Source organism: Polaromonas sp. (assembly GCF_016185115.1).
GTDB lineage: Bacteria > Pseudomonadota > Gammaproteobacteria > Burkholderiales > Burkholderiaceae_C > Polaromonas.
Window position 1 is genome coordinate 1 of the sequence record NZ_JACPOF010000020.1, and the last position, 57,671, is coordinate 57,671.

47 protein-coding genes and 2 pseudogenes (1 of these 49 running past the window's edge) are annotated in these 57,671 nt (G+C 54.5%); 18 read left to right on the forward strand and 31 right to left on the reverse strand.

Annotation, left to right across the window (positions count from 1 at the left end):
* A partial coding sequence (locus HYX42_RS23240) for an IS3 family transposase (protein WP_366931151.1) occupies positions 1-111 on the forward strand: 111 nt, incomplete at its 5' end.
* 51 nt (positions 112-162) lie between these two features.
* On the opposite strand, the pseudogene HYX42_RS12990 reads toward HYX42_RS23240, so the two are convergent.
* The 10 genes and pseudogenes from HYX42_RS12990 to tssB form a co-directional block, all read right to left on the reverse strand.
* Positions 163-543 (reverse strand): annotated as a pseudogene (locus tag HYX42_RS12990) (pentapeptide repeat-containing protein); the annotation flags it as partial.
* 68 nt (positions 544-611) lie between these two features.
* On the reverse strand, positions 612-3,329 hold the full coding sequence (locus tag HYX42_RS12995) for a DUF2169 domain-containing protein (RefSeq protein ID WP_293403641.1): 2,718 nt from the start codon (positions 3,327-3,329) through the stop codon (positions 612-614).
* Between the two features lie 10 nt (positions 3,330-3,339).
* Positions 3,340-6,063 (reverse strand): type VI secretion system Vgr family protein, encoded by a 2,724-nt coding sequence (gene tssI / locus HYX42_RS13000; RefSeq protein ID WP_293403643.1) that lies wholly within the window; start codon positions 6,061-6,063, stop codon positions 3,340-3,342.
* Positions 6,064-6,104: 41 nt separating this feature from the next.
* Positions 6,105-8,762, reverse strand: coding sequence for a type VI secretion system ATPase TssH (gene tssH, locus HYX42_RS13005; RefSeq protein ID WP_293403645.1), 2,658 nt, complete (start codon positions 8,760-8,762; stop codon positions 6,105-6,107).
* A 53-nt stretch (positions 8,763-8,815) separates the two neighbouring features.
* Positions 8,816-9,841 carry a type VI secretion system baseplate subunit TssG gene (tssG, locus tag HYX42_RS13010; protein WP_293403647.1) on the reverse strand — a complete coding sequence of 342 codons (1,026 nt, stop codon included), beginning with the start codon at positions 9,839-9,841 and terminating at the stop codon, positions 8,816-8,818.
* Positions 9,805-11,532 carry a type VI secretion system baseplate subunit TssF gene (gene tssF / locus HYX42_RS13015; protein ID WP_293403649.1) on the reverse strand — a complete coding sequence of 576 codons (1,728 nt, stop codon included), beginning with the start codon at positions 11,530-11,532 and terminating at the stop codon, positions 9,805-9,807. Before tssF ends, tssG begins: the two co-directional genes overlap by 37 nt.
* A gap of 47 nt (positions 11,533-11,579) precedes the next feature.
* Positions 11,580-11,993 (reverse strand): type VI secretion system baseplate subunit TssE, encoded by a 414-nt coding sequence (tssE, locus tag HYX42_RS13020; protein ID WP_293403651.1) that lies wholly within the window; start codon positions 11,991-11,993, stop codon positions 11,580-11,582.
* 33 nt (positions 11,994-12,026) lie between these two features.
* Positions 12,027-12,515, reverse strand: coding sequence for an Hcp family type VI secretion system effector (locus tag HYX42_RS13025; protein ID WP_293403653.1), 489 nt, complete (start codon positions 12,513-12,515; stop codon positions 12,027-12,029).
* 252 nt (positions 12,516-12,767) lie between these two features.
* Positions 12,768-14,255, reverse strand: coding sequence for a type VI secretion system contractile sheath large subunit (gene tssC, locus HYX42_RS13030; protein WP_293403655.1), 1,488 nt, complete (start codon positions 14,253-14,255; stop codon positions 12,768-12,770).
* A gap of 21 nt (positions 14,256-14,276) precedes the next feature.
* Positions 14,277-14,771: a type VI secretion system contractile sheath small subunit gene (gene tssB / locus HYX42_RS13035; RefSeq protein ID WP_293403657.1), complete on the reverse strand. Its 495-nt coding sequence runs from the start codon at positions 14,769-14,771 to the stop codon at positions 14,277-14,279.
* Between the two features lie 931 nt (positions 14,772-15,702).
* Between tssB and HYX42_RS13040 the strand changes: the two genes are divergently transcribed.
* From HYX42_RS13040 to HYX42_RS13065, 6 genes are all read left to right on the forward strand, one after another.
* On the forward strand, positions 15,703-16,602 hold the full coding sequence (locus HYX42_RS13040; RefSeq protein ID WP_293403659.1) for a LysR family transcriptional regulator: 900 nt from the start codon (positions 15,703-15,705) through the stop codon (positions 16,600-16,602).
* Positions 16,603-16,816: 214 nt separating this feature from the next.
* Entirely contained in the window at positions 16,817-18,046 is a 1,230-nt protein-coding gene (locus HYX42_RS13045; RefSeq protein WP_293404537.1) for a M24 family metallopeptidase, read from the forward strand.
* Positions 18,047-18,051: 5 nt separating this feature from the next.
* Positions 18,052-19,092, forward strand: a complete 1,041-nt coding sequence (locus HYX42_RS13050) for a tripartite tricarboxylate transporter substrate binding protein (protein WP_293403661.1) — start codon at positions 18,052-18,054, stop codon at positions 19,090-19,092.
* A 568-nt stretch (positions 19,093-19,660) separates the two neighbouring features.
* Positions 19,661-20,908: a site-specific integrase gene (locus tag HYX42_RS13055; protein ID WP_293403663.1), complete on the forward strand. Its 1,248-nt coding sequence runs from the start codon at positions 19,661-19,663 to the stop codon at positions 20,906-20,908.
* Positions 20,909-20,956: 48 nt separating this feature from the next.
* Positions 20,957-21,277, forward strand: a complete 321-nt coding sequence (locus tag HYX42_RS13060; protein WP_293403665.1) for a hypothetical protein — start codon at positions 20,957-20,959, stop codon at positions 21,275-21,277.
* A gap of 148 nt (positions 21,278-21,425) precedes the next feature.
* Positions 21,426-22,169 (forward strand): TIGR02391 family protein, encoded by a 744-nt coding sequence (locus HYX42_RS13065; protein WP_293403667.1) that lies wholly within the window; start codon positions 21,426-21,428, stop codon positions 22,167-22,169.
* Positions 22,170-22,218: 49 nt separating this feature from the next.
* On the opposite strand, the gene HYX42_RS13070 is transcribed toward HYX42_RS13065, so the two are convergent.
* Positions 22,219-22,917, reverse strand: a complete 699-nt coding sequence (locus HYX42_RS13070; protein WP_293403669.1) for a hypothetical protein — start codon at positions 22,915-22,917, stop codon at positions 22,219-22,221.
* Between the two features lie 231 nt (positions 22,918-23,148).
* Positions 23,149-23,307, reverse strand: a pseudogene (locus tag HYX42_RS23245) (competence protein CoiA family protein); the annotation flags it as partial.
* A 690-nt stretch (positions 23,308-23,997) separates the two neighbouring features.
* Between HYX42_RS23245 and HYX42_RS13075 the strand changes: the two are divergent.
* The 10 genes from HYX42_RS13075 (at position 23,998) to HYX42_RS13120 (ending at position 37,996) form a co-directional block, all read left to right on the forward strand.
* On the forward strand, positions 23,998-24,273 hold the full coding sequence (locus HYX42_RS13075) for a hypothetical protein (protein ID WP_293403671.1): 276 nt from the start codon (positions 23,998-24,000) through the stop codon (positions 24,271-24,273).
* Positions 24,274-25,185, forward strand: coding sequence for a tyrosine-type recombinase/integrase (locus tag HYX42_RS13080; protein WP_293403673.1), 912 nt, complete (start codon positions 24,274-24,276; stop codon positions 25,183-25,185).
* Between the two features lie 54 nt (positions 25,186-25,239).
* Positions 25,240-26,217, forward strand: coding sequence for a DUF932 domain-containing protein (locus HYX42_RS13085; RefSeq protein WP_293403675.1), 978 nt, complete (start codon positions 25,240-25,242; stop codon positions 26,215-26,217).
* A 374-nt stretch (positions 26,218-26,591) separates the two neighbouring features.
* On the forward strand, positions 26,592-27,731 hold the full coding sequence (locus HYX42_RS13090) for an SIR2 family protein (protein ID WP_293403677.1): 1,140 nt from the start codon (positions 26,592-26,594) through the stop codon (positions 27,729-27,731).
* Positions 27,728-29,494 carry an ATP-binding protein gene (locus tag HYX42_RS13095; protein ID WP_293403679.1) on the forward strand — a complete coding sequence of 589 codons (1,767 nt, stop codon included), beginning with the start codon at positions 27,728-27,730 and terminating at the stop codon, positions 29,492-29,494. Before HYX42_RS13090 ends, HYX42_RS13095 begins: the two co-directional genes overlap by 4 nt.
* Before the next feature lie 369 nt (positions 29,495-29,863).
* Positions 29,864-33,736, forward strand: a complete 3,873-nt coding sequence (locus HYX42_RS13100; protein ID WP_293403681.1) for a hypothetical protein — start codon at positions 29,864-29,866, stop codon at positions 33,734-33,736.
* A gap of 2 nt (positions 33,737-33,738) precedes the next feature.
* Entirely contained in the window at positions 33,739-34,848 is a 1,110-nt protein-coding gene (locus HYX42_RS13105; protein ID WP_293403683.1) for a phage exclusion protein Lit family protein, read from the forward strand.
* Positions 34,849-35,071: 223 nt separating this feature from the next.
* Complete coding sequence (locus HYX42_RS13110; protein ID WP_293403685.1) at positions 35,072-35,737, forward strand: hypothetical protein; 666 nt, start codon at positions 35,072-35,074, stop codon at positions 35,735-35,737.
* 589 nt (positions 35,738-36,326) lie between these two features.
* Positions 36,327-36,488, forward strand: a complete 162-nt coding sequence (locus HYX42_RS13115) for a hypothetical protein (protein WP_293403687.1) — start codon at positions 36,327-36,329, stop codon at positions 36,486-36,488.
* 350 nt (positions 36,489-36,838) lie between these two features.
* On the forward strand, positions 36,839-37,996 hold the full coding sequence (locus HYX42_RS13120) for an ABC transporter substrate-binding protein (protein WP_293403689.1): 1,158 nt from the start codon (positions 36,839-36,841) through the stop codon (positions 37,994-37,996).
* A gap of 47 nt (positions 37,997-38,043) precedes the next feature.
* Here HYX42_RS13120 and HYX42_RS13125 read toward each other — a convergent pair whose 3' ends face one another.
* Entirely contained in the window at positions 38,044-39,336 is a 1,293-nt protein-coding gene (locus tag HYX42_RS13125; protein ID WP_293403691.1) for a citrate/2-methylcitrate synthase, read from the reverse strand.
* Between the two features lie 169 nt (positions 39,337-39,505).
* Between HYX42_RS13125 and HYX42_RS13130 the strand changes: the two genes are divergently transcribed.
* Complete coding sequence (locus HYX42_RS13130) at positions 39,506-40,471, forward strand: tripartite tricarboxylate transporter substrate binding protein (protein WP_293403693.1); 966 nt, start codon at positions 39,506-39,508, stop codon at positions 40,469-40,471.
* Positions 40,472-40,571: 100 nt separating this feature from the next.
* Here HYX42_RS13130 and HYX42_RS13135 read toward each other — a convergent pair whose 3' ends face one another.
* The 18 genes from HYX42_RS13135 to HYX42_RS13220 all read right to left on the reverse strand — a co-directional run.
* A complete protein-coding gene (locus HYX42_RS13135) occupies positions 40,572-41,033 on the reverse strand; it encodes a nuclear transport factor 2 family protein (protein ID WP_293403695.1) in 462 nt (153 codons plus the stop codon).
* Complete coding sequence (locus HYX42_RS13140) at positions 41,030-41,896, reverse strand: SDR family NAD(P)-dependent oxidoreductase (RefSeq protein WP_293403697.1); 867 nt, start codon at positions 41,894-41,896, stop codon at positions 41,030-41,032. The genes HYX42_RS13135 and HYX42_RS13140 overlap by 4 nt, the downstream gene beginning before the upstream one ends.
* Complete coding sequence (locus HYX42_RS13145; protein ID WP_293403699.1) at positions 41,818-42,327, reverse strand: aromatic-ring-hydroxylating dioxygenase subunit beta; 510 nt, start codon at positions 42,325-42,327, stop codon at positions 41,818-41,820. Before HYX42_RS13145 ends, HYX42_RS13140 begins: the two co-directional genes overlap by 79 nt.
* Positions 42,308-43,696, reverse strand: coding sequence for a Rieske 2Fe-2S domain-containing protein (locus tag HYX42_RS13150; RefSeq protein ID WP_293403701.1), 1,389 nt, complete (start codon positions 43,694-43,696; stop codon positions 42,308-42,310). The genes HYX42_RS13145 and HYX42_RS13150 overlap by 20 nt, the downstream gene beginning before the upstream one ends.
* Positions 43,697-43,710: 14 nt before the next feature.
* Positions 43,711-44,673 (reverse strand): dihydrodipicolinate synthase family protein, encoded by a 963-nt coding sequence (locus HYX42_RS13155; protein WP_293403703.1) that lies wholly within the window; start codon positions 44,671-44,673, stop codon positions 43,711-43,713.
* Between the two features lie 38 nt (positions 44,674-44,711).
* Positions 44,712-45,599, reverse strand: coding sequence for a VOC family protein (locus tag HYX42_RS13160; protein WP_293403705.1), 888 nt, complete (start codon positions 45,597-45,599; stop codon positions 44,712-44,714).
* Between the two features lie 338 nt (positions 45,600-45,937).
* Positions 45,938-46,357, reverse strand: coding sequence for an OB-fold domain-containing protein (locus tag HYX42_RS13165; protein ID WP_293403707.1), 420 nt, complete (start codon positions 46,355-46,357; stop codon positions 45,938-45,940).
* 2 nt (positions 46,358-46,359) lie between these two features.
* Positions 46,360-47,520, reverse strand: coding sequence for a thiolase family protein (locus HYX42_RS13170; protein WP_293403709.1), 1,161 nt, complete (start codon positions 47,518-47,520; stop codon positions 46,360-46,362).
* Positions 47,517-48,737, reverse strand: coding sequence for a CoA transferase (locus HYX42_RS13175; protein ID WP_293403711.1), 1,221 nt, complete (start codon positions 48,735-48,737; stop codon positions 47,517-47,519). The genes HYX42_RS13170 and HYX42_RS13175 overlap by 4 nt, the downstream gene beginning before the upstream one ends.
* A 69-nt stretch (positions 48,738-48,806) precedes the next feature.
* Positions 48,807-49,784: a tripartite tricarboxylate transporter substrate binding protein gene (locus HYX42_RS13180; protein WP_293403713.1), complete on the reverse strand. Its 978-nt coding sequence runs from the start codon at positions 49,782-49,784 to the stop codon at positions 48,807-48,809.
* 285 nt (positions 49,785-50,069) lie between these two features.
* The gene (locus HYX42_RS13185) at positions 50,070-51,071 is read right to left on the reverse strand and encodes a 4,5-dihydroxyphthalate decarboxylase (RefSeq protein WP_293403715.1); all 1,002 of its coding nucleotides are present in this window, start codon (positions 51,069-51,071) and stop codon (positions 50,070-50,072) included.
* A gap of 15 nt (positions 51,072-51,086) precedes the next feature.
* Complete coding sequence (locus HYX42_RS13190) at positions 51,087-51,950, reverse strand: NAD(P)-dependent oxidoreductase (protein ID WP_293403717.1); 864 nt, start codon at positions 51,948-51,950, stop codon at positions 51,087-51,089.
* Positions 51,943-52,860 (reverse strand): VOC family protein, encoded by a 918-nt coding sequence (locus tag HYX42_RS13195; protein ID WP_293403719.1) that lies wholly within the window; start codon positions 52,858-52,860, stop codon positions 51,943-51,945. The genes HYX42_RS13190 and HYX42_RS13195 overlap by 8 nt, the downstream gene beginning before the upstream one ends.
* Before the next feature lie 9 nt (positions 52,861-52,869).
* Complete coding sequence (locus tag HYX42_RS13200; RefSeq protein WP_293403721.1) at positions 52,870-54,309, reverse strand: aldehyde dehydrogenase family protein; 1,440 nt, start codon at positions 54,307-54,309, stop codon at positions 52,870-52,872.
* A 16-nt stretch (positions 54,310-54,325) separates the two neighbouring features.
* Positions 54,326-55,315, reverse strand: coding sequence for a dihydrodipicolinate synthase family protein (locus HYX42_RS13205; RefSeq protein ID WP_293403723.1), 990 nt, complete (start codon positions 55,313-55,315; stop codon positions 54,326-54,328).
* Positions 55,316-55,354: 39 nt separating this feature from the next.
* Positions 55,355-55,831 carry a nuclear transport factor 2 family protein gene (locus HYX42_RS13210; protein WP_293403725.1) on the reverse strand — a complete coding sequence of 159 codons (477 nt, stop codon included), beginning with the start codon at positions 55,829-55,831 and terminating at the stop codon, positions 55,355-55,357.
* Positions 55,828-57,192, reverse strand: coding sequence for a Rieske 2Fe-2S domain-containing protein (locus HYX42_RS13215; protein WP_293403727.1), 1,365 nt, complete (start codon positions 57,190-57,192; stop codon positions 55,828-55,830). The genes HYX42_RS13210 and HYX42_RS13215 overlap by 4 nt, the downstream gene beginning before the upstream one ends.
* Positions 57,193-57,393: 201 nt before the next feature.
* On the reverse strand, positions 57,394-57,671 hold the final stretch of the coding sequence (locus HYX42_RS13220; RefSeq protein WP_293403729.1) for a citrate/2-methylcitrate synthase. It continues 832 nt past the right edge of the window; 278 of the gene's 1,110 nt are visible here — the last part of the coding sequence; its start codon lies off the right edge, out of view; it ends in the stop codon at positions 57,394-57,396.

Below are 57,671 nucleotides of genomic sequence, written 5' to 3' on the forward strand. Positions count from 1 at the left end.
AGGTCAGACGTGTTCGATTACATCGAGGGTTTCTACAATCGAGTCCGCAGGCACAGTCATCTTGACCTTCTGAGCCCGCTGGCATTCGAGCAGCTTCGTACTGGAAGCTGAAATGTGTCTACGAAAACGGGTCAAGTCCAAAGTCTTGAAAAACTTCGCTCCGGAAAAATTGGTCGCGGTTAATACAGCGCCCTCAAGAAATGCATTGCTGAAGTCTGCGCCTGCTGCTTGGGTGTTTGTGAGGTCGACTTTTGTCCAGCTGGACTCAACCACATTTGCGGCATCCATCACGGCATTTTGCAGGTTCACGCCCATGAACTGGCTGCTTGCGAGATTCGCCTGTGAGAGCCTTGCGTCCGCAAGCTCGCAGCCCTGCAAAGTACTGCCTGACAGATTGACCCCCGAAAGGTTGGCAGAGTGCATGCGGACATTCTCAAAATGGCAATTTGAGAAGTCCCGACCAGACAGGTCCGCACCTGAAAGGTCAGCGTTGGCGAGATGGCGGGAGCTGACCAAAAGTCCGATTGTTTCCCTGACGTCCATCACTTGAGCCCAGACCGGAATGACCGCGTGAAGCCATGCAACCAGAAAAATCCCGTTGAATACATGTCTTACACCACCGGCTTTCTGATCACCAGCAGGGTCTGGTCGATGTTCGAGCCTTCCAGACTGGCGATCGTCGGTGAAGTGCCGTAAAAATCAACGCCGTACAAATTGGCTTTGCGCAACAGCGTAGCTGCTGTTTTCGTATGGCGCATCGAACCCTTGAACAGGTTGACGCCGGTAAAGTCGGCGCGGCTGATATCGGCCTTGTCAAACTTTGCCCCTTTGGCGGAAGCGCGGCCAAAGCGCGCATCGGCCGCCTGGGCGCGACTAAAGTCGGCATCGTCGAGTACAGCGCCTTCTAGATTGGCCTTGGCCAGTTGCACACCTTCCCATGCAGCGCGCCCCAGATGCGAGCGCCCCAGTTGCGCCTCAGCGAACTGGCTGGTCGCATCTGCGCGGGAGGCTTTGAGATTGGCGTTGGTGAAATTGGCCTGCGTAGCATCGGCGCCGTAAAACTCGGCGTTGTCACAGGCGGTATTGGAAAAATTGGCCTTGCCCAGCCTGGCACCGGTAAATACGGCGGCCGTCAGCCGCGCATCTGCCATGCTTGCGCCGGCCAGGTCGCAATCGGCAAAACTGGCCTGGTGCGCGTTACAGCCGGCTGCTGTGAGTCCAGCCATCTTTGACCCGTCGAATATGGAGTTGGCGATGTTGGCATTGGTCAATTGCGCCTGCGAAAAATCTGCTGCACTGAAGTCGCCCCTGCTTGCGTTCACGCCATCCATACGGGCTTTGGCAAACAATGCGGAACCTGCGCTCGCGCCGGCAAGCAGCGCGCCGCCCAGGTCTGCGCCGGAAAAGTCACTGTCGGCCAGCAACGCGTCCCTGAAGGCGGCACCGGCCAGGCGGCTGTCCTTGAAACTGGTTTTCTCCAGCAGCGCAGACGAGAAATCCGCGCCAGCGAGATCGAGTCCCGACAGGTCCAGGCCGGAAAGATCGTAAGCAGCGAAGCCCTGCTTTGCCGCATGGTGAGCCAGGACTTCCTCTCGTGTGAGCTTGTGCGCCGCGACCGTCGGCATCGGCTCGGGTTCGGCCTGCGGCAGTTCAAGCTGCGGCAGCCCGGTTTTAGGCAAAGCCGCGGCGGGCATCACTGCAGCGAGCCCGGCGATGACGCTCCTGACATCAGGTATGGGCTTGCCGATCAAGTCTGCCGTTTCGGGCGTCTTTGACAGGAAGGCGTCAAGGTCTGCCTGGGTGATTCCCGCCTTTTCCATAGTCTCCTTGGTGTTGGCGTTTAGATCCTTCAGGGATCTCTCCAAATCGCCCAAATGATTGGCAGACTCCACTTCCGGCTTGGGCATAAAAGGCGCCAGGTCCTTGTCGGTAAGATTGTGCTTTTGCATCAGCTCCCGGGTCTGCGCCTGCAGGTCGGCCGCCATTTTCTCCACCGCCTCAAGCGACTGGACGGGCGGCTCTGGCGCTTCCTTCAGGTAGGGCGCGAGGTCCGCCTCAGTGATGCCGTGCTTTTGCATCGTCTCCTGCGTGTTTTTATTCAGCTCCGCCGCCAGCCGATGCACTTCCTGCAACTCGGGGTTCGCCGCCAGAAAATCCGCGGCAGCCGCTGCGGAGGCTCCGGGCGCCACGGCGACAGCTACCGCCGGCACGGCCACTGCGGTAGCAGGCATTGCCACCGAAGTCGCATCCGCAGCGGCAAAGGCTGGATCGGCCGCCGTTGCAGCGGTGACCTGCGCAGGCTGCGGAAGCCGCCGAAGAAATTCTTCGTGGTAATGCGAAAAACTCAGAGGAGTATCTGCCATGGACTCCCACTCGGCCATGATGTGCAGAATGTCTTCAGCGTCTTCTTCCGTTGTCGGCGTCACTGCACGGTACAACACAATGCCGCAGCCCTGCCCCGGAAACAGCCAAACGGTCTCCGCCCGCGCGGCGACTTCGACGAACTCCTCGCCACCGGCCACTCGCCGGTTGATGAAGCAGCGCGCACGAAGCTGCGGCAGGGCCGAGCTGATCAAAGCGCGTTGCGGATGCATGTTGTGGACCACGATTTTTTCGTCGCCGCGGAAGAATCCGCCGATACGCTGGTCGGCCGGCGCCACGTTGAAATAGGCTGGCTGCGTGTCGTCGGGCAGATGCGGCCAGCTCGTTTTGAGCCAGGCGTCGTTGAAAGTACCCAGGTGCTGTTTTCGCAGCGGAGAATCGGGTGGCAGCGACCAGAAGCCAGCAGCAGGCGCTACGTCACCGGGCCTCAGTACCAGCTTCGTCATGTGCTCGACGTTAGGCAGAGGCAGGCCTTCGCTGCCGTCAGGGTTCCTCAGTTTGGCCAGACCCTTGCCGCGGGGGTTTTCCGCAGAGCCCGGCCCGCCAAACGCTGTCTGCGGACCGATCGCCATTTGAGTGAACGGCTTGGGCCCGCTGATCACGCCCAGCGCGTTGAAATGCCGGTCACCGCTGACACGCAGCGTTTTGGAGAGGCTGCCGACCTGCGCACTGACGGCCACCTCGGGTGTGGCCGCACCCGAGGGCGCATGCGCCGCGCCGAACACCAGGAACTCGCCAGCCGTTTTGGGCAGGCCTTCGTCCATGATGGCATCACTTCCGATTGCCTCGGCAGCGACCTTCCACATCTGGGCCTCGGGCAACAGGGCCGCGCCCAGCGCCTCGTCCAGAGGAAAGAAGGCCATCATGCCGATCGATAGCTGGTTCTTGCGCGCAAAGCGGATGCTTCGATGCAGCAGGCCAAGCGAGTCCGGTTTGAAGATTTTCATGGCTGTGCGCTCAACCCAGCTGGATTAGAGCGCCGTTTACCTTCGCGCCAGAAGCATTCAGGCTGATCCCCGTACCAGCCGCGCTGAGCACAGCTACGGCTGCCTTAAGCATCAATTTCGAACCACTACAGTCAGCAGTCATCGCGGCAGGAAGAAGCGATAACTTGCAGGTCGCACCTCCCTGGAGAGTGGCTCCAGCCGCTACCTGGAGCTCCAGCTTTGCAGCCCCCGATGTGGCGGTCAAGCCCGCGGCTGCAAGCTTCACACTGCCACCAGTGGGTTGCGTCAGGCCAACTTCCCCTGCGGGATTGGCGGTAGACAGAGTTGCCGCTGTAGCCGACAGATTCAAATTACTCGTCAGTCCCGGTACACCGTTGCCGGACAACTTGATTTCACTGGGTAGCACTTTGAGTGAAGATGTTCCTGCTGCAGCTGCAGAAAACGAGCTGAGACCGACCTCGCCATTCTTTATCGTGATGCCGCTCTTGCGCACTGGCAGCAGACTGTCCACTGCCATGGCTATGCCGTTGTCGTCAACTAAAATATTGCTCGCATAAACCGATTCAGGACTACCCACTGCTGCAAATGTTTTTGCTGCAGCTATCATCGTGGCGGCGACCGCACCAGCCGTGACCACACCAGCTGCCGCCCCAATTCCGCGAGCCGCATTCACGTTATTGCCGTCGTCCCAAGCCTTGGTCTTACCGGTATATTTCCCGTCTTTGTCCTTATTCCCCTTTTCATCCGCAGCGAGGGAGATGTATTTGCCAGCACCTCCAGCGGCAACAGCGTTCAACGCCATGCTGGTGCCCACTGCAACTCGCAGCACCGTCTTGGCAGTTTCGACCGCCGCCTTAACTGCCATGCGCTGGCCACCAGATATCAGCACCTTCTCGGCACCCTGAAGTTTGGCGTCGGATTTCAACGAATACTTGGTGCTGTCATCGAACTCAACACTCTTGCCCATCTTCCAGCTCACATCGAAACCCACCCCGACGCTGACAGTCGAGCCTATCGTCATCTTGTTCGTTAACCCTGCAGCGAATGAATTGTCAAAAGACAGCGAAGCTGAATTTTTGAAACCCAGATAGAGGTCATTTTTCGTGCCCACGGTCACGCTCTCCGAACTGCCTCCCGTGCTCTGCCAAAGGCTTCCCCCGCCTTTCGGGTCAATCGAGCCCAGTCCGAGCGTGGAATTGTGAAACGGAGAGTGCAGCCACATGACCTCCTTGCCCTTCTGGTCCCCCATGTGGATGATGTTGCCGCCCGCAGTGGTGATCTTGTTTTCATAGGGGTTGGCCTGATTCACGACGCTCGGGTTCTCCGAGTTCGGTACCGCACCCAGAATCACCGGCTCGTCCGGATTGCCGTCAATAAATGACAGCAATACTTCTGCATCCTTGTGCAGAGGGAAGTTCATGCCATGGTCACTGCCCGAGTAGGGCGAGGCCATGCGCACGCGGGCAGAACCCTTGCCCGCGTCCTTGTCGGTGCTGTCGAAAGGCAACTGGACCTTGTACTGGCCGTATTCGTCAAGCTCCGCGTATTGGCTCGGCCCGCTCGCATCAATCGTCGCATTCATGGTGCCCGACACACGCGGGCGCGGTGTTGTGCGCTCTGGCCTGAACTGCGCCGCCGCGGGGATGGCGCGGAAGGTGTTGCGGTATGTCGTCTCGCCGCCCTGACCCTCGCTGTAGCTGGTCTTGATGCCGGCAAGCAGGGCTGCAGCCTGTGAGCCCTCGTGATGAACTTCAGTCACAAGGTACTGGCCGTTGAAGCTGTCGCGGTAATGGCGCGACATTTCCATCAGATAACCGCTGCGCAGACCCACTGCTGTTGCCTCACCGGTGAAAACTTTTCCGCCACACAGGATTTCTTCAGCCCGAAGTTTGGCGTAGCGCTGCCCTTCGGCTTCATTACGGAAGTTTTCGCCATAAAGATTCACCTCACCAATGCCGTTGTCAGACACGGGCTCGGTCACCTTGAGTTCTACAGTCGCCTTGCGGTGGTTGTAGTCACGCAGAATCACCTGCCTGGGCAGGGGCTTCTGGCGGCAGACAAAGTCCTGCACCGAGTCTGCGCTGGCGCCAGTGTCTTTCTGATCGACCGGTCGGTAGAGCACCTTGACGGCTTGCGCTGGATGCATGCTCTTGTTGTCGACAATGACCAGTTTTTCACTCCTCCCCTCATGGTCGAAGAAGAAGTACATGCCCTCCTTTTCCATCCAGCGAGAAACAAAGTCGAGGTGTGTTTCCTGGTACTGGCAGACAAAGCTGCGCTCACGGTAACTGCCGGAAAGCTTGAGTTCATAGTCAGCGCTTGTAAGGCGGCTACCCTTCAAGACCTTCTCGATGATCTGCGGAATGCTCTGGTCATTCAGGTAGACCTCGGACATCTGGTAAAGCGACAAATGCCACAGGCGAGGCACCAGCACCGCCCGGTAAAACACATAGCCGTCGGTCTGCTGGAGCTGGTCAAACTCCGCAATCCCGCCGTGATAGGGCGTAGACGATGTGCCATCCGGCGAAAAAATGCGGAACGTCGCCGCACTCTGCAGCACCTTGTCGAAATCAATGCCCGCATCATCGGACACCAGCGTCAACATGAACCGGAATGGTTTTGAGATCGACTCAAAGCCCGTCATGTTGACAACAGAAAACTTGTCCGTATCAAAGGCCTCCGAAGTAAATTCGAATTTCTTGTTGGCCGCCAGTTTGTTGGAGAGTGAAGCCATTTTTAATCCTGGAAATTAATCTCTGAAAATTCGCAGCTGTTTCAGGAAGTTGCCGGCGCGGTCTTGTCGGTGAATGAGACAGCAAACCCGCCATCCGCATTAACGTCAAGGGCAATTGCACCCGGTTGTTCCCCCGTGCTCATGCGCGAGAGAATTTCCTGCGACATCAGCGGCATGATGCTGCTGCGTAAAATAAAGTCGATGTTGCGTGCGCCCGTTTCGACTTCAGTGCAGCGGGCCGCAATCTGCCGGACCACGGCATCGCTGTAGGTAAACACCAGTTTGTTGTTGTGCGCCAGGCGATGCACGATCTTGTTGAGCTTGAGCCTGACAATGCCGGCAAGTGCGTCCTGCGCCAGCGTGAAGTACGGAATGACCGTCATCCGGGCCAGCAGCGCCGGTTTGAAGTGCGCCGACAGAATGGGCCGCACAGCCGACAGCAATGTCGCCGCGTCAGGTTTCTCATCGCCTGCCGTCATCTCGGTGATGACGTCAGTCGCCAGGTTGGAGGTGAGGAATATGACAGTGTTTGAAAAATCAATGTCCTTGCCTTCGCCATCAGACAGGGTGCCTTTGTCAAACACCTGGTAGAAAAGGTTAAGCACATCGAGGTGAGCCTTTTCAACCTCATCGAGCAACACCACAGAATAAGGCCGCTGCCTGACGGCCTCGGTCAACACGCCACCCTCGCCGTACCCGACGTACCCCGGAGGCGAACCGATGAGACGGCTGACGTTGTGTTTTTCCTGGAACTCACTCATGTTCACGGTCACGGTGGACTTCTCGTCGCCGAAAAGGATGTCCGCAACCGACAAGGCAGTTTCAGTCTTGCCGACACCGGAAGGGCCTGCCAGCAGGAATACACCGAGCGGCTGCTGCGGGTCGCGGAGACCGGATTGTGCGGTCTTCAGAACTTCTGAAATCTGATGCATGGCATGGTCCTGGCCCTGAATGCGTGCGCACAAGACCGACTCCATGCGCATGACACTTTCAGCCTGGTCACGCAGCATCTTGCCGACTGGAATGCCTGTCCAGTCAGACACGACCTTCGCAACCACGTCCGGGTCGACGTCAATGCGAACCAGGGGTCGCGTTCCCTGCGCGGCAGCGAAAGTCCTGTCGGCACTTGCGATCTTTCCCGACAGATCATCAAGTTCTGCTTTTGAGGCGTTGGCTGCCCTCGCTGCGTTGCATGCAGCACGCGCACTCAGCACGGCGTCAGCCGCGCCTTTCTGGGCAGTCCAGGTCGCCCGCAAAGCCTCCGCCTCTTCTGCCAGGGTGGCTGTCAGCCCATCGATGGCCTGCAGGCGTTCGAGATCAACCGTCTGGTGGTTGTCGCGATCACGCTGCAGGCCGCGCTGCTCGCGTTCCAGCGCCTGCATCTGGCGCTCCTTGTCCTCCAGGACATCGGGTTTTGCACTATGCAGAACCTTGACACGTGCACAGGCGGTGTCGAGCAGGTCGACGGCCTTGTCGGGCAACTGGCGGCCGGTGATGTAGCGACTCGAGAGTTCTGCGGCTGCAATGATGGCATCGTCGCGCACCACGACGCGATGCACGTCCTCATACTTTTCCTTCAGGCCGCGCAGGATGATGATGGCCGTTGCGAGATCGGGTTCGTCAAGCTTGACGGGCTGGAAACGCCGGGCAAGTGCCGGATCATTCTCGAAATACTTTTTGTACTCGGCCCAGGTTGTCGCGGCGATGGTCCTCAGTTCACCCCGAGCCAGTGCGGGCTTGAGCAGGTTGGCCGCATCGCCGGAACCGGCCGCTCCGCCAGCTCCGATCAGGGTGTGCGCCTCATCAATGAAAAGAATGATGGGCTTGGCCGAACCCTTGACCTCGTTGATCACGCCCTTGAGACGGTTTTCGAACTCTCCCTTGACGCTGGCGCCGGCCTGCAGCAGGCCCATGTCCAGTCCCAGGATGGTGACATCCTTGAGCGAATCAGGTACGTCGCCTTCTGTGATGCGAAGCGCAAGACCTTCTACCACTGCCGTCTTGCCAACGCCGGGATCGCCCACGCAAATCGGATTGTTTTTGCGGCGGCGCGCCAGGATGTCGACCATCTGGCGGATCTCCTTGTCGCGGCCAAACACCGGATCGATTTTTCCCGCACGGGCTTTTTCGGTGAAGTCTTCGCAGAAACGCTTGATGGCACTGCCATCCCCGCTGGGTGCAGATTCGCCGGAACCGCCGGATGATTCACCGGCACCGGCCGTTTCTTCAATAGAGGTGGCGCACACCGTTACAAAGTCATTTAACAGGCCTTCGCGGTTCAGTGCACGCAGTGGCGCCGCGTAGTCGCCTGTAGCGTAGTAAGTTGCCCGCGCGAGGAAAGCAAGCAACACCGCACCTGAACGTATGCGGGTTTCAGAAAGATTGACAGATGCAATCAACCACGCATCCTGCAGCAGTTCCAGCAACAGGGGCGAAAAAGCCGGCTTGCCGGCATTGCCCGTGCGCATGTCCTCAATGGCGCGATCAATGTCGCGCTTGACCAGCGCCGCATCCACGCCATTTTGTTTCAGCAGCAGTGCAATGTCGGCCTGTGCGTTGTCAAACAACTTCACCAGAAGGTGCTCAACAGTGATCTCGTAATGCGTGCGCGATACGCACAGGCCCACGCCATCTTCAAGCGCCTGCTTGGTGCAGGGGTTGAGGCGTCCGACCAGTGGTTTGAGTTCAACAAGCAGCATGATGGGGTTTCCGATCTTCAAAAATATGGGGCGGTCACATCAGTAATAAATAATCAAAGCGTGTACTGCACACGCGTCGGCAACTGGCCGGTCTCGGGCGAAATCCATGTATCCAGCCCCAATCTTGACCAGCTAGCGGCAGATTTGGCGTCCTGATCGGCAACGTTGCCGACTTCCGCTTCCGCCAGAGTGCGCGCCGCTCTGGCGTCCTCATGACGCAACCCCAGGCGCACCTGGATATCCAGCGGGTCTATAAGGTAAAAGCGGGTCAGGAATTCCAGCCGCGCATTGCCCCCGGTTCCCGGCAAAAGCTGATGGAACAGAGCTTCCGGCAAATCATCCAGATGGATGGACAGACTGCTGCTGTAGTCGTCTATCTCGCTGCCCAGGTAGGTATCCTCACCCAGGCAATGGGCCTGCAAGCCAAGATGCAGGCGCTGATCGGCGGGTATCGGCATGGCACGAAGTGTGCAACATTCAATGCGAACCTTTGCAGGGCTGAAGGCGTCACTCAAAAGTGTCTGCAGCCCCATGGCTGAACGCGGGTGCAGGTTGAACAGGCCGGCATAACGCAGCAGGTCACCGCTGTAGGGCAGTTGTTCACGTACCTCTGCATCATCAAGGCCCACAAATGAGTACAGCCGATTGAGGACCTGCGTATCGCCGTCTTCCAGCACACGCAGCTGCAGCCGGTACTTGCGCCAGGCGTCAAAAAGCAGCGGATACATCGCATGGTGAACGATGTCCAGGAAATCACGTGTTGCGTGGCGCCCCTCGCGCTCCTCTTCAAAAAGGTCTTCCGTGTAATAGGTGGGCAGGGGCGATGCCACACCGTAGAGCCCAAAGAAGTTGGCGGTGACGCGATAACCGCCCTCGGGCCGGGCTTCGATACCCTCGATGTCGTTGTCCGGGAAACCCAGGCCCAGCTTGGGGCGCACGCGCAGGCTGTCCACAGGCAGCCCCCTCGCCTTGGCGAACAGATGCAACAGGCGCATGGCCTGGAAATAGGAGTAGCGCTCGCCGTGGGCGAGGAGCGACTCCTCTACAGCAGCGGCTGCTGTCCCAATCTCGGCGGCCATTTGAACAGCGCTCCTGTGAATGCGTCTTCGAGCTCGACGCGGGTATATGAATTGATACTGGCGTAATCTGCAATAAAACGGTCCAGTACACAGCCAAACAGAAACATGTCGCCAATGCTGGCGAAAAAATCCAGTCTGCATTTGATGCGCACGAGCTGGCCCCGCAAAATGCTGCCACGGCCCACCAGCCTTGTTTCGCGCGTTGCGGTCACGTCCTGAATGCTGTCAACGCGCCGCCGGTTCGCGGCTTCTGCACCCTGCTCCTGCCGCTCCGAAAACACATACAGTCCAAGCAGAGCCTTCAGGTTCGCGGCGTTGGCAATCGACAGGAAATTCAACGAAACATGGGAGATCATGCGCCAGAGCAAAGCCTCACCAGAAGGGGGATTCACCGGCTGCGTCATGCGCCGGATATTGCGGAATGTGATGCGGTCCGGCGAGGTGTCTGTAGGCCGGCTGAGATCGCCCAGCTTCAGGCTTTCAGGCAGCATGCGGTTGGTGCAGGTCACCTGGACCGAGAGGGTTTCAGCAACAGGCAGCTGCCCCGCCGGATACGTGACAGACAGATAGATATCACTGCCCCTTCCAACCGTGGCAGCGCGCCGGACGGTACGGTAGTTCAGATTGACTTCACCACCACCGGGTTTGAGCATGCCAAAAGGTGAGTACACGCGTTCGCGAGCAACGCCCTGCTGGTAGCCCACAACCTGGTCTACCGAATAGATCTGGTAGTGCTCGCGGTTGCCGCCTTCGGGCAGAAGCCGGTATTCGGTCGCCTTGTGGTCGTTTGAAATTGGATCGGCCGCGTGCTCGAACAGGTTGATCGCGGGAGTGATATTGAGCTGAAAGGTTTCCGTGCGGATCTCCGGCATCCATTCCGGAACCTGATCGAGAACCAGGGTGACTTCAAACGCACTGCCCTGGCCACGATCAGCCCAGCGGGCAATATCCTCGATATCAACAAACAGGAATTTTTCAGGCTGTACAAAAAATTCCTGCAGGCAGCGGTAACCCTGAAAGGCGTGCCTCGGGTATGGCAGCAGTTCCGCGTCAAAGCCCGACAAACGCAGTGATTTGGGGCCCAGTTCATATGCGGCGCCGTTGGTACCGGAGATGCTGACCGACCTGACGTGATGAGTCAGCAGCAACAGGAGCTTGGAGGCCTCCGCATAACCGCCACCCAGGAAAAGGCGAATATTTCCTGCCGGCCATTGCGAAACGTCGATCGCCTGCAATTCAAACCGCAGGACGATGCGCGCGGCGCTCCCGGCGCTGGCCACCAACTGAGCACTTGCAAGCGCAAGCGGATGCACATCCAGGTCGGCGCAGGTTCGAAAGCGGCACGGCGTGCCATCCACAGGCACTGAGTCAAGCTTGGTGCCTGCCGGTACACGCACGGTTTCTGCGAGGAGCCCCTTTGGCGCAAAACTCACCAGTGTGCAGGCAGGGATGGGACGCAGGTAATGGGGGAAAAGGAGGTTGGCCAGTTCCTGGACAAACTCGGGGAATTCATCGTCCAGCTTTTGCCGCGTGAGACCGGTAAGAAAGGCGACCCCCTCAAGCAGGCGCTCAACATCCGGATCGGCGGAAGCGCCGGACAGCATGGGCGCGAGCGCGGGGTTGGCGTGGGAAAACTCGACGGCCAGTTCCTTGAGCTTGTTCAATTCATCTTCGTAATACCGATTGAACATGATGGCCTCTGCGCTCGCTCAAGAAATGGTGAATGAAAACTCTAACCTCAGCGGATGTTGACCTTGCCGTTGGCGCCAACCGTCGTGGCCAGTTGCAGCGGTATCTCGCGATCGTCAACCTCAAGCTTGCCCTGAAGGCCAAACTGGATGGACAACACATCGCTGGATTCGCTGCTCAAGGTCACCTTGGGGGACTTGATGCGCGGTTCGTACCTGAGCACCATCCGCCTGATCTCTTCTTCAATGTCGTTGACGGAACCTGCATTGAGCCCGCCAGCGATATTGGTGAAGTCAGGAACCCCGAAGCGGGGGTCCAGCTGCACACTGCCCTGCCGCGTATTCAGCAGGCGACGGAGGTGATCGGTGACCGACCTGACGAGAACATCGACCTGGGTTTTGCTGGTTCTTTCCTCACCATCTTCCCAGGCCGCTATTCTTTCGAGCAGGCGGCGTTCCTTCACGACACGTCCGGGCTAGTTGCAGCCGGCGTCAACTCAGGACTTCGGAGCAAGCCAGTTGTCTTCTGCTTCGATGCCATCAGGCTCGAAGGTCCAGGTGATCTTCTCGTAGGTGAACGACAGATCTTCCATGTGGCCCATCTGCTTGTTGTCGGGGTTCAGGCAGTTGGGTGTCCATGAACGGGCGCTGGTCAGAATCGCGTTCGAGAGCTTGACCGTGTAGTACTTTTCCTCGGTTCCCTTTGGAGAAATACGGTAGAACTCCAGGGCAACGCTCTTGAGCTGTTCGCCGGACGTCAGGGCCTGGAACAACTTTGGCGAGGCCTTGTCGATTTCCTTGGTGACGGTCATGGGGTTGTGAACGCGCTTGCCGGTAGGCAGGCCGGTTTGCGGGCTCTTTGGGATCTCGATGGTGTGCTCAACGGCTTGCACGAGGATCTTGCCTTCGTGACCCTTGACCTTGACGGAGCCTTCCATTTTTCCCTGGTTCTGGCCTTCGACGATGAGATAGCATGGCATTGGCATGATGATTTCCTTTTTAAAGTTAAGACATTAAAAAAACTGTTACCCCTGCCAGCGCTGCTTTTTTGACCTCACCGCTGGCTCCTTGAATCACCGCGCCGTCATCCGGTCCGCCTGGTGATCTGCACATCCCTTAAACAATCTGTTGTGCATGTCTGTATTGTGGAAGCCATGTGTTTCGGCTCCATTTCAGGGTGCGGGAGCCAAAGTTACAAACGAAACAGGGCCTTTTGCGCCCTGCCGGTTTCTGCAGGCCTACTTCTTCTCGAGCTTGCCGACGAGCGAGAGGCTGAAGGAAGCGCCCATGTACTTGAAATGCGGACGCACCTTGAGGTCCACGCGGTACCAGCCCGGATCGCCCTCAACGTCCGACACGGTGATTTCTGCCTGGCGCAACGGCCTGCGGCTGCGAACACCTTCAGCAGGGTTATCCATGTCCGCCACGTACTGGCGAATCCACTGGTTCAACTCATTCTCAAGATCGCCGCGCTCTTTCCAGGTACCGATGTTCTCGCGCTGTATGACCTTGATGTAGTGCGCAAGGCGGCTCACGACAAACATGTAAGGCAATTGCGTGCTGAGCTTGTAGTTGAGCTCGGCTTCCTTGCCTTCCTTGGTGTTGCCGAAGAACTTCGGCTTCTGGCAGGAGTTGGCCGAGAAGAAGGCCGCGTTGTCACTGTTCTTGCGCATGGTCAGGGCAATAAAACCCTGTTCGGCAAGTTCAAATTCGCGGCGCTCGGAGATGAGCACTTCCGCAGGAATCTTGTTCTGCAGCTCGCCCATGGACTCATACGTATACACGGGCAGGTCTTCGACGGTACCACCGCCCTGGGGGCCAATCACGTTGGCACACCAGCGGTAGTCGGCAAAGCTACCGGTCAGGCGGGAGGCAAAGGCAAATGCCGCATTACCCCACAGAAAGTTTTTGTTGCCCGCCGTGACGTCTTCCTTGTAGTTGAATTTCTTGGAAGGCACTGTGTCAGCCCCATAGGGCACGCGCAACAGGAAATGTGGCAGCGTCAGTCCTACATAACGCGCATCCTCGCTTTCGCGGAATGAATTCCACTTGACGAATTGCGGCCCTTCAAAAACCGAAGCCAGGTCCTTGAGATTGGGCAACTGATCGTAGGAATCCACACCGAAAAACTCGGGGGCGGTCGCCGCAATGAAGGGCGCGTGACTCATTGCCGACACGCTGGCAACAGATTGCAGCAGCTTGATGTCCTGGCCGCCAGGTCCGAACTCGTAGTTGGCAATCATGGCGCCGAAAGGCTGGCCGCCAAACTGGCCGTATTCAGCGGTGTACAGGTTTTTATACAGGCCGGACTTGGTGATGTCGGCAGAATCCTGGAAGTCGTCCAGCAGCTTGGCCTTGCTGACGTTCAGTACCTGGATTTTCACGTTCTCGCGGAAATTGGTGCGGTCCACCAGGAACTTGAGCGAACGCCACGCCGATTCCATCTTCTGGTAATCGGGGTGGTGAAGGATGGTGTCCACCTGCGCACAAAGTTTTTTATCAAGCTCTGCAATCATGTCGTCAACGGTAGCCTGGGTGACGCGCTCAACCGCACGTTGCGGCTCCAGCAGCTGGGAGACAAACGCCTGCAAGCCCTGACGGGTGATGGAATAAGCGTCATCCCCCTGCTTGATGCGCGCTGTCTCGACCAGTTGGTCCAGCAGCGAGCCCTCTGCCGCTTCTGCGGGAGCTGCGGCAGGCTGCGCCTGATTGTTGGTGTCGGCCATAGTTTTTGTTCCTTCTGCGGTTTATTTGTCCTGAACACCCAACTCGGTCAGCAGTCGGGCGCGCACGCCTTCGTCCTGAACCAGCTCCTGGACCTTTTTGCGGAAATCCGGGATGTTGCCGAGCGGCCCCTTCAACGCCTTGAGGGCATCACGGAGTTCGATCATTTGCTTGAGTTCCGGCACCTTTTCGACGATGGCGTCTGGAGAGAAATCATTGATGGAGGCGAAATCCACTTTCATCGCCAGAACCGCATCCTTGTCGGCCTTGGGGTCGAGCTTGTTGGGGACAGACATGTTGAGCGAGAGCTTCTGGGCTTTCAGGACGTCGTTGAAGTTGTCCTTGTCGATGTTGATGGGCTTCATCTCTTCCAGCGGCGTGTCATCGTCGCGGAGGGTGTAGTCGCCCATGACCAGCAATTTCAGCGGCAGTTCGACTTCGGCCTGGGCATCGCCTGTAGCGGGGCGATAAACAATGTTGACACGTTCTTTTGGAGCTACTGAACCGTCTGTTGCCATGGTTTTTTCCTTTATTGCCTGAAAGTGTGTAGGAATACACGCGTAATGACATGTAACTGCCAAAAGATGGTAACCCAGTTCCGTGAATTTATACAGGCATGTTTCACTCGTAACACGTCTGCCCGACGGGGACTGCAGAGGGCCAGGCCTGACACTTTTGCAGTGGGTCAGATGCAACACAGGAGCCGGGCAAGAGCAGCATGTTCAGCAGACTTGTTCCACCGCCGCCCAGAACCCGGTGCCAGGTAAATCTGATCTGGCTGGAAACGGTTGGACGAGCCGTCCTGCGAATCCAAAACGGGGATGCACCGATAGCCCTGGACGGTGTCCACGGTCCGTGATGAAGCTGCAGACGATGGCCGGCGCCGGACCGGCAATGACTTTTGTGCTGCAAGCTGCTTCGCCTGTCGCTTCGCTATCAAACAAATAGCTTAACCCGCCCATCCTATATGGCTTTCAGGCAAAAATGATACCCAAAAACAGGTCGAAATCGGCTAAAAGAGCTTGTTTTTGGTCTTCCCGTGGGCCAAATTGGTAGCCACGGCAAATGCATCTTAAATAATACATTAGGCCATCTTATTTAAGACTCTTTAACTTTGAGACTTGCACTCTTCGTGCCACAGGGAAATGACACTGCGCAAATCCCATTTCCGGGATCTCCTGCGCACTTCCCAGAGGCGAGCCCTGCGTCGGGCAGCGCTGCATGCATGATCATGTTGGAGTCGTTGACCTTCAGGCCGCCATGCACCGCCATGTCAGGCCGCCATGCACCGCCATGTCAGGCCCGCCGGCCGATGCAGGTACATTTACATTCCGCGCCTGGCTTGGGAACCGCCGGCGCGATCCGCCTTCCCACAAACGGCATCCAACGGCGTCAAGGACTTTGATAAAACGCGATGTCAGGCACACATGCAACCAGGCGCTGCAATTTATGAAGTCTAAGGACCTGGACCTCAATCTACTTCCCGTGTTCGAGGCGTTGATGCGAAACCGGAGTGTCGCAAAGACGAGTATCGAGCTTGAGTACTCCCAGCCGGCAATGAGCAATCTTCTGGCAAAACTCAGGAAGTCGCTTGGGGATCAGCTCTTCGTTCGTGCGGGCAGAGGCATCACACCCACGCCGTATGCGGAGCAATTCGCAAAATCAGTGCTGCCGGCATTGAAGATGATCTCTGCGGGTATGCAGGGCGAATCCGCATTCGATCCACGCACATCAGAGCGCTCCTTCAACCTGCTGCTGACCGACAGCGGTGAGGCAATATTCCTGCCGCGCCTGATTGCCTATTGCCAGATGAATGCACCAGGCATCCAGATCCGCGCTTCGTCAATCCCCAGTTCCGGGTATGCGAATGCACTGGAAAAGGGACTGGCCGACATTGCGATCGGGCATTTGCGTGAGCTTCCGGAAAGCCTTGTTCGTCAATTGCTCTTCTCGGACTCACTGACCTGTCTCATGCGAAATGGTCATCCCTTTGCCGGGAAAAAACTGAGCGCCGAGCAATACCGCCGGGCCATGCATCTCGTTGTCAGGGCACCCGGCACAGGCAACGGAATCCCCCGGACCGTGGCCAACTACCGGGGCAAGATCGTGCCGCTGGCGGAGGTGACGCACTACTGGGCTGTCCCGGCCATCCTGGTGGACTCCGATCTGATCTGCACACTGTCCAGAAGGATCGCCAGCCAGATGAACGCACATGGAGAGTTCGTGCTTCTCGACCTCCCCTTCAAATCCCCAAAATTCGACGTTCGCCAGTACTGGCATCCCAGCGCAAAAAATGACAAAGGCCATATCTGGTTGCGCAGAACAATCTACAAGCTCTTCTCCGAATAAGTTGTGGATTAGTCCTTTTGGCGCTTTTCTGCCATGCAATATCTGAAATGAAGTTCATTTCATTTTCTTTATTGTTTGTGCACCCGCATATGCCTATTCTCCAAAGCCTAACTACTTCGGAGACAGAATGTCCAATCCCCCGTTCATGCCTACGCAGGCCGGCTTTCCAGCGGGCGCCAGGGCGACCCAGCAGCTGAAAAAATACATCCCGCAAATGCCTTTGTCCGAGCGCAACAGCCGCTGGGACCGGCTGCGGAAAAAAATGAGGTTTGCAGGCGTAGATGCCCTGGTATTTCTGGGTAACGATATTTACTGGGGCATGGGCATGGCCAACATGCGGTATATGTTCCAGGTCGAATCACAAATCGGCGGAGACGCCTTGTTTCCGATGGAAGGTGACCCTGTCATCTGGACAGCGCCAGTTCACATGCACAGGCCGACGTCCATGTATCTGTCCATTCAGGACTGGGTGTCGGACATCCGGCCAAAAGGCGGTCCCACGGCCATAGCTGGTGAAATTCACGCCAAGGCACTCCAGGCCTCAAAAATTGGCCTGGTAGGGTTCAGCAACACCCTGCAAACCACGAACCTGCTGATGTATGAGGTGGAAAGCCTTAAAAAGCTTTTGCCGGGCGCGAATTTTGTCGACATGACGTGGGCAGTGGAAGAAATGCGCATGATCAAAAGTGAGCTGGAAATTGACATGTTGCGCAAGGCGTCTGTAATTTCGCGCAAGGTCATAGACGCCATGGTGGTCGCGGCTGGGCAAAGCGGGGCCACCGAAGCCTCTGTGTACGCCGAAATGGTCAGGACGCAGATTTCCAATGGAGCCGAGCCTTACATTTTCAACCTGCTCGCCTCGGGACCCATCGAACACCCCAAAGAAGAGATCTGGCATCTCCTTCATGGCTGCGAGCAACCCCTCACGCCAAGCATGAGACCCCTTGAAAAGAACGATCTGATCATTGCGGAATGGCATACAAAATATGGCGGCTACCGATGCCATTCTGAATACACCGTGTATGTCGGTAAAAAACCACCCCCTCAATTGCAGCGCATCTGGGATGTCTCATGTGAGTGCCTGGAGGCCAGCAAGGAAGCGCTGGTGGCGGGAAGAACCATCAGGGAAGCAATAGAAATTATCGAACGTCCGGCCCGCAAGGCGAAGCTGGATTGGGTCGAGCTCGGGTTTCATGCCATGGGTACAGCGTCACCGGAGTTCCCGACCGTGGTCTACCCTGCCGGCTTTGGCCCCGCTGCAAACGGCGCTGGAATGCAGGACCTCGTACTGGAAACCGGGATGACGTTTGGAAACAATATCGACCTGCATGACTCCGCATGGAAGCCGGACGTTGGATGCATGTACTCGGACTTCATGGTGGTGCGGGAAAGCCGCGCGGAATGCCTGGTCAATGTACCGTCCGAAATGGGAATAACAGGATGAACACCATGTCAAACTCCAACACAAATCATTCGCTGCGTCAGTTGCGTGTATCTTTCGGCCTGCTCATTTCCCGGCGTTTGATCGCTGTGGCCGCTCTTTCAGTTGCGGCAATCGCATGCAGCCTTCCGTTCACCCTGCATGCCCAGGTCTTTCCAGCCAAACCTGTGCGCATCATCGTCCCCGTCCCCGCAGGAAGCGGGCCGGATGTCGTCGCTAGAATGATCGCCGAAAAGATGAGTGCAGGCCTCAAGCAACCCGTGCTTGTGGAAAACAGGCTGGGAGGCAGCGGCGTTGTGGCCATCAGCGCCCTCAAAGCGGCGGAGGCAGACGGCCATACGCTGGTGCTGCTGGACAACGGTCAACTGGCGATCAATCCCTTTCTTTTTGAGAGGCCACGATACGACGTGGAAAATGATTTCGCTCCTGTTGGCATGGTGACGGAGACAAGTTTTCTGATGGTGACCGGGAAAAATTCACCCTACGGCTCACTGCGTGCTTTGATCGGCGCTGCCAGGTCCAAACCAGATGCCATCGCCTATGCCACTCCGTTTGTAGGAAGTCCCTCTCATCTGGGAGGTGCGAGGCTTGCGCAACTGACCGGCACGACAATGCTCCATACCCCGTTTTCCGGCCCCCAGATGCTGACATCAATATCCAACGGAGATGTCGCCTGGGGCTTCCTCACCTTCGGGACCGCCGGCCCCCTGATCGCGTCCGACCGGTTGAAGGTCCTGGCGGTGGCTGCAGGCCAGCGTCTGTCATACCTGCCCTCAACTCCGACAATAGAGGAAGCGGGTGGTCCCAAGGGGTTCGAACTCAAGGGCTGGCTCGCCCTGGTTGCGCTAAAGGCTTCACCTGCTTTAGCGGTGAACCGTCTCAACAATGAACTGAATGCCGCCTTGTCAGATCCTTTGATCGTGCAAAGACTGAAAGCGATGGGATTCGAACCGATGCCGGGCAATCCAAATCAGGTCACAAAACTTACCCAGCAGGATTCCAGAGTGTTTTCAGAACTTGTGAAGCTCACCGGGGCAAAATCTGATTGAAGTAGTGGCCTGCGTTACCTGAATTCGGGTTTATCGGGGAGCTGCGACACCTCCGGTAAATTTACCGCCCGAAAAGCATGGGCGTCGTAAATCCTGACTTCGCTTTGCAAGCGTGTTTGTCAAGCCAGACATAGCGCCCACGAGGTCCTTCCACTTGGCGAAACCCAGGCTGGTGGTAATGGCTCTACTGCCCCCCCCCTCTCTTGAATGCCACTCCAAGTTTTCCTGAACTTTAAGCAGAGTGTGAAGCCAGCGAACGAGGCCGGTAAGCCTGAGTTTTTTTATTAACCTCGAGCAAATTTTGACGGTGGGAGAGCTGGCAGGAGAAATAAAAAAGCGCCCCGAAAGGCGCTTTTTTATTGACTATCTGGCGGAGAGGGTGACGGAAAAATTATAGCGCCGCATTGCCCCAAATAAATCCAACAAAGTCCAAAAAGCTAAGCCTGGCGCGGCTTTCAACGCAATTGCTATCTTTTCAGTAGTGCAAATCACACCAAAGAAATCCATAGCAACGCAATTCAAAATGTGGGTAGCATTGTGGGTAACTCTTAGCTAGAATTTCCGGCTCATGACCCGGCGCAACTTACTTTCCGACCCTGCCGTGAACAGCAAAAAAAAGCTGCCCGGCTACTACTTGGACGGACACGGCTTGTATTTACAGGTTACTGAAAAGGGCGCCCGCTCCTGGATCTTCAGGTACACCAAACACAAGAAGACTCGAGAAATGGGCCTAGGGTCCGTGGATGCCTTTAGTCTGGCCCAAGCCCGAGAAAGGGCAAGGGTCTGTCGCCAGCAGCTGGCCGACGGCTGGGACCCGATCGATTTGCGGAACAAAGAGCGGGACGACCGCGCCGCAGCCAAAGCCCAGACCGAATCACAGAACAAGACGTTCGAGCAATGCGCCGAAGAATGCTTGCAGGCTAACGCCCAGAACTGGAAGAACGCCAAGCATGGCGATCAGTGGATCAACACACTGAAGAAGTATGCGATCCCCAAATTCGGTATGCGCCCCATCAACAGTCTCACCAAACAGCACATCGTGGATGCGCTTGCACCTATTTGGACGACCAAGGCGGAGACGGCCACCAGGGTGTTTCAGCGGGTGCGTACCGTGTTCAATTTCGCCGCCGCCAAAGACTACAGCGTTGGCAGAGACAGCGAATTCTGGGAGCAGGTGAAACTGGCGCTGGGCTCCAATGAGCGTGCTCGCAAGGTGGAACACCATTCCTCTTGTCCCCACCGCTTTGTGGGCAGTCTGCTTCAAGCGGTAGACGAGGGCACTTCCGCCGACCAGGTCAAGCTGGCGCTGAGATTTATCGTCCTCACAGCCTCCCGCTCAGGAGAAGTCCGTGGTGCGACCTGGAATGAAGTGAGTGAGGACTTCAAAGACTGGGTAGTGCCATCCGAGCGGATGAAGGCGGAGCGTTCCCACCATGTGCCATTATCGGCAGCGGCGCAAGAGACCTTGAAGAGGGCGAAGGTCACCTTCCCGCCAGAATCGTCCAATTCCTTGATCTTCCCCAGTCTTCGCGGCAAGGTTCTCAGCGATATGGTCTTTACGCAAATGCTGCGTCGCATGAATGTCCCGTTCACTGTGCACGGGTTCAGGGCGAGCTTCCGCACCTGGGGCGACGAAGCCACCGACTATCCCCACGAGATGCTTGAGTTCGCGCTTGCGCACACGGTTGGCGACCTGACTGTTCGTGCCTATGCGCGAGGCAGCATGGTCGAACGCCGCAGGCAACTGATGGAAGATTGGGCTACGCATGTGGCGAGCAGCCGTGATCTGCGTTTCGATGCAAGCAAAATGCAGTGACAGACGACTGATATTGAGCGCTGCCAAAATTAAATAGGAGGAGACGAAATGACTGCCTACGATTCCGAGATTCTTGAACAATTTGCGGACCGGCTCTACGCCAAAGCCTCAACAGTTGTGCTCAAGTGCATTTTTGTTTGGCTCTTCTTGGGACTCATCGCTGGAGGGGCGCTCGTGGGCTGGATTAAACCGTCAGATGCGGTCGGAGTTCTGTTTGTGGTGGGCTTCTCGAGCTTCATGTTCGCAATGATTGGCTACTTCACTGGCAATGGGAAAGCATTCGAGCTGCGGCTGGAAGCTCAGCGCACACTCTGCTACGTTGCGATTGAACGGAATACGCGGCACCCGAACCCGCACCCACTGATGTAAGAGCCTGGTTCCGAAACTGAAAGTTGATGCGACATTTGGACCAGGCTCAGACTCCAGGGTGAGCAGGTCAAATTGTGCTGAGAGGGACGCCAAAACGCTTATTTCAGAGTTTTTGCTGTTGCTAAACTTCCACCAATAGGGGAAGGACATGCCAAGACTTACAGACTTCTACCAAACCGGTAACGATCTTCTCGCGACACCTGTTCACGAATTGGCCGAAACCGTGCTGCGCATCGCGGCGGACCGACGCCAGCGCCTTATGGTTCACGTTCAAGAGTTTGACCGGGACATCAACGGTGACCACGGTCAAGGTGGCTACGCCGCACACCATCGTGACGACATTCAGGCCGCCATTGCAGAGGCTTGGAATTATTTAACAACGGCGGGCCTGCTCATCCCCGCGCCAGGCACCAACGGGACAAATGGCTGGTATCGCTTAAGCCGTGCGGGTGATCACGTAATTGCCACCAATAACTTCCAACGGTTTAAACGGCAAATTGGTTTTCCTAAGGAGCTTCTGCACCCTTCAATTGCTGATGATGTGTGGGCAGACTTATTGCGTGGGAGACTCGATACAGCAGTGTTTGAGGCATTCCGAGCTGTCGAGGTTGCGGTGCGCATGGCAGGCGGATATGGCCCGAACGACTTGGGCATAAACCTTATGAGACAGGCATTCCACAAAGACACCGGGCCGCTTCGAGATCAAACCAAGACAGACGCCGAAAGGGAAAATCTCGCTCACCTGTTCGTCGGCGCCATTTCATACAAAAACGGAGTCTCTCATCGCACCGGCATGATTACCGACCTAGCCGATGCGCAGGAAATGGTCATTCTTGCAACCCATCTGCTCAGGATTGTTGATGCTCGAGTGGCCACAAGGCCCACAAACTGAAGCTATCCACATTGCTAGTGGAACTCTGCATGATGCACCTTAGTGAGAACTATGCGGCATTCAATATGTCTTGCCAGATTGTCGAGAATCGCATGACCTTCTGCTTGTCTCGCAGGTAGAGCGCGGTTGCGGTGAAATTGTCCATTGAAACGCCCCCCAATTCCAGATCCGCTTTGCCACATCGCTCTGGTAGGGCCCTATCCCAACCTTCAAAAAAAGGCCACGGTACCGCTATCAGACGCTGGTCCTGGTGAGTGATGATCATCCAGCCGGTCCCGTCATGCAACCCATAAAACATAAACGTTGTGTTTGGCTTCCGCCATGTTGCCCACGGTGTCTCATCGGTGGGGGATGGGTTAGCTGGCTGCGGTTGCGGAGCATTGAGAATTACCTCAGTCAGCGGCATACGCCCCGACATTGTTCGCAGGCTTAGGATCTCTTGAGCGACCTTTTCTTGACTGCGCCTCTCCTTTTCATATTCGCGCTCAAGCGCCGTCGCAGCGGCAAAAGCCTCTTCCTGGATTGCTGCCACCTGACCTGTGACATCAGGCAAGTAAATCCAATGAAATCCTCCACCTCTAGAGATGTGACTTATCGCATCGGACAAAGCTCTTAGCTGACCAGGCTCAGGCGACGGAATAAGAAATTGGACTTCGCCAACGTCAATACCAAGGTCAGGATTTCGCGTGTTCGGCTGCGCCGCCACGTCAACATACAAAACCACTGAAACTCCAGAGTCGGTCAGCATTCGTCCCACCTCTCCCTTCTGAGCGGGATGGGAACGCCAATCAGAGATTGAAAGACACTGGGGTATCCAGTTAAATTCTCGCGTAACGATACGGGGGAATTTCCCCGCCCTGATCACGGCTGTGTACGGCGGTAACTCTAGATGCGGCGTGAGTCGCAGATGCTTTATTGCTACACGACGCAATAAATTGGTAGCACCAACTAGGCACTCAGGCCGCTCCTGACTAGCCTCATGAGCAAAATGCCAAGCATTGACTTCGCCTCTCTTGGCAACCAGCGGGCTTGCGCAGCTAGGACAAAAACATTGGCAGGCAAGGCCTCGTGGCACATCTCCCACAAAACGGATCGCCCCTGTGGAATCCAGCCCAGCAAATAATCCCAACTCGGCCATTGGTCTCCCCGCCCCTTTTTTGGTGTAGAAAGCATAACCTGCGTCTCGGTACCAGCTTATAAGCCCAGGAGGGGCAATCTTGGCTCCGCAGCTGCTTCCAGCCTCATGGAATAAGCCTACTTTTGGTAGTACGAGAAGCAGGGCTCAGCGCAAGTTATTCACGCTGCAAAACAAGCAACATCTGCTGCTTTTCATCGTCTAAGCAGTAAATCTCACCCAGACAGCACGAATCTAACCAAAAGAACAGCAAGACAGCTGAAATCTCACCGAAAAAGGTGGGTGAGACACGCTGTCTTACATAAACTGAAGGCGTCCGCAGCACTTTCTGCAGCGGACGTGCAGACCCAAAAAGCGGTGCTATACAGCAATCCAGCAGCTTGGATTGAAGCCCTGCAACTTCCCCGTCAGTACAGCCTTCAAGCGCTCACAAAGCGCCCAAGAGCAAGTCCTGTCCGAAAGGTTTCAAGGCCCTTGATGTTGCTGCTCTAGCCGCTTCTGACGGTTAGCACTTTTCCCTTCTTTAACCCCTGATTTTTCAGCGTGCCTGCACGTTGGGGAGTCGCTCGTTCCAAAGAAAGCGTGTCTATGTCAGAAACCCCTTCAACACCTCCCACATCACTGCCCTCCGCGTCCACATCACCTCCCTCCCTCCCCGCCTCCAGACTTCGACCCCGCCTGGAACTGGGCTACGTGCGAAGTACCCGCGAAGCCCTGGCCCTGCTGCAGCGCGCAGGCGTGTCGTCGGTTGCCTTGGCCAACCGGCATGCGCGGGGCGACTGGGGCGACATCGATGGACCGCTTCGCACCTTGAATGAGGAAGCCTTGCTTAACAAGGGCGAGGTGAAGTCCGTCTACAAGCTGCAGGTGCCCTATCCCGAAACCAGTCGGACGCTGGAAGAGACGCTTTGCTGCGTCACAGACATGCACAGGCGCACCACCACTTTCATGCTGCCGGAGGAGTACTGAATGGCAAGGCTCAAAGTCTCCACCTACGTCCAGCAAAGCCTGGCGCCCAGCACCCATGCGGCCTACGCGGCGGACTTAAAGCAGTTCCTGGCCTGGGGCGGAACCATCCCGGCCCCACCCCGCATGGTGGCCAGATATCTGGCCCAGCAGGCCGAGCGCTTGAAATGCTCCACCCTTTGCAGGCACTTAGCCTCGATCGTCCGAGCCCATTCTGTGAAAGGTTTGCCGTCTCCTTGGACATCGCCTTTGGTGAAGTCGACGATACGCGGTATCAAGCGGGTGCACGGCGGATCGGTCAAGCGAGCTCATGCGCTGTCCTCCAGCATGCTCAAGAAGATCTCAGCGCCCTTAAAAGGAGAGGATCGACTTCGCAACATCCGGGACCGCGCCCTGCTCTTGGTTGGGTTTGCAGGAGGCTTTCGGCGCTCCGAAATCGTGAGTCTGAAGGTCTCGGATCTGACCTTTAGCAAACGCGGGGTCGTGATTCGGCTTCGATCCTCCAAAACGGATGCCAACCACCGGGGCCGAGACATTGCCATTGCCTATACCCGGACCAAAGACTGCCCGGTACTAGCGCTTAAAGACTGGGTGCGGGCGGCGTGTCCAGACCATGTTGGTGGGCTGCCGCTGTTCCGCCGCATTGATCGTTACGGCTTCTTGCGCGAATCCCCCCTTTGCGGAGCTTCTGTGGGCTGGATTCTCCGTCAGCGACTGAAGGCGCATGGCCTGGACACCAAAGGCTATTCAGCGCACAGCCTCAGAGCGGGGTTTGTGACCAGCTCTGTGAAGGTCGGCACACCCACTTGGGCCATCCAGCGCCAGACCGGTCACAGGACGGAGCAGATGGTGCACCGCTACATCCGCGGTATGGGTCTGTTTGACCACAACCCGAGTGCGGCGCTGATGGGCTAGATCCACCCACACATCTTTATTTCATTCATCACTTTAATTTCATAAGGAACTTCTATGTCACACGAAATCAACTCCATCGCCTACGTTGGCGAAAAGCCCTGGCATGGTCTGGGAAACATCCTCCCCAAAGACCAGCCTATCGAGGTCTGGGCCAAGGCAGCAGGGATGGAGTGGCACATCCAGCAGGCGCCGCTTGAGTTCAAAGCCGGCAGGGAGAAGGATGCACCCTTTGTGACCTATGAGGGTCAACAGGTGCTCTACCGTAGCGACACCTTGAAACCGCTGTCAGTGGTCTCCAAGGACTACCACCTGGTGCAGCCTAAAGCGGTGCTGGAGTTCTTCCGGGGATTGGTGGAGACCCAGGGCTACGAACTAGAGACAGCAGGCTGCCTGCGAGGTGGCCGGCGCTTCTGGGCGCTGGCGCGAATGCGGGAAGTGATGCATCTGCCCGGCGATGACTCGGTGGAAGGCTACTTGCTGCTGGCGACGAGTTGTGACGGGACCCTGGCGACTTCGGTGATTCCGACCTCGATTCGGGTGGTGTGTCAGAACACCCTGCATGCGACGTTGGAGAACATAGGCATCCGGATTCCCCACTCTCGGGCGTTTGATGCCGAGTATGTGAAATCCAACTTGGGTATGGCGAAGGCGCAGTGGGAGAGTTACGTCGACTTGATGACCAAAGCCTCCAGGACCAAGATCACGAAACAAGAGGCGATTCGGTTCTTCCAGCTGGCATTGCACGGGGAGGCATCAGACGGACCACAGGAGACTGTGAAGCTAAAACGCAAGCGCGCACTGGAGGCGGTGCAACGGCTGTATGACGGTGCTGGCAAAGGTGCCGCACTGGCGTCATCGAAGAACACGGTGTGGGGTGCACTCAATGCTTTAACGCAGTTCTCGGATCATGAGCGCAAGACAAGGACTGAAGACACGAGGCTTTCATCTGCCTGGTTTGGGGCGGGAGCTCGACTTAAGCAAAACGCGTTGGAGTTCTCTATGTTTATGGTGGATCAAACAGCGGCAGTTTGAAGGAAGCAGCAAGAAAAAATAGCAGATGCGGATCTCGGATCTGCTATTTTTGCGATGTCAGAGGCAGTCGAGCTGTTGGGCTAGCTAGCCAGCGCCATTCTCACCGACACGAAGGAATTTGGAGGGCCAGCAAGCAACACGAGTGGGGAAGTACAGCACTTTCCCGCTACCTGCGGACAACCACCCTCTACTAAAACCTATAGCTTGATGTGTGCCATCAACCAGCTGTAGATACTTTGAATAGCCCTCCAAGTCAGCGACAATAAGTAGCGTCCCTCGGGAAGCGTTGAGCACAGCCTTCTGAAGAGAAAGATGAGCATCCAAGAAGTCACTGATTACCCTGGGCAAAATTACCAGAGATCGGAGGAGCCCCCATGTTTGAGCCAATTGAGGCGTTAGACACTTATAACAAGAACATCAATATCTTGCTTGGCTCGGGCGCATCCGCAGATCTATTTCCGACCCTAGGCCTAGAAATCAAGGGGCCAAACAATGAGTGGCAGTCAATTGAGACCCTTGCCACTGCTTTTGAAAAAAATCTGCAAAAGCGCACAGCACTTTTCATGCACTACTACAACACGTGCATCTACCCGGTACAGACCTTCGACCCAGCCAAAGTAGTGACTGGCAAGGGACTGACCAATCTTGAGAACTATGAACTTTTCCTCAAGACACTCCTGGGGCTGTTGGATCGGCGTAAGGAATTAAACCGCAAGATTAATGTTTTTACGACGAACTATGACGGTTGTCTAGCTCACACGGCCGACAAGATTCTGATGAATGGCTCGCATGATTTCGTCGTCAATGACGGATCATCTGGCTTTCAGAAGAAGCATCTTCACGCCAAGAACTTCAATACGTTTCAATGCCAAACGGGAATCTTTGAGCGAACTAATTACGGGATCCCTCAGCTCAACATCATCCATCTCCATGGATCGGTGTACTGGTCAAAGAATGGAGAAAAGATTGAAGTCCGGTACACCAACGACTTCACCAGCATTTTGAACTCGAAAGCAATAGACAAGATTCAGCCCTTCTCCGAGTACCTCGGAACCAAGGGGGCAACCACAGCAAATATTCCCAACGTTTCATTTACCACCAAGCACACGGAAACTTTTTGGGACGCGTACGACAAGCTTCCGGTAGTCAACCCCACTAAATGGAAGTTTCACGAAACTGTATTTGAAGAGCACTACTATCAGATGCTCCGGCTTCTGAGCTATGAGCTTGAAAAGCCGAACTCCATTCTGATCACGTTCGGATTTTCTTTCGCAGATGAACACATTCTGAAGCTCGTTCAACGCTCCCTCTCAAATCCACAACTCCAAACGTTCATCTGCTGCTTTAGCCAATCGGGCGCACAGGCATTGAGAGAAGAGTTCAAACTCTGGAAAAATGTCACCGTCATCGCTCCACCAGACGACGAAAAGCTCGATTTCACAAATTTCAACAAGTATGTTTTTTCTCTCAAGCCAGAAAAATACATTCCGCCAGTTGCCGGGGACTTACCGTGAGTATCGTTGTCGGTGAAGTGATAGCCGTCTCAGGAATCCGAATTTCACTTCGCATCTTTGACGATTCCAGCCAAGAGACCATCTTTTATGATGGAGTGAAATACCGGGGAGTGTCTCTCCGGGAGCATGTCTCAATACAGCGCGGCTTTATTGATATTGTTTGTCTGGTTGAAGGCGAATATCTTGATGAGCGCAAAGTTAATGACGATGACGAGAAGTCTTCGTACGTTCGCAAGGTAGATGTACGTCCCATAGGTTATATCGTCGACGACGTTTTCTTTGAAGGCGTCAAGTTCATGCCAATGATCAGAGATAAGGCATCACTTCTAAGTGAGCCTATGGTTGGCAAGATCTACGGCACGGAAGGGAAGACCAAATTCTCTATAGGTACGATGCTCAAGGAGAACGTGATCATCAACTTGCCGTGGACTCGTATTTTCAATAGCCACTTAGGAATCTTCGGCAACACTGGAAGCGGAAAATCCAACACTCTTGCAAAGTTATACACAGCGCTCTTCAACGAGAAGATTTCCGGTCTAAAAAACAAGAGCCAGTTCGTCATCATCGACTTTAACGGCGAATATACCGAGGGACAGATCCTGCCTGCCAAGGACAAGCAGATCACCGCTCTTGATTCAAAGAAAGGTGGTCATAAATTCAAGATTGAAGCCTCGCACTTTTGGGATGCGGAAACCTTGAGCCTGCTATTTCAAGCAACTACCAACACACAACAGCCCTTTTTGAGGCGAGTCTTGAGCGGCAAGGAAAGATTCAAGGATGTTCCGCTTGAACGTTACATTGAAAAAACCTTTGAGAAAGCTTTTAGTGCAAGCGAGCCAAAGCCTGATGCGTTAGAACTCAGCCGAGAGATTGCTCGCCTTCTTAACTGTGAGCCGCTGCAGGACCACTTAAAGGGAATCGTTTATAACTCGCAGAAAAAGTACTTTAGGGATTCGGACGGCAACTACTACAACTCCGACAGTGACGGCTTTGAGGCTCACCTAAAGCCGTTGCTGAATGAACATGTAGACATTGCAGGCATGGACCAGTTTACCGAGCTCATTCTGAGGTGCTACCTACAGCTTTGCTCAGATGTCGTACTTGGCTACGCGCAATACGAGCATATTCAACCCGTACTATCGAGAGCAAAATCGTCTATTACAGCACTTCGCAATGTGCTTGAAATCGTGGATGTACCACCGCCACCGCACCTCTTGCATGTCATTTCTCTTAAGAAATGCAAGAACGAGATCAAGAAGATCCTGCCCCTGCTCATAGCCAAGAATTTCTACATCAATCACAAAGAATCCGAAAACCTTGGTAGCCCACCAACCCGGACTCTGCACCTCATCATTGACGAAGCGCACAACATCCTTTCAGAGCAATCCACGCGAGAGCATGAGATTTGGAAAGATTACCGCCTTGAGCTGTTTGAAGAGATCATCAAGGAGGGCAGAAAGTATGGTGTCTACCTGACCCTCTCCAGCCAACGTCCGGCCGACATCTCACCGACCATCGTTTCACAGATTCATAATTTCTTCATCCACCGCCTGGTCAACGAGCGCGACCTTATGCTTTTGGACAATACTATCAGCACGTTAGATTCTTCGTCCAAGGCCCTGATACCCACCCTCGCGAAGGGTTGTTGTGTGGTCACAGGGACAGCTTTTGATTTGCCGATGATCTTGAAGGTTGATCCCTTGCTCAAGGAACACAGGCCAAGCAGTGATGACGTGGATTTAGAGGACCTGTGGAAAACGTAGTTCGCTTCTACATACAGCTGATCACCAATTCCGCATGGCCGCGGTCTACCGTGAGTGGATATGTTGAAGGTTAACTAACCTCAACACACCTGAGGGCAATCCGATGTTTACCAAAATAAAATAGACACTTAACCCCCGCCAACAGGAGAATTTCAATTTTCAGAAAGTCGCTGGTCATCTAGCCGACTATGGCTACAACTGCCTGCGGCTTAGTGACGATTGGCAGGGAGCAGACTTCATTGCTTGTCATATCGACGATCGCCGACCTCCGCCTCACAGAGGCTGTCCCGATTCTGACACTGTCAAGTCGCGAAGGCGCTGCTGAGCGCGGCGCTCGGGAATGCGCCATAAGTACGAAAATGGAAGTCGATGAGCACTCTAAAAGACCAACGTTGGGAGCAGACGCGCGCCGGAGCACGTGCTGGCCGCGGCTTCCGCTATCAGGATGCTGCCGCAACCTTCCTACTTTTGGAGCAATGGCATAGGGGCGCGATCGCCAAACTCGTGCCTGAAGGTCTGGACGACCTGACCCTGTTCGTTGACGGAGTAGAGACCCGGATTCAGGCGAAGTCCATGCACGATCCGAAAGGCATGTTTCGCGCTTTGCAACTCGCCGAGTACCTGCAGAAGACTGCGACCCTACTGTCGCAGGAAGAATGGGTTAACGACAGTGTGCGTATCGCTGTGATCCTGGAGCGCCCTGTCATCGGCCTGAAGGCCAAAGGATGGGAGGTGCCTCTGTCATGGTACGAGGATATTGCTGTAGTCCGCCACGCTCTGGATGCGCTCCCTCCCTCAGCGAGAAGCTTCACAGTGGAGCAATTGCTTGAGCGTTCATTTCTCCTGGTCGAGAGCACTCCAATCGAGCGCTGCGTTCAGTTCCTCACCGAAAATACAGGCGCGCCCGCCTTCGCTTGCAGGCTCGTGGCACAACAACTTCGCGTGGACGCAGGTCGCTGCTCTGATGAGAACTATTCTGCGAAGGCATCCGACCCCGCAAACGTAACGACTGCCGACGTGGTAGGGGCGGTGGAGCGCGTTCTCCTCGCCACTCAGGAAGGCGGACTGCAGCGCGCCATCCAGGACGGCATCTGTGAAATCGTCGACTTCTCCATTAAGGTTCATGATAAAGCGTTCTACGCAGGCGTGAACGTAGTAGCTGGCCATGTCGCGGCCGGCCTGGTGTTCGAGCGTCCAGCCGTCACTGAGCAGGTTGAGACCGTTGTCGAAAGCGGAAGAGCGACCCTCATCGCCGGCCAATCAGGTAGCGGAAAGTCAGCCAGCGCATGGCTGTATGCGAACTCTACGCGGCACGATGTGATGTGGTACAGAGTTGCGAGACTCGCGCCGGGTGAGTCCGCTTTTTTGCTACGTGTTGCGAAGGCCAATGAGGCGAGTCGGAGTCGCAGGGTCGGATTCATCCTTGACGACGTAGGCAGAAACTTCGCCGACACCTGGGACGAGGTGGTCCGCATGGCTGGGGAGTCTGAAGGCGTCATCCTGATTGGCACGATTCGAGAAGAAGACCTAGATCTCCTGGCTGACCTTCGGAGCACCACGATCGTCAGGCCACAGCTGGACGAAGAACTCGCGACTCGGCTTTTCACCCAGTTGCCATCGCCTGAGGCGCGTCGCTTTCATCACTGGCGCGAACCATTCGAAGAGAGCAAGGGGCTGTTACTCGAATTCACGCACCTGGTGACCCAAGGGCAAAGGCTCGAAGCGGTGCTTCGCGACCAGTTGCGCCAGCGCGTGATGGAGGCTCGTGAGGATGAGCTCTTGATCTTGCAGGCAGTCTCATTCGCCTCACGCTTCTCCGCAGCTATCGACAAGGAACGTCTACGCGAAAAGAGTGGCCTGACCCCAATCACATTTGCCAGAGCTCTAAACCGCTTGGTTCAGGAGCACGCCGTCGCGCTAGTGGGCGACGACTCCGTCGGCGGGCTCCATGAAATCAGGTCACGGCACCTGGACGTCCTGCTTCGGGAGATAACACATCAGACTGAGCTATCCTCTCTGCACCTTGCCCTGACGTGCATCAAATTCAAGGATCTCGCCAGCTTTATCGTCAGTCTCTATCGCGAGCTACCCATTGTTCACGACGCGGTAGTACAAGACTTGGCCTCCTTGCTCCCAAGCTCCAACATTGAGGCTTGGACTGCGGCGTTTCACGGCTTGGGATTGGTCACCTGCGATCTCGTCGGCAAGGCCTGGATGGAAGTCTGCAAGGACGAGAAGATCGACGAACGCTTCGCGCACACGGTATTCGGGCTCGCTATAGCGAATGCGAATTTGGAAGGGATGGACTTTTGGGAGAAAATTCGCGGTGCGATGAGCCGCTTCTCGGGCATCGACATACCGGACAAGCGATTGCAGTTGTCAATGCAGCTCTTCAGCTCACCGCCACCTCCCTCCTGGAGTTTGCAGCAGGCGGTCGAACTCGCAGCTGCACTCATGCCCCTACATGGCACAACGCAACCGCCGGCCACCCCCCAGTGGCTGGTGAGCACCCCTTTCAGCGAGTCTGCATCGGCTTCGCAGGTGCTTGGCTTCATTAGCGTGCTGCGCGAGTTGAGCGAGCAACTTGCAGCCGAATCTCTCACAACCCACGGCGGTTCAGCCCACCTCCTCGAGAGATTGCACAGTGACACCGCTTGGTTGACGAAGCCCACGCTGGAGAACGATGGCGACGGTGTATCCGTCGTCCGGGCCAACATCCGCTTGGTGAACGACGCAGTGCAGTCTAATCTGCACGAACGCGCGTTTTCAATCTGCGACATGCTCATTGCGGCCGAGCCGGTCGCTCAAGCGGCTGCTGTCTCCGCAGTCCTTGGGGATGGTAGCGTTCTGAAGGTGGGAGACTATCCGGTGGCTGACGTCCGATTAGACCGCAGCCGCATAGTCGTTCCGGCGCGGGTGGCTTGGAACCGGGCACAGCTTCGCAGCGTTCAGCAGGTTCAGGAGACGGACGGGGAAACCGCTCGCGCCAATAGCCTGGCGATAGCGCTAAGCGACACGCTTTCGAATTTGCGCCTTGCCGCAGAGTGCTTCTGTCGCTTGGAGCCAGCACCCTCGAAGCTGCATGCGCTTGCATCAATCCGACAGTTTCTTACTGGAATGATCCTCCCTGGTCGCGTTCGCTCGTCCGTCTCCGGAGTTCTGGACCACGGAAGTTACGACACTTCAGACACCGTCGCCGACGTGGTGCAGGGAATCCAGGAAATCACAAAAGACCTCGTGTCAGGTAAAGTCGAACGACCCCTGCTAAAGGCGATCAACTCGATAGAGATCTCAAACAAGATGCGTGCGGTAGCCTCTTCTGAGCTTTGGCGATACACGGACTTGGCGAGCGATGTCGACTTCGAGGGCGCCGAACAGTTGCTCAAAGAGATTTCCTACGTTCTGGCGGATATGCACACGTGCCCCTCCGAGTCGCATTCAAGTAGAGCCGCGCTATCGAAGCGGTCACGCAAGCACTCCGCTCTTGGCGCCGCTAGTGCTCAGGCACTCTCCCGTAGTGAGGACCTGATTGAGGCGCGCCGTCGAGAGCTCGAAGTCCAATTTCGAGGAGCTCAGCCCGGATGTGTGGTGGTGGCCCGCAATGACCCATTTGATCACCTGTGGCCTCCCGCATCGTTCTCCATTCTTGTGCCGTGCAACGAAATCGTAGAGTTTTTTCAAGCTTTCGAGCGCTTTGCAAGCGAGCACAGCTGGGACGGCCCTGACCATCGCGCAGTGGCTCCTTTGTTACGCGGGAAGGTCGCCGCTCGGTTTGCCATGGGCGGAGTTTCGACTGTCTTTCCCCAATTCGAGTTCACGAAGGAATGGCAAGCGCTGCTTCCGTATCCTCTGCTCGATGACCTTGCGACTGCGACATTCGACAGAATACTTGGCGACTGTACCAGTATTTCGGCGGCGATGACGGGTCTTGACCGGGACCTGAACTCCGAGGAAGCGGACTACCTCAACGAACTCGTGGCACGGCTTGCAGGTGGTGTGGAGAGTTTTCTGACGCTCAGGAAGGGCGACGATGTAGTGATAATGGCCGCGGGCACGTTTCTCGCCGAGTGTGCGCAGAAAGCGATTAGTCAGGTCCAAGAGAACGGCGCCGGTCCGTCCATTGCGCAGGACCAAGCCTCCCTCTTTCGCAACGAGATCACTGATGCGAACGCGCAAGTGTTGGGATACAGGCTGATGCTCGCAGACTGGGACGCTGCCTCCCAGCCGGTACAAGCAGACTAATGATGAATGGGTACACTTCTCCCGTGCTCGCGCTTCGGTACAACATTCTCAGTGCATTTGAGAAAGCCAACGAGAGTTTCCAGGCACGGCTGCAAGCCGCCGTAGAGCAGGGCCGCATTAGCCCTGAGATCGAGCTCGATGAGCGACCAGCGATTCCGGTTGCGCCGAAGATATCGCGCGAAAGCCGCGATTCAGCTCCGGGAATCCGGCTGCAGGTGTCCTATCTGGAGATTCTTTGGGCGTTCATCTATGCCTGGATGATCTTGTACGAGGAGGGTGTGCACAAGCCACTTTTGCGAGGAGAGTCACCGGCACAGATTGATGACCGTACACCTCTTCTGAGTCGCGCGCGTGAGTTGTTCGAATGGGCGCTCGGTTTACGCGCCTCGTATACCCCATGGCCCGCGCATCTGCCGTCTCCGGAGAATTATCGAAGCAGTCAGGAGCGCTGGTACGGCGAAAAGGCGAATCTTGTCTTTCAGGAAGCCACCAGCTTCATGCTGGTCCACGAGTTCATTCACGCTGAACAGAGACACCTAGACATCAGGGCTGAAAATCCTCCTAAAGAGATAATTCTCGAACTTGAGAAGGATGCCGACAACGGGGCGTTTGAGGCATTGGTCAACCCCATGCTTGGTGACACAGAGAAGCTGTCACGAGGATGGGCAATTCTCGCGGCGCTTCTTAGCTCATACCTGGTGAAGGGCGAAAGCATAGCTAAGCAACCGACAACCCACCTCCCGCTGCATCACCGGCTCGAGCATATGCTTCGCGGCCTGAACTTCGAAGGCGAAGCTGAGCGGTCCTACTTCGAGTACCTGATTTCCTCGGTGCTGCGGCACATTTTGCATAGAGATCTGGACGCACAAAGTCCATCCGTCTTTGACACCGCCGCTGACGCCCTGACCGATAAACTGGATCGCCTCGATGGTTTGAGCCACAACCCATGTAGTTACCCTCTTGTATCAGCTAGGAGCGCACATCAAGGGCGCATTCGCAAGACAGTCACCCTGCGCACCCAATCCAACGTTATCTCTCAGCCAGCGGGGATTTCAGCTGAACGAGATAAACCAGAACCCAGCAGCACTGCAAGCACACCCTTATTCTCATAAAGGGAAAAGGCGAGCTGAGTAGGTGGGTCGTTCTTGAGGCGAGTCACTTGCGGCGCCAAGAAGTTGTGCGTATCATCTATCGCAAGGCGTCCGCCTCAGCTTCCAGCGGCTGATAAACAGACAGGTTTCGTTTTCAATCTTCCCTCAGATCAACCCATGCACTCCGCAGGGTGTGGGGCAAGTAATCGCTGGATTGCCTTACATCTACTTGATGGAGTTACGTATGTCCGTTGATATCAACAGCCTGGCCTTCGCAGCCAAAAAAGCCAGCCAGGGCCCCGGTTTTCCACCCTTACAGCATGGTCACGCGCTTGAGCTCTGCGCTGCAGCGCTTGGCTACAAGACGTTTGCCTCATACAAAACTGCCGTGTCAGCCGGCCAGGAAGCAAAAGACCTGAGCATCGCAGCTCACATAGTTCCGCAGCTTCAAGGCGTGCTTGAACGCGCAATTGAACTCAGACCTCGAGCGCCCGCAATGTCTCACATCACCTGGATAAACGAGGCTTTGACACAGTGCCTACCAAACGCGCAACTGCATGTGGATGAAACGTCTTTGTTCAATACCCTAGTCACCCTAGTCGATATCACAGCAGTCAATGATGGTAGTGTGAGCGGTGAAATGGCGGTGAGCAACTGCGACGGCGTGAGGGAAATATATTTGCCTTTCGATTTTTCTCTAGCCAACACTCAGGCTGGGGAGCCAGAGACACTGGAAATAGACGGTCTTATCTCAATGGATATCCACGAAGAGCGCTTTCCCATAGGGCAGAAGATCTCAGTGAGGTGTCATCTGCATATCGAAAAACTTGGAAAATATCTGATTGCTGAACCAGCGTGCCATGTCGAATCGGCCAAACTGATCTACGACTGGGATGATGATGAAGATTGATCCACAGCCGGCTCCCCAAGAGTACAACCCCGTTGAAGTAGTTAGGCTGTGCGTTGATTTTCTAACCTACTTAAACTTTACATTAGCGTAAGTAGGCATAGAAAGCGGCAACTTTTAAGTTGTGCGGGTACGGGGCACATATTTGAACCGCCTAGGAGCAGAAATGCTGCTCCTCAACGCTAGGAACTTTCGACCATGCAAGATCCCGCGCGAAAACAGTTCAATGCAGACCCATTCGGTTACAGCGCCCTCGCCTAGCACAAGTGGGGCTTAGTTCAAACTATCGCCGGATTTCCGGTAGACGTACGTTCATTCCCGTCTAGCAGGGATCGAAGGTGCGTCGCGAACGCCGTTTTCGTAGGCGTACATTTCCGTGAGGAGCGAAATAAACATCCTGTGGCGTTCTGTCGGAGCGTTCTTTGCCTTCTCTGTAGCATCAAGCGGAGGCCGTCGCCTTCGCTGGGTCATACGTTGACTCCAATCTTAGGTGCGACTTATCAACTCACCGCGTGACGCCATTCCATTCACGCCTTCCTTACTGGCAACACATCCGTTGATCGAGGTACCGCCAGAGTGAGCAGGTGAGATGATGGCCAGAGCAAAGGAGGCCAACGCCTGGAAACTGCCCTTTGCGATACCGACTTACCAGGACAAGCAACACTGGCATGAACGCCAAGCCAAGAACTCCGGCCACATCTGGCTGCGCAATGTGATTGCCGGGCTGTACCGCGACAGCAGGCGCGATCATTAAAAAGTGAGTAGCTATCAAGCTCACGCTCGAACATAGGGAGACACTGAGAACAGGCGCCACCCCAACTACATACTTACCCTAGCACCAAAGTCTGTCGGTTGAGCATTTTCATGTCTAAACGTGGTTGATCGAGCAATCAAGATTGCTGAAAGTTTTTCTGCGTCCTATTCTGGGCTGCCTCTACAAAAGTTGATCAGTTTTAGTAAATAGAGTGTTAACGCGCTCGCAAAAAATTGGTTGCCTCGCGTAAAGAACACGGCTCGTAGAAGCTCCACGCCCATACGTCCAGAACCAACAAATTTTCAAAACAAACGCCAGAGACTGGTGAATTTGTATCGAAGGAGACAACAATGAAAAAACACGTCACGCTTGCCCTTTCCCTCGCGCTTCTTCTACCATTTACAGCATCTGCGCAGGTGCGAATCGGATTAGTAGCTTCGACAACCGGAGTGGCGAGCGCGGTTGCAAGGGATCAGAATGAAGGATTTCTTCTGGGACTTGAGCAACTTAAAGGAACTCTGGGTGGCCAGTCGGTCGAGATTTTTCGCGAAGACGATCAACTCAAGCCCGATGTCGGCGTTCAAGCAGTCCAGAAGTTAATCACCAAAGACAAAGTACAGGTCATTGTGGGTGTGACCGCATCAAACGTCATGAACGCGGTCTTCGACAGGATTGTCGGCGCCGGAGTTGCATTCATTGGGACCAACGGTGGGCCCGCCCCTTTCGCTGGTGAACGTTGCTCCAAGCTATTTTTATCGACATCGTTTCAAAATGATGGCCCCCATGAAGCTATGGGTCAATATGCCCAAAATAAAGGCTACAAGCGCATCCTTATCATCACACCCAACTATCAGGCCGGGAAAGACTCGATTGCGGGTTTCAAACGGTTCTACAAGGGAGCTGTGGTGGAAGAGTTGTTGCCAGCGTTCGGACAACTCGACTTTTCTGCAGAGTTGACGCAAGTTCAAAGCAATAATCCCGACGCTGTGTTTGCGTTCATGCCGGGTGCGATGGGGATCAACTTTGTCAAACAGTATCAGCAGGCAGGTCTGACATCAAAATACCCGCTTCTCAGTACATTCACACTTGATGAATTAACGCTGCCCGCCGTCAAGGAAGCTGCCACGGGGATGGTTACAACATCTGCCTGGACTTCTGGCGCAACCAATCCCGCAAGCCGGAAATTTGTTAACGACTTCCAGGAGAAATACAAAAGACTGCCGTCATTGTTTGCCGTGCAAGGATACGACGCGGCGATGATTCTGGACAAAGGAATTCGGCTGGCCGGCAACAAATGGTCCCAACCTGATGTGTTGGTCGCGGCCATACGCTCAGGAACCTTCTCCTCTGTACGAGGTGACATTTCGTTTTCTGCGAATGGGTTTCCGGTTCAAAACTATTCCGCATGGAAAGTAGTTGGCAAAGATGGGCGACAGGCGTTTGAGATGGAAAGCATTGTTTTGAAAAACCACCAGGACGCTTATATATCCAAGTGCAAGCCCTCCTGAACGGGAAGAGATACCTTGACTGGTGGAAAGCGTAAGCCACGAAGCGCTCACTCTTGGGGTTTCTCCACATACTTCGCCCGAGGCCTGAGCATGTACCCGGAAAGGCGTTGTTCCTGAATGTGTGCGACCCAGCCTGCCATCCTGGCAATCGTCAATATTCCGGCAACAGCCCCGGAGGGTAGTCGCATTCCCATTCCCAGTATCACCATTCCCATTTCAGCTCTTGGATACAAGCGCATGCTAACTTTCACATCCTTCAAAAAATCTAGCGCATTCTTTAGCCGCATCGATTTTTTAGGGGTTTGCTCCGCGAGCTGAATCAGGAATTCTGCGCGAGGATCTCCTTTGGTATAGGCGGGATGTCCAAAGCCAGGCGCAGCCAGTCCCTGCTGTTGCAAAGCTTTGACCTTGATTTTCAAACCTTCCGCTTGAGAAGATGATTTATAGAAATTCTCAATCCGATCTGGCATACGCCCTATTTCCTGACCAGAATGGGTGGCCAGCGCAGCGGTGAGACAAGCATGCAGAAGTGCTCCATGCGAGGCGGCGACTCTTGCCGAGAATGTGGAACCTGTCAACTCATGGTCTGCCATCAAAATCAGCATCCCATTTAACGCGCGTTCGTTATGCTCGGTTTTTTCGAGTCCAAGCACCCTGATCAACGCCCCGGTGACACTTTCGCCTGCCTCCATTGGCGAGAACTTGCCGTTTGGTCCCAGCTTACCCATCGAACCAATCATCAGCTGTATGAGTTCACGAGTCGACTCTGTGGCATTGGGCGCGTTACCTTGCTCAATTAATGCGGCGCGGATGCTGCCAACGAGCATAGTTAACTGCGCCAACCACCATATAAAGTGTTTGTCACTACCGCCATGATCAATGCTGAAAAGTTTTAACGCCTGTTTAGGCGGTGTCTTGATGGTCCATAAAACTTTCTCGCTTGACCAAAATCCTGACCACAGCCATTCAGACACATTTTCGAAATGAGTCTCCGAGCGAGCCAGGTTAACTGCCAATTTACCCCGATATCGAGGTCCATCAGGGGTAATTTCAGTTATGGCGGTTGGAATGATGGGTTCGCCCCACCGCATCGCGCTCGCTGCAGCAACTGAATGCCCGGTGCGCGCTGTCGTTCTGGCCTTCGCACTCTCTACATCCATCAGGGCGTAAAGGCTGCGCCTCCCACCACCTGGCTGCTGGATGCTTCGTATCCAGCCACGACTGACGTACGCATAGAGGGTCTGGGCTTTGACACCGAGCACCTTCAGCGCCTGTTCTCGCGATATGTACTCCTCTGACGCAGTCGGTGGCGACGAAATTGCTGGCTTTTTAGTTGTCATAGTTGACTGCGATATTCAATATTGATCTGACAAAGTTTGAATCCTACACTCGAGCACAAAAGACGATTTGCCCAATGCATTCGCTCTTCAACGGCAGCCAAGTCCTCGAATCTCGGACAAAGCCACAAATTTGGGGCATCTCACATTTTCAGGATCGAGAAGGAACTGTATGAAACGTCGGACGATAGTAAAAATTCTGCTGGGCAACTCAACTATGGGTGCCTCAAGTTTGTTGTTTGGACAACCCAAATCTGATCAACCAATCCATATCGTCGTGCCTTACCCAGCGGGCGGCAACACTGACCTGGTCACGCGAGAAATCGCAAGAGCTCTGTCGGACAGGTTGGGTACGCCCGTCATCATCGACAACAAGGTTGGGGCAAATAGCATCATCGGCTCCGATTTTGTTGCTAAAGCTGCACCAGATGGACGGACGATTCTCACCACTCTTGGCGCCTTCACCATCAATCCGTTTTTATACAAGAACCTGCCGTATTCCTTGGATCAGTTCTCCCCCATCTCTCTTCTGGGTCAGGTAAACCTAATTTTGGCCGTCGGAAGCGAATTGCCAGCCAAAAGTTTTGACGATTTAATCAAATACGCGAAGTCTGGCGCACGAGTTACTTACGACAGCAGTGGTGTCGGTTCTGCATTGCATATTGTTGGCGAACGTATCTCGCGCGCGACTGGCCTGAAAGCTACGCACATTCCATACAAGGGAATTAGTCAGTCCCTACCCGACATAGTTGCTGGACGGGTCACATTCACATTGAACACCGTAGCCTCACTGGGGCCCTTTATCAACGAAGGCAAGCTCAGGCCCCTCGTCACACTTAGCCGCTCTCGCTCTCCTCAATTGCCTGGAGTGCCAACCATCATCGAAGCCGGCTATCCCGCTCTGGAATCATATGGTTGGCAAGGATTTGTTGCGCCGGCGAAAACCCCTAAAAGACTGATAGATCAACTATCCAGAGATATAAGCGCAGTATTGCAGGCTCCGGATATGCGCAAAAAGCTGGTGGGGATGGGAATGGATGCAATCGGCAGTAGTCCTGCAGAATTCGAAAGCTTTATCAAAGATGACACGGCGAAGGTCGCAACCACGATCAAAGAGGCCGGCATCGTAGCTGAATAGCCTTCTACTCCCGTTGTTCACCCATCGCGCCGCAATTGAGATGGCGCAATTGAGGTGGACTTCACCTCGCTCAATCACCGCCTCGCGTCTTTCAGCAATATCAGGCTGCTTTCTTCTGCGTCTTTCGATGTCCCTCTGATTCAAACGCCAGATCGATACGACGCTGCTCAATCAGCAGGTTGCCGTCCCCACCAACGACATACGTATCAGTAATATCAGCGATCGCGACAGGTGTTGCATCACCCAAGCCTTCGCCCTCATGCCGATATAGCGTGATCATGAAGTTCCCCTGGACGTGCTCAGCATCGACAGGTGATATACGAAGATTTGAGCAAAGATGCCGGGCTTTACGGCCAGTCATCTTGACACGCTCTACCCCATACTTGCGAATGGCTTCCTTGCCATTTAACTCCATCCCAACGCCCAGCATCTTTCCGTTGGCGGCATAGAGTTCGTGGAGTCGGTCGGCTTGATTTTGATCAATGAGCCATGCATGCTCATGAATAATTGATTCGATTTTGTGCCGCAACTCCGCGTTTACGGCGTAATTGACTGATTTCATTGTTGCTCCTGTTTAAAATTTTTAAGCCCTGGCCCCGACAAGGAAAGTCCGCCATCCGCCAAAAGCACGGTTCCCGTCGCTATTCGTGCTCCAGCTTCTGATGCCAGCAATACATAGCAACCGGTGTAGTCGTCTGCATCGGGAATTACATTCAATGGCAATTGCTCTGCCTTTGGTGCGGTACCGGACTTGCCCTGGCCAAGCGACGTTAGCCCCCCCAACTGAGTAGGGACGTAGCCTGGCGCGACTGCGTTTACACGAACCGAGGGTGCCAGCTCCCAGGCGAGTTGACGAGTCAGTCCAACGATTGCATGTTTGGCTGCAACATACAGTGCTCCGCCGAATCCAGGATGTAGTCCGGAGACAGAAGCCGTGAATATGATTGTTCCACCCGATTCTGAAAGAGGGCCAAGTGCAGCACGTGCGCCCAGAAGGTAACCCTTGACGTTAATGCCAAAGAGCTCGTCAAACGCCTCGCCCAGCATGTCGCCTGGGATACCCGATAGCGCGGCCCGATTGTCGTAAACGCCAGCATTTGCAATAAACACATCGAGACGTCCAAACTTTTCTACGGTTCCAGAAACTGCGCGGGCATTCGATTCGTAATCCCGGACATCGCCGGCAAAAGTCTCCACTCCACACTCTTTTCTTAAAGCATCAAGAGCTTTTTTCGAACGGTCCAGTACAGCCACCTGGGCGCCTTCGGCGACGAAACGTCGGACAACGGCAAGTCCCAAACCACTCGCTCCACCAGTTATCAAAACCTTTCTGTTGTGCAATTCATTCATAGCAAAAATGGGATTGATGGAAGCGGCAAAACTGTATGGTCTAAAAACAATGTTCGAGATGCAAGCTTTAAACATCCGTCAACCAGCCGTATCACATCCTGCCGCTCCCCGGAAATGATCACGCTTTCAAGATCTCGGCCCCAGAAAAGAAGCATATTGCTCGAAACATAAAACTCACCCTCGCCTGCAATCGAAGACTGCACACAGGAGATATGACGACGAACTCTTGATGGAGGTGTTTCCGACCAGGCCGTGCGGGTAGCGAGCCTCTGCACACGCGCTTTCAGCGTGCCGTAGTCTTCGAGCAAATGAAAAGATGTCGCGCTGTATCCGGGCTCATACTCTTTAGGGCTTTCTAGTGTTGATCTAACGGGAACCCTATATGAAATATCAGGCGTAACATTTTCAAGCCACTGTTCCACCTTCCAGTCGCTTAGAAGCCTGGCCTCGTTAAAGAGAAAATTCTCCAATGCCCGGTGATCCAATTCATTTTGCGACGAGTTCACCACTGGTCTCCTTTTGTCCCTTGTCCAACAGAGTGGTTAGCCAGTGACGGTAGAACGTTCGCTGAACACCTTCCTCTAGGTTGGTGTCGTAAGCTATCCCGGGTCCGGGCCACGTTTGCATGACGTTCGCTTCACTCATTCCGGGCAGCCCCATCTGGAAATTCAATAGCTGACCGCTGGATCTGGCAAACATGCTTCCCGCAGCCCGGGAAATTCCAGCCCAGGCTGTGGAATCGTCTTGTTCGAAACTGCCGGATGGACTGAACGTGGCAACAGCGGTTTTGTAGGCAAGGCTCTTGTATTCTGGGCTTGCTTCTTTCGGCACGAGCACCCAGCTGCGCGCCTCCATCTTTCCGGGACCGATTGGATTCCACTGCCTCAGGGATAAAAATGGGGCTACCGGCTCACCGGGAGTCGACGTGACACTCAAGTGGAGAAATGACAGATTGGGGAAAACAGTGCCTGTATGCACCATGGATCGCTGAGCAATGTCTTTTTGAGCAGGGACAAGCTGCTCACAAGTGAAATGCTTTTGAACGGTTTCGGGATAACCCCAAAAAAATACATTTCCTGGATCCGTGCAGCGGAAGTTGGTGGTGTGTCCGCTGCACTCGGTGATGTGCACATTGTTGTTGTTTAACTTACGACCAGCAGCACCCGAAACTTCTGGAGCAACAACGCCAATCCGGACAACCGAGCGATGAAGCGATTGTGTGTGATAGGCATCACCTGCGAAATTGTCCGAGCCAGATTTCCAGTCTGCATCAATGTTCCAACGATGCGGTTCGCCGACAACCTCCATGCCTTGGGGCGATAAACACAAATGAAGATCTAAATACCACTTGATGTCGCCCAGGAAATCGTCGAGAGATGGGGCGGCTGAATCGAGGGTAGCGAAAATAAGTCCTCGATAGACACCCACGCGCGGCGCAGCCATCAGCCCCCACTCGGCTTGATTCAGTGTCTTGTAACCAGCGTCTTTTAACGGGATTCCGCTCAATTTCCCTGCAGTGTCATACGTCCATCCGTGATAGGGACAGACAAACGATCGGGCATTTCCTTTATCAGCACGACATACCCGAGCCCCTTTGTGTCGGCAACTGTCAAAAAGAACGCGCACTACGCCATCATTACCGCGAACGACGATGAAAGGGTCGACTCCGATGGTTCGAGCGACAAAATCGCCTGACTTGGGTATTTCAGTTTCATGCGCCATGAATATCCACTTCTTGGCGAAAACTCTTTCCATTTCCTGGCGGAAGATCTCTGAATCGTTATATATCCAAAGCGGTAGTAGACCTTTTTTCAGCGTCGCTTCGAGCTCTGGCAATCGAGGATCCACGTCAGTGGGGGAGTTAAGAATATTCATGGCTCTTTCTGGGGCTACCGATATTTGGGCGTAATCTGCGCCCAACGTTGGCCGCATTCTTGAGAAGCCTTCAAAAATTCCGCAGGCATATGGTCGTACGGAGGTCGAATCGGACCAGGCGTGCAGTAGCCAGCTGCCCCGATACGAAGTTTCTCCATTTGAATGTTGTGCGACGCAAAGAATTCAAGATTGGTCAATATGGGAGCTATTGGCTCATTTGCCCAAGCGATATCCTTTGCTATCGATTTAACTAATTCGCTGTTGCCAGAGCTGAGCGCCTTCATGATGGCAACGCATGGCTCAGGACCCATTGACGCACCTGTAGACCAGCAAGCTGTTGTTGTTGCAGGAGATATCGCATGGAACTCCTGGACCTGCATGTCAATCGGAACGAAGTTGACTCGGCCTTCGGTGGCTTCAATTAACTCTTTAAGTCCCGCAGCACGTGAAGCCTTCGCCGCGACCACGGTTGGAGCTGCTTTAGAAACAGCACCCCAAAACTCAAGTGGAAATCCAAAACGAAATGCACGCACATTTGGATAAACCATGAGCGAGAGCTTGGGAAATAGCTTGGATACCTGCCGATAGTAGTCAACAGCCATGTCCAGCGTCAGCGGTTGCCACATGGGTAAACCAAGTAACGACCCGTCTGCGCCTTTTTCAGAAGCAAACTTGAGGCGCGCCACGGCCTGGTGAGCTCCGAGCCCCGAAGCTCCAATGAAAGTCGGGATGCGCTTATTGACTACCGACAGCACACAATCCACAAAGTCGCGGTACTCGTCGTCTGTAATTGTCGCTATCTCACCAGTAGTACCTGTGGTGATAAGACCATCGACACCATCTTTGATAAGCGCATTAATAAGTCGCTCTGTCTCTACCAGATCAATCGTCCGTTCAGCGCCATAGTAATTCGCTCCGGGAAGTGCTGGCGTGGGAATAATTGCGTACATCCCACGAATGTCTGCGGCTCTAAGCATTGTTGTCTTTCGTCGTTAAAAATTGCTGTCAAAGTCTTTTAACCTCTGAAGGCTTCTGGAGGTGGGCCCGAAACTCCCCAGATATCCCCCTTGTGTTCCGGCCCCCAGAACACCGGAGTTTCCACTTCAAGTCGATCTACTACTTCCATGTCCCCGTAGTACTCAACAACGTTGCCAGCGGGATCGCGGTAGTAGCTGAAAATATTGTTTCCCGGACCATGCCGGCCAACGCCCCATATGCACGGCACACCCTTTTCTTTAAGCCGTGCCAGATTTCGCATAACGTCATCTATAGAGCCAACGTCATACGCTACGTGCTGAAAACCAGTCCGCTGGTGGGAATTTTTTGCCAGTGCCAGGCTGTGATGCGTCAAGCTGCAACGAAGGAATGACATGCCAATGTGGGTCCTGTCCGTCACGGCCAAGCCCAGCAAGGAATAGAACCTCTCCTGCTCAGTCAACCGCTCTTGCGGAGTCCACAAGACGACGTGGCCAATCCTTTTCGGCCCTTCGCGAGATGAAACTTCTTCGAAGTTGGAAGTGCGCCTTGGCACGATAAGCTCCACCCGATTCCCATCGACGTCACTGATGACCGCCACAACAAGCTCATCTGGCCGCTTGCCGTTTTGTGGATGTTGCACAACTGTGTAGCCAGCCGCGTCCACCGCTCGTAAAATTTGATTTAGATCATCAATTGAGTCAACCTCAAAACCAATATGGTTCAAGGACGCCTCTGTTGCTCCGAATAGCAATAAATCGCTGTGCTCCGACTCAGCCGATCTAAAACAAAGTTCGTTAGCATCCGAGCCTGAAGGGCGCATTGCCCAGCAGCTATCGTAAAAAATTCCTGCCGCACCCAAATCAGGAACATTGAGTCCTATGCGGTAAAGATTATTGACTCGACTCATCTGAAGCCCTGTGGTCATAAAGCCTTCTACAAACAGTTTTCTGTTTGCAACTTGGAGAGGAGTTTAGGCAGATGAAATGGAATCATCAATATTGATTTCTACTTCAACAATGGGCTGCGCTTATGCAACCGACGTCTGACCACAAGCTGTGCAATCAACACGCCGACTATGAAGACAGGGGCTGGTCTGACTCACGCGCGGTGCACATGCGAGTGGAGTGTCAGCAATTTAGGAAGTGTTTTGGCCGAAACCGGATTGCTCGCCATGCAACCCCTTAACTGCGCGGCGGCGCGCTCATGTTTCCGACACGTTTCGCAGGTTCACCAAACGACTCGGATAGGTAAAGTCGATAGACCTCAGGTTCTTGACACGAAGACTGGTAGCGACACACCATCAAATTGACGATAGTCGACTTCGACAGCCACGCCGACCTGCAGCAGCTCCAAATCACAATCCACGATGTTCGCCATCATCCGAACATTCTCAGCAAGTTCAATGAGTGCGACCACATATGGCAAACGAGCATGCCATCCGGATGTCCCGCCATGCGCGAAATGAACAATCGTGTAACTCCATACAACTCCTTCTCCGCTTACCGGCTTCATCTCAATAGAGCTGGACCAGCAATGAGGGCAAAAGGGGCGCGGGTAGAACGAGAATCGCAGGCACTTCATACAGAAAGGCAGTGCCATTTGACCATCGACAATGCTTCGTCTGAATTCCTCAGTTAACCGTGTGTCACTCCGCTCGTCGAGATGCTGTTCATGAATATCCATGGTCACCCCTTGCCAAGCACCATAACGCCGCACGTGGAAAACACACCACCATTGCCGGCAACTACAGCTACATCTGCGTTAGGTATTTGCCTCGCTTCTGCTGCGCCTCGAAGCTGGCGAACGGCCTCCACCACGTGCAGCACGCCCCCAACATGGCCTTGTCCCATCAATCCTCCATGAGGATTTGTCGGAATGACGCCTCCCAAGTCCAATGCGCCGCTGGAGGCCAACTCGCCAGCCCGCCCGGGGGAACAAAAGCCCAACGCCTCCAAAGTCAAGCAAACGGACACACTGAAGCCATCGTGGGCAGTTAGCAAGTCCACATCGGCTTGGCTGATTCCAGCTTGCTCAAACGCCCTGACTCCGGCGCCCTCCATACCAAGACCGTCGATGTCTGGCATTTGGGTAACAATCTTGTGAGTAAACTCCGTTGCCGTCCCAAGCACCCGAATTCGGGAATGCTTGCCGCTGAGCTTGTCGGCCAACCGCTCGGAAACGATGACGAAAGCACCAGCACCATCGGCGATAGGTGAACAATCCACTCGCCTCAAAGGATCAGCGATCATTGGCGATTCCAGATATTGCGCTGTAGAAAGTGGCTTTCTATTGATGGCGTTTTCATTGCGAGCTGCATGCTGCCGCGCAGCGGCCGCCACCGGTGCAAAAGCTTCTTGCGGCGACAAGCCATAACGAGACAGATAGCGCCTGGCCAACAAAGCGTATGACACAAGAACACTCGATCCGTAGGGATCCTCATAGGTTTCCGTGCCCGACTCTGCCTGGACAACAAAGCCATGCGTTCCTTCTGGACGGCGGGTAGCAGCGTTGTCTCCGTAAACACATACGACGGCCTCGCATTCACCCGAATTTATAACGTTAACGGCACTTTGGACCATCATCACAAAACTCGACGTTCCCCCGGCGTCGAATGCAGATTGAACCCTTGGTCGCAGTCCTAAATACTCACAAAGACTAGCGGAGTGCATCAACATCGGCCTGATGTAGGAACCGACCGAAAAAACTGCGTCTATTTGTGATGCATCAAGTCTCGCATCGGCCACTGCCCGCTGCAATGCCTCCGCTTGCAGGTCAAGCCCACTGCGCCCTACGTGCTTGCCAACACGTGTTTCGCCAATGCCGACAATCACAGCTTTTATAGTCATGCCTGAAGGTCTGGTCGTTTGAGACCGAGCCCTACCGTCCCCTCCTTAAATAACTCAGCAATGCGGTCAGCAGTAAGCCCAGCCTTCAACAAATGCTTTTCGGTATGTTCTCCAAGCAACGGGGGCGGGAACCGGGACGACCGGTTATCCCCGTTGTATCGCACTGCACGATTTACGCTCGCGGTGGGAACATCGCTGGACATTCCACTTTTGCCCGTTTGATCAAAAACGCGCAAGTGTTTGATCTGAGGATCGTGAGGAAGATCCGACTGAGTGTTTTCAGGAGCAAAAGGCACGTCGTGTTGCTCGAGCCGATCTATCCAGTAGGCACGAGACTGCGCCGCAAAAGCGACACGAAGTTCCTCCGCGAGCTCTTTATAACCCTCAACTCGATCGCGTCGCTTTGGAAACTTCCTTGCAAGGTCAGGTCGATCTATCGCTAGCAGCAGCCCTTGCCAGAATTTTTCGGGCGATGACAAATGCACTCCGACTCTCAAACCGTCGCTGCATGTCAACACATAAGCCTGAGACGCCGCACCCCGTATAAAAAAGTCCGGTTCGCTACCGACTAGCGCGGGGTGCAGAACGCCATCAACAGAGATTGCCATGGTGGCTTCGAGCATGCTCACCTCCACCTTGCGCCCAACACCTGTACGCGCCCGCTCTAATAGTGCACCCGCTATCCCCAGTGCGGAAAATACACCAGTCATCGAGTCTGACAATGCTGGGCCGCCAATACGCGGGTCTTCTCCGCGATGCACACGATGCATCAAGCCCGAAAGAGCCAATCCAACAGTGTCAAACGCTGCGCGTTCCGCGTAGGGTCCGTCCGCCCCAAACCCTGTAATTGCACACCAAATTAACCGCGGATTAAGCGCATGAAGGGTTTCAAAATCAAGACCAAGTCGCGCCTCGGCGCCAGGTCGGAGATTCATCAACAGAACGTCGGCGTCTTTGAGCAACAGCTTCAACACCTCGGCACCCTGCGGCTTGCGAATATCTATCGCAGCGCTTTCTTTGTTCCGATTGAAAGACACGAAGTGCGGCGCCATTCCCTCGCCAGAGAAAGACCGGAAAGGATCGCCACCATCGGGCTGCTCAACCTTCAGCACGTCCGCGCCCAACTCTGCCAAAAGCATCGCCGCATATGGCGCTGTGATGTAGCTGCCAAGATCAATTACGCGGATTCCACTTAAAACCATACCTGCTTGCCCCATTGTTTCTTTGGTTAGCCTCGCCATCATGCTGCAACACTTCTACCTATAACGAACAATCGGCTGGTACTCCTACTCCTTTGGCAAACCCAAGGATTCGATTAGGCCTTTCCATCGGGCCCCTTCAGTCTGAATCACCTTGGCGACTTCCACTCCGCCCGACTCTTTAGGTACTTCAAAACCAAGCGTCTTATACCGCTCACGAACAACGGCACTTTTTAAAACGCGGCTCAATGCCTCGCTGAGCTTATTGCGCACGCTTGGCGGAGTCGCAGCTGGTACCAATAACGCATACCAAGCATTAACTTGAAAATCTGCGATCCCCGCTTCAATCATCGTTGGCGTCTCAGGTGACAGCTCGGACCTTTCAGGGCTGGTCACTGCTAAAGCGCGCAGCTTCCCGCCTTTCACCAATGGCAGCCCAGACGGACTATCAAATAGCATGTCCAGTTCCCCCGTCATTAAGGCTACGTGGATCTGTGATTGACCGCCAGAATAGGACACATGCTTAATGTTGAGGCCCGTAGCCCTCTTGAAAAGCTCTGCTGACATGAACGGCGGTGTCCCGATACCAGCAGTGCCATAGTTAAGCTTCCCAGGATTTGCTCGCGCTTCAGACATTAACTGCCCAACAGTCGTAATCTTGCTAGTGGCCGGCACAACCAAGAACAAAGGTGAGTGTGCAGCGAAGCCTACAGGAGCAAATGACGCTACCGGGTCGTATCCCAGCGTCTTTCGCATGTAGGGAGTAACCACTAAGGGGCCGGAAGCCGACAAAAGAACCGTGTATCCGTCAGGTGCTGCTCCCGCAGCCGCCTGCGTGCCGATAATTCCACCGGCTCCCGCGCGGTTTTCCACAACAAAAGCTTGTTTTAATTCATCTCCAAGGCCCTGCGCGATAACGCGCGCCGCTGCGTCAGTCGGGCCACCCGGAGCGTTGGCCACAATCATGCGAACAGGGCGTGCGGGATATTCTTGAGCAGCCGCCACGGCACCACCTAGAGCAGCATAGAAAATAACCAATACATTCAGCAAACGAAGTTTCACCATTAGTCCATTCACATTAGTCCCCATCATTTAAGTGCAGTGAATCTATTGGCCTGGCAATATCCGGTCAAGATTGATGAGCAGTCAACTTAACAGTCGATGACCCCGGCAAATTAGTCCTATACGCCTTGCAATAAAAGCGCACGTAAGTATCTGCAAAAATCGAGCGCCTCCCGGGCATTTAGGTAGCGGCACTGACCATGCGAAATAGATCGGCGGATGACCAGTCATTAAGAATGGACGAATACCGTTAGATGATCTGCAGGTGAGCGTTCGAATCCAGGACGTCTAGACTTTGAAGGAAGAAAGCACAGATTTCGGGAATAGCTCATCCACATCCAGTTGTCTCTTACAGACACCTTGCTCAAATCCAAACTTGCAATATGCCGCGAGCGTTGCGCGGTTGATTTGACCGCCTACATCACTGCCGACGCCGTACGGAAAGAAGTCATCTCCAAACAATGCTTTCATACGGTCCGTGTATTCCTTCAACCACGCCAACGGAGCGTGGGAAGCGGTGACGTCCGACAGGCGCTCCAATGATTGATTCTTGGCAATAGTAAAAGCTTTGTAGAGATTCATTCCTACCCATGGGTGCTGCTCCAGGATCGAGCTTTTAACCACCAGTGCATGCATGATTGGATAAATGTTGGTGTCTTTGAAATACTGCTCCTCCAAGGACTGGTATTCCGGCATCAACCTCTCAATCCCGTTGCCCATGGAATCGGGCGCACGTGCTGACATGGCTGCATCGATCTCGCCGTTGAGAAGCATTTCGTTCAAAGACTTGTCTGGGGCCGCTGTGTATCTGACGCCCTCGGGAAGATGCAATTTCACCTTTTCAATTCGTCCAGGCTCATTAACCCCAGCTTGTATCCACTTGATGCTTTTTAGATCGATTCCCAAGTAGTCACTGAGAAAGCCTCGGCCATAAATACCAGCAGATTGAGCCCACTCAGGAATACCGACACGTTTCCCGACAAGGTCTTGGGGACGCTTTATAGCGCTATTGGCTTTGACATAAAACATGGAATGGCGAAAAGCTCTTGAGATGAAGATCGGCAACGCCTGGATGCTGTTGTCGTCTTGAGCGCGTAAAGCAAGATACTTCGCAGTCGACATCTCTGAAATGTCCCACTCACGGTACATGGTGAAACGATAAAAAATTTCTTCGATCGGCAGATTCAAGGGCCTGAGCCGGACACCTTCAACAGGAACGCTGCCATCCGTGATGTCCCGTGTGTGATCGTAAGGTCCGAGGGCGAGCGTAAGGGGCAATTGGTTAATCATGGGCAACAGTTATTTTTATGTTTGGTTAATGGCGGGGGCGTTCTCCCACCTGTGCAGCGGAACAAACCCCAACTCCTGCCTGGCTGCTGAGCAGTCAATTCCACTCCAGTTTGCAGACGAGGAAATCCGTCTTTCTGGCAGGCCAGGATAAAACGTTTGGATCAGTTCGGAGGTGGGCTGCCGCATATTGCTGGTGTCGCACGCAATGTTGTAAGCACGGTGCCCTGGCCTATTTCTGCTTAGTGCAAGTCGAACTGCCACCGCGGCATCCCGCACATCAACATAACTCCAGAAACCGGGCGCGCGAAATCCCGGGTCTTTTAGAAGGTTTTGCACTCGCTCATATTTGGGGTCATAGCTGATGCCGGGAAATCTCAAACTCGTAATTGAGGCATTTGTCCTGGCAGCAAAAGAATCGGCGACGCGTTCCCCGACCACCTTGGAGAGTCCGTAAGGATCGGTTGGAAGGGTTGGATGCAATTCGTCTGCGGGCAAATAGGCTGGGGTCTCGCCTTTTCGGCCATAAAGAAATCCATAAACAGCGGTGCTGGAAGCGAGAACAATCTTCTCCAGTTTGTTGTCTGTCGCGGCCTTCAAGACGTTATAGGTCATGCGCACGTTGTCACCAAAGGTGGCACAGTCGCTGGCCAAGTCTGGGGCAATATGTGCAGCCAAGTGGACGATGCCGGCGGCGCCTTGGCAAGCCTCGTACACTGATCCACTGTCCAGCAAATCAACAACCCAGGAGCGTTTATGACCGCCAGGGTGTGGCCGCCTATCCAAACTGAGTACTTCCCATCCATGCCTGAGAAGTTCCGCGACCACCTGTTGCCCCAGCGCTCCACTGCCGCCGGTAACAACAATAAGCTGTTTAGTCATTGATCAATCCCTTACCCGCGAAGGCCATGGCCAATTTTTCAGAGGGTTTTCCTGCCACACCCCACCGGCAGGGTCGCTTTGGAAAATTGGTCCAATACTCAGCACTACCCACCTCGTAGCTCTCGTCAACCTGATCCATGTCAGTGGTGTATTCGACTGCAAAGCCCTCAGGATCGATGAAGTAACAAAACACGTTATTTCCAGGACCGTGGCGGCCAGGTCCCCATTCAATCGCGTGACCGAATTCCAGTAAACGCCCACTGCCATACATAAGCGAATCGAAATCCTCCATCGCAAACGCAGCATGATTCAGAGACATGGAATCGCCATGAGCCAATGCGACGGTGTGGTGGTCTGCTCCGCACCTCAGAAACGTCATTCGCTCCGTGATGTCACTTACGCGAAAGCCAAGAATTCCGACGAAGAAGTTAATTTGCCTTTCAAATTCATTGCTGTTGAGAACAACATGCGTTAGGCATAGGGGTTTCGTCCGGTCCTCCAATACATGGCTATGTGACACGCGCCCATAAACCAGTTGAATCCTAAGACCCTCAACACCTTCGACCGTCGCCCCATAGCCGCCACCGGTCACCTCGCTCAGCAGGGCCGGGGGATGGCTGATACTGAAGCCTGCATCGCCCAACCGTCCAACCAGGATATCTACAGCGGAACGACTTGACGTTGAGAGTTCAATGCCAACGAACCTTGATCGCTTCCCCTCAACCAGTTCAACAACGTGATGTGTGGTTCCATTTGCACGAAGTAACGTGGAACCAGTCATAGGCGGTCCCGCGAATTCGAGACCAAACACTTCGCTGTAAAACGTTTTTTCCTGATTCAGGTTCTTAACCTCCAGCTGGAAGCTCTCCAGGCCCGCAATTAAATGCTTGTCAGCCATATCGTTATTCACAATAAGGTCCTACAGTTTGATGTGGATGCTTTTGTTTTCCGTGTAACTGAGCAGTTCATCAGAACCCTCTTCCCGACCCAACCCACTGTTCTTGAAACCACCAAAGGGCATGCCGTAGTAATGAGCTGAGTTGTTGTTGATCCAGATATAGCCAGACTTAATGGTGCGTGCCGCTCTCATCGCGGTTTTGATATCGTTTGTCCAGATAGAAGCCGTCAAGCCATACTCGGTGCTGTTGGCAATGCGGAAAGCTTCTGCCTCGTCGCTCCACTTGAAGACAGAAAGAATTGGGCCAAAAATCTCTTCACGAGCAATCCGCATCTCAGAAGTCACGTTTCCAAATACGGTCGGCTGCAGCCAGTACCCCTTTTTGAAAGCATCGCCTTCTGGACGCTTGCCACCGATGAGCAGCTTGGCGCCATCATCAAGCCCGGCCTGGACCATGGAGCAAACGCGGTCATAGTGCGCCTTGGAATTCAATGGACCCATTTGGGATCCTGCATCCAGCGGATCACCCATTTTGATGGAAGCAACCCTCTTGAGCAGTTTTTCCATCACCGCGTCGTAAATTGATTCATGGAGCATTAGCCGGCTGGCTGACCCGCACGACTGGCCTTGCCAGGAAAAATTCATAGCCTGCACAGCCACTTCGGCAATTTTTTCTGGGTCTTGGTCAGGATAGGCAATGAGTGGATTTTTACCTCCCAGCTCAAGCGTGATGCACTTCACGCCGATCTCAGCTGCAGAGCGCTGTATTGCAAGCCCGGTAGGTACAGACCCCGTGAATGCGATGCGCTTAATACCTGAGTGTCTAACAATCGCGTCACCGGCAGACCGGCCGTAGCCCGTGACGATATTGACGACGCCAGGCGGCAGTTCTTGCTTGCAGATCTCGGCAAGAATGCCTGCGGACAGGGAACTTTGCTCTGGGGGTTTGACGATTACTGAATTGCCGGCCATCAAGGGGGCAGCAAGAGCGTGTGCAGCGAACTTTATCGGATGGTTGAAGGGGACAATGCGACCAACAACGCCATAGGGTTCGCGGATAGTGATGTGCAGGTTGTCCGAACTGGCGGGTACAGTTTCGCCTTTTATCTCAGTCGCCAATCCGGCGAAGTACTCGATTGCATGGGCCGCGTGCTCAACATCAGCCTTCATTTTGCTGATGGTGTTACCCGTATCCATCACTTCGACGCGAAGAACTTCATCAGCCCGTTGTCGAAGCCCGGCTGCTACGTTACGCAGCATATGGGCACGGTCACCAGAGGACAATGCCGCCCATTTAACTTGAGCTGCTTCAGCAGCTACGTAGGCAGCATCTACGTCTTCTTTTGCAGCGCTCGGAAAACGCCCAATCTTTTCCTCGGTTGCAGGATTTAAGGAATCAATCCATTCGCCGGACTTTGCAGCGACCAGCTCTCCGCCGATCAACATTCGCGATTCAATCATTTGATTTGTCTCTTAGTTAAATAGTTTCGGCCTGAGGGATGTTGAAATTCTCGTCGCGGCACAGAGCGGACCAGCGCTGACCACAGGCGACAGACGCAGCCAGCATCTCATCGGGTAAGTATTGGTAAGGCGGTCGATATGGACCAGCGTTACAGTAGCCAGCAGCGTTGATCCGCGCTTTCTCTATTTGGATGTTGTACTGAGCGAATACCTCACGGTCCGCGATGAGGGGCCTGACTGGTTCGTTGGCCCACTTGAGAGCCGCCGAAAGGCGTTTCACCTCCGACTGGTTGCCACTCAAGACTGCTTCCATCAAGGCGACTACCGGCTGCGGACCCATGCTCGCAGCCGTAGCCCAACAGGCCGTCGTTGTGCTGGGTGACTCAGAGAAAAACATCTCCAAGGTCATTTCGTTGGGTACCACATTGATTTTCCCGCCGACGATCTTCAGGAGCTCCGTGAGGCTCTTTGGCCTGGAGTGCTTTGTAGCAACCACGGTGGGTGCCTGTGCAACCACACCTGCCCAGAATTCATCTGGAAAGGTATAGCGAAACGCCCGTGCATTGGCGTAAACCATGATGGCCAGATCAGGATGAACTTTTGAAAGGCCCGCATAAAAGTCCACTGCGCTTCTGTCTGTCACGGGTTGCCACATCGGCGGTCCCAACAGCGTTCCATCACCACCGCGATCCTTCACCAGCTTCATCCTCCTGCTGACCTCATGGCCGCCAAGGGCTGAGGTGCCAACAAAAGTAGGTACGCGCTTGCCAACAACCTCCAAAAGGCAGGATACAAAGCTTTCGTAGTCCGGGTTGGACAAAGTGGCACATTCACCTGTTGTTCCAAGCGCAATCAATCCGTTAGCGCCATCGGCGATCAGTCTGTTCACCAACCTCTCCGTCTCTTCCAGATCAACCGTGTTTTGAGCATCCAATTCAACCGCGCCTTTCGTAGCGGGTGTTGGAAGGATGGCGTAAAGGCCCTGGATATCTTTTGCGTGAATCATGTCGTCCTTAGTAGTGTTCGATGTGGAAAGGTTGCGGATCTAAGAAGCGACGGGCTTGTCGTAATGCGTTACCCGATCTCGGTTGACCATCACTGCTCGGCTGGCCTTGCGTTTGAATTTCCACACTCCGTTTATGCGCACAAGTTTGTCGGTGTGCCTTAGTAGTCCAAGGGGCATAACGACTGGAGGTGGGCCAGCTTCGGGATCAACACCTTCTTGCCTATAGAGAGTGATGTACTGGATGGTTTCTGCATGGTCTTCATCTATGACATTGATACGGACATTTGTCACAAGATGCATGGTCAACCAAGACTCACGTTCAGTCATCGCTTTTTTTATGCCGGCAGGCCCCACTAATTCCTTGCCCAACCTAACCCAGGCGCCGTCTTCGGCGAACAGGTCAGCCAAATCGTCATATCTTTTCTCGTCCAGATAGCCATAGAACTGCATGAGCAGCTTTTGGCAGTCCCACTCGATTTCTCTTCGGACCGTTGGAGTCACCGTTGAAGCACTCATGCGAATACTGCCTTTCCGTTAGCGTCACGTATCAAGCCTCGCCCATCTTCAGACGATGGCATGTTTTCTGGACCCAGCTTCATTTCGGAAGCTTTGGCAAATCCCTTGAAAGTGTCGACCTTGAAAACTCCATTCTCATCAACCTTGATCTGGAATGGCTCCCGACCTTGCGCAACGGCTTCCATAGATCGCCTCCACAACCTCCTCAGCATCACCACTCCCGTATCCGACGTAGCCAGAAGTTCATGCTCTCGCGGAGGAATAACTCCCTGTGACTCCTGAATAACAAGATCCTCTAATGGAGGCCTGCCTTCCCAAGCAGGATATTTGCGATAGTCGTAATCCTTCTTTTCACGCGGACCTGCCGTTCCCTCGGCAAGACCACGGCTTTTGTCCGAGTCTCTCGGGAAAAAAGTTGATCGGAAATTCCCCGGCCGTACCAATGTGTGACGAAACATCTCGAAGTGCCCATCGTCAATGATTCTCAACATTCCACCCGATTCGCGGCGGTCATCCGTGAAGTCTGGTGGCAGCCCAGCGCTGATTCCCCCAAAACGCCAATGGGCGGGGGGCGCAATGCTCCAGGTATTCACAAACTTCTTGTCAGGATCAGAGGTGTTGTGAACAAGCACGCTCTTCATGCCAAATGAGGTATCAAATGACTTGTGGGTAATATGACGCCACTCGATATCAACAGATGTATCGCAATGCGGCGCCACATCTTCCGGCGTTTCGCCCGGAGCTAGCATGTGCAGCACATACACATGACCCATATCTGCAAAGTTTTCCAGAAAGTTCTGATAGTTGTAATTCCGAAAGTCTCCTCTCTCTACAACCAGTTCTCCATCGGTTCTAGCCAGAATGTCAACTTTTGGAAGTGGTGGGGGCGAGTCGCCGCCAGGTCCCATATAAGTCCAGACAATCCCAGCCCACTCCTCTACGGGGTACCATTTCTGCTTGACTTTCGCGAGCAGCGGTGTGTTTAGGGGTTCCAGCGGCATGCGGACACAAGCACCTTTGCGGTCATAGGTCCAGCCGTGATACGAGCACTCCAGGCCTTCTGCACGAATCTGCCCGTATTGCAACGAGGCACAACGATGCGCGCAACGGTCTCCTATGAGACCAACTTTTCCATCAAGCCCTCTAAACGCCACCAAGTCTTCGCACAACATCCGAACTGGATACGGTATGTCTTGAAGATCTTTTGATAGGCAGACGGGATGCCAGTAGCGGCGAAGCATTTTTCCGCCCAAAGTGTCCGGGCCAGTTAACGGAAACTCCCTTAGAAAATCCGCTTGTGTATTAAATACTTTCGCAGGAGCAGCCGCGGGTACGCGAGGTTCAGTAACTGAATTTTCCATTCTTTCTCCGGATAAGCACGCCGACGTTTTGGCGCAAAACAGGAGTGAACTTTAGTCAGTTGCAGCGACTTCATCAATCTTGATTATTCGTCAATCGATTTAGCTTTTCCAAGGAATCTAAGCCCGCAAAATTTCAGATACCAACTCGTATCGTCACCACTTTGATACAAAGATCAAAGCCTTTTTTCGACTGGTAAAGGGCTACGAATGTTCCGAGGTCAAAAAACTTGGGCCAACATACCGCGCTCTTGGGCGAACCATATATCCGCCAAGTCTTTGCTCGAATGCATGCGCTACCCAACCTGCGCTTCTTCCAATGGCCATCAATACACCGGGCGAATGAGCGGGCATGCCCAGCGCGGTAGACATGGCCACCAATCCGATGGCAAGACTCGGTCTAGCGCCTAACTCTTCTCCAGCCGCACGAACAGACTCCACCACAGCGCGAACAGCAGGGTTCTTACCGTTAAGCGCCACTG

What these genes read in the sequence shown, in the direction of transcription:
- HYX42_RS13060 (WP_293403665.1), top strand. Translation starts at nt 20,957, where the DNA reads ATGACTGCCTACGATTCCGAGATTCTTGAACAATTTGCGGACCGGCTC.
- HYX42_RS13175 (WP_293403711.1), bottom strand. Translation starts at nt 48,737, where the DNA reads ATGGGGCAAGCAGGTATGGTTTTAAGTGGAATCCGCGTAATTGATCTT.
- HYX42_RS12995 (WP_293403641.1), bottom strand. Translation starts at nt 3,329, where the DNA reads ATGAAAATCTTCAAACCGGACTCGCTTGGCCTGCTGCATCGAAGCATC.
- HYX42_RS13135 (WP_293403695.1), bottom strand. Translation starts at nt 41,033, where the DNA reads ATGAAATCAGTCAATTACGCCGTAAACGCGGAGTTGCGGCACAAAATC.
- HYX42_RS13170 (WP_293403709.1), bottom strand. Translation starts at nt 47,520, where the DNA reads ATGACTATAAAAGCTGTGATTGTCGGCATTGGCGAAACACGTGTTGGC.
- HYX42_RS13165 (WP_293403707.1), bottom strand. Translation starts at nt 46,357, where the DNA reads ATGGATATTCATGAACAGCATCTCGACGAGCGGAGTGACACACGGTTA.
- HYX42_RS13090 (WP_293403677.1), top strand. Translation starts at nt 26,592, where the DNA reads ATGTTTGAGCCAATTGAGGCGTTAGACACTTATAACAAGAACATCAAT.
- HYX42_RS13050 (WP_293403661.1), top strand. Translation starts at nt 18,052, where the DNA reads ATGTCAAACTCCAACACAAATCATTCGCTGCGTCAGTTGCGTGTATCT.
- HYX42_RS13065 (WP_293403667.1), top strand. Translation starts at nt 21,426, where the DNA reads ATGCCAAGACTTACAGACTTCTACCAAACCGGTAACGATCTTCTCGCG.
- HYX42_RS13210 (WP_293403725.1), bottom strand. Translation starts at nt 55,831, where the DNA reads ATGAGTGCTTCAACGGTGACTCCAACGGTCCGAAGAGAAATCGAGTGG.
- HYX42_RS13045 (WP_293404537.1), top strand. Translation starts at nt 16,817, where the DNA reads ATGCCTTTGTCCGAGCGCAACAGCCGCTGGGACCGGCTGCGGAAAAAA.
- HYX42_RS13190 (WP_293403717.1), bottom strand. Translation starts at nt 51,950, where the DNA reads ATGACTAAACAGCTTATTGTTGTTACCGGCGGCAGTGGAGCGCTGGGG.
- HYX42_RS13155 (WP_293403703.1), bottom strand. Translation starts at nt 44,673, where the DNA reads ATGCTTAGAGCCGCAGACATTCGTGGGATGTACGCAATTATTCCCACG.
- tssF (WP_293403649.1), bottom strand. Translation starts at nt 11,532, where the DNA reads ATGTTCAATCGGTATTACGAAGATGAATTGAACAAGCTCAAGGAACTG.
- HYX42_RS13110 (WP_293403685.1), top strand. Translation starts at nt 35,072, where the DNA reads ATGTCCGTTGATATCAACAGCCTGGCCTTCGCAGCCAAAAAAGCCAGC.
- HYX42_RS13125 (WP_293403691.1), bottom strand. Translation starts at nt 39,336, where the DNA reads ATGACAACTAAAAAGCCAGCAATTTCGTCGCCACCGACTGCGTCAGAG.
- HYX42_RS13100 (WP_293403681.1), top strand. Translation starts at nt 29,864, where the DNA reads ATGAGCACTCTAAAAGACCAACGTTGGGAGCAGACGCGCGCCGGAGCA.
- tssB (WP_293403657.1), bottom strand. Translation starts at nt 14,771, where the DNA reads ATGGCAACAGACGGTTCAGTAGCTCCAAAAGAACGTGTCAACATTGTT.
- HYX42_RS13040 (WP_293403659.1), top strand. Translation starts at nt 15,703, where the DNA reads ATGAAGTCTAAGGACCTGGACCTCAATCTACTTCCCGTGTTCGAGGCG.
- HYX42_RS13160 (WP_293403705.1), bottom strand. Translation starts at nt 45,599, where the DNA reads ATGACCACAGGGCTTCAGATGAGTCGAGTCAATAATCTTTACCGCATA.
- tssC (WP_293403655.1), bottom strand. Translation starts at nt 14,255, where the DNA reads ATGGCCGACACCAACAATCAGGCGCAGCCTGCCGCAGCTCCCGCAGAA.
- tssH (WP_293403645.1), bottom strand. Translation starts at nt 8,762, where the DNA reads ATGCTGCTTGTTGAACTCAAACCACTGGTCGGACGCCTCAACCCCTGC.
- HYX42_RS13205 (WP_293403723.1), bottom strand. Translation starts at nt 55,315, where the DNA reads ATGATTCACGCAAAAGATATCCAGGGCCTTTACGCCATCCTTCCAACA.
- HYX42_RS13150 (WP_293403701.1), bottom strand. Translation starts at nt 43,696, where the DNA reads ATGAATATTCTTAACTCCCCCACTGACGTGGATCCTCGATTGCCAGAG.
- HYX42_RS13025 (WP_293403653.1), bottom strand. Translation starts at nt 12,515, where the DNA reads ATGCCAATGCCATGCTATCTCATCGTCGAAGGCCAGAACCAGGGAAAA.
- HYX42_RS13085 (WP_293403675.1), top strand. Translation starts at nt 25,240, where the DNA reads ATGTCACACGAAATCAACTCCATCGCCTACGTTGGCGAAAAGCCCTGG.
- HYX42_RS13140 (WP_293403697.1), bottom strand. Translation starts at nt 41,896, where the DNA reads ATGTTTAAAGCTTGCATCTCGAACATTGTTTTTAGACCATACAGTTTT.
- HYX42_RS13105 (WP_293403683.1), top strand. Translation starts at nt 33,739, where the DNA reads ATGAATGGGTACACTTCTCCCGTGCTCGCGCTTCGGTACAACATTCTC.
- HYX42_RS13070 (WP_293403669.1), bottom strand. Translation starts at nt 22,917, where the DNA reads ATGCTGACCGACTCTGGAGTTTCAGTGGTTTTGTATGTTGACGTGGCG.
- HYX42_RS13130 (WP_293403693.1), top strand. Translation starts at nt 39,506, where the DNA reads ATGAAACGTCGGACGATAGTAAAAATTCTGCTGGGCAACTCAACTATG.
- tssI (WP_293403643.1), bottom strand. Translation starts at nt 6,063, where the DNA reads ATGGCTTCACTCTCCAACAAACTGGCGGCCAACAAGAAATTCGAATTT.
- HYX42_RS13200 (WP_293403721.1), bottom strand. Translation starts at nt 54,309, where the DNA reads ATGATTGAATCGCGAATGTTGATCGGCGGAGAGCTGGTCGCTGCAAAG.
- HYX42_RS13115 (WP_293403687.1), top strand. Translation starts at nt 36,327, where the DNA reads ATGGCCAGAGCAAAGGAGGCCAACGCCTGGAAACTGCCCTTTGCGATA.
- HYX42_RS13215 (WP_293403727.1), bottom strand. Translation starts at nt 57,192, where the DNA reads ATGGAAAATTCAGTTACTGAACCTCGCGTACCCGCGGCTGCTCCTGCG.
- tssG (WP_293403647.1), bottom strand. Translation starts at nt 9,841, where the DNA reads ATGGCCGCCGAGATTGGGACAGCAGCCGCTGCTGTAGAGGAGTCGCTC.
- HYX42_RS13180 (WP_293403713.1), bottom strand. Translation starts at nt 49,784, where the DNA reads ATGGTGAAACTTCGTTTGCTGAATGTATTGGTTATTTTCTATGCTGCT.
- HYX42_RS13080 (WP_293403673.1), top strand. Translation starts at nt 24,274, where the DNA reads ATGGCAAGGCTCAAAGTCTCCACCTACGTCCAGCAAAGCCTGGCGCCC.
- HYX42_RS13055 (WP_293403663.1), top strand. Translation starts at nt 19,661, where the DNA reads ATGACCCGGCGCAACTTACTTTCCGACCCTGCCGTGAACAGCAAAAAA.
- HYX42_RS13120 (WP_293403689.1), top strand. Translation starts at nt 36,839, where the DNA reads ATGAAAAAACACGTCACGCTTGCCCTTTCCCTCGCGCTTCTTCTACCA.
- HYX42_RS13185 (WP_293403715.1), bottom strand. Translation starts at nt 51,071, where the DNA reads ATGATTAACCAATTGCCCCTTACGCTCGCCCTCGGACCTTACGATCAC.